Origin of the sequence: Streptomyces sp. KR55, assembly GCF_052245645.1 — a bacterium.
Taxonomy (GTDB): domain Bacteria; phylum Actinomycetota; class Actinomycetes; order Streptomycetales; family Streptomycetaceae; genus Streptomyces; species Streptomyces flavusporus.
The window spans coordinates 1-46,390 of record NZ_JBQQCE010000013.1 but is presented as its reverse complement, the minus strand read 5'-3'; the positions used below and the strand labels follow the sequence as shown (position 1 = coordinate 46,390).

The following is a 46,390-nucleotide window of genomic DNA, read 5'->3' as shown; positions in this document are numbered from 1 at the left end:
CGGGTCGATGCCGACGCCGCTGACGAACATGTACGCCACGGCTGTCGCGCAGGCGAAACGGGCGTTCGCCGACGGAAGGGGCTTGAGCAGGGCGAGGGTGTGCAGCAGTGCGGCGGCCCGCCAGGCGGGGTCGGAGTCCACGCCGAGGCGGGGCGGATCGACGCGGTGCCGGGCGACGGCGGCGACCAGCGCGGAGAAGTCGTTGATCGTCGGCTGGTCCGGCAGGACCTCCTCGTGGCGCTGGAGCAGCCAGGGCACGTCGATGTGCAGGACGGGTGCCATCGGTCAGGCGGCCCGTCCCTCGCCGCCGGCGGGCGGTTCGTCGTCGGGGAAGGCGGCCGCGAACTCGTCGGCGTGGGCCGCGAAGAACCGGCGGAAGGCCTCGGCGCCCTCCTGCAGCGCCCGGTGCCGGGCGATGTCGGCCGCGGCCGCCTCACGCACGAGGGCCTTCATCGACGTACCGCGCTCCTTGGCGATCTGCCGCAGGTCCTCCAGCTCACGATCACTGAACTCCACGTTGAGGGCTGGCATGGCATCACGGTACCGCGCGGGTACTTACTCGTAAATATCCCCAGCTCAGCAGGGATCGGGGTAGGTACCGGACGGGCAGAGAGCGCTCAAAATCCTTGAGAGGTACGTCACATTCGGTAGCGCCGATGTCACATTCGGACCGCTCCGCACCTCCCAGTGGTGTACCGCGCCGCCCCGGGAGGCCCAGCCATGTCCGACCGCCCCGTGCCCGAGACGCACGACGCGACCGACGTCTTCGTCGGCCATCGCGAGCTGCTCTTCGGCGTCGTCTACACGATGCTGGGCAGCGTCGCCGACACCGACGACGTACTCCAGGAGACCTGGCTGTCGTGGTCGGCCCGCACAGGGGCCGAGTCCGCCGACCGCATCGCCAGTCCGCGCGCGTACCTGGTGCGCATCGCGGTCAACCACGCCCTGGCGCGACGCGCCGCGATCAGCCGCCGCCGGGAGACGTACCTCGGCCCGTGGCTGCCCGAGCCCCTGGTCGAGGATGCGGGCGCGGCCGACGCCGACCCGGTCCTGCGCGAGGAGTCGGTGTCGCTGGCGATGCTGGTGGTCCTGGAGAGCCTGACCCCGCTGGAGCGCGCGGTGTTCGTGCTCAACGAGGTGTTCGGGTACGCCCACACCGAGATCGCGGAGATCATCGACCGCACCCCGGCGGCGGTCCGGCAGCTGGCCCGCCGGGCGCGCACCCATGTGCGGGCCCGTCGCCCGCGCTACCGGGCCCATCCGCGGGTGCGACGGGAGGCGACCGAGCGTTTCGTGCGGGCCGCGCTCGGCGGGGACATCGCCGCGCTGATGGAGGTCCTCGCGCCGGACGTGACGGTGTGGACGGACAGCGGCGGGAACCGCAGGGCCGGGCTGCGTCCCGTGCACGGCCGGGACAAGGCGGTCCGCCTGCTCACCGGCTACGCGGCCCGGCGCGGCACACAGGGGCTGGACCTGAGCTACCGCCGCGTCAACGGCGACGACGCGGCGGTGCTGTTCCAGGGAGACTCGCCCTACGCCGTGATGGTCATGGACCTCACTCCGGAGGGCGACCGGGTGTCGGACGTCTACATCGTGTCCAACCCCGACAAGCTCACGCACGTGCACCGGGACGACGAGGACAGGTGAACCTCAGCGGTCATCCCTGATCGGCCACGAAGGAGGCCATCCGGGTCAGGGCGGAGTTCCAGTTGATCGTGTGCTCGTTCGTCGACCAGGACTGGATGTCGTCGATGTAGCAGAACTGGCCGACGCAGCCCTGGAGTTTGCTCTGTGCGTAGGGGTCCTGGATGCTCGAGTTCGGCCCGCCGGCGAGCGTGCCGGCCGGTGGGTTCGGCTGGTTCGGGTCGAGCTGGTGGGCGTACCAACGGGCGTGCTGGTTGCGGGAGTTGACCTCGCCGTAGCCGGTCACGTACGAGATGTTCAGGGCGTTGCGGCCGAAGAGGTAGTCCACGCTCTGCAGCGCGCCGTCACGGTACTTCGAGGCACCCGTGATGTCGTACGCGGTGGCGATGACGACGGCGTTGTGCAGGATCTGGTGGTTGGAGCCCCAGTCGTAGAGGTTGCCCTCGGGGGCGTACGGCATCCCGTACGGGTGTGACTTCAGCGTGGCCAGGTACCGGTCCGCTCCCTTGACGACCGACTGGCGGACCTTGTCCCGGCCAGCCAGCCTGCTCGGCACGGTCGCCAGGTCCAGCCGGGCCGCTGCCGCAGTCCTGGCCCAGTCATAGCCGAAGGGACCGAAGATGTCGGCCGTGTGGACCGGGGAGTTGAGGACGTAATCCGCGAACTCCTTCTCTCCTGTGCTGAGATACAGCTCGGCCGCCGCCCAGTAGAACTCGTCGGTGACGTTGCTGTCGGCGTACGTACCGCCGCCGATGCCGTCGCTCTCCGAGGCGTACCGGTCGGGGTGAGCGAGCGCCGCCGACCACGCCTTGCGCGCGGCCGCCAGGGACTTCGCCGCGAACTCCCTGTCGTACGGCTTGTACAGGCGCGCCGCCTGCGCGGCCGTCGCCGCCAGGTTCAGGGTCGCCGCGGTGGACGGCGGATGCAGTTCCCGCTTCTGCGGGTCGTCGCTCGGCAGCAGCGGCAGGCCCGTCCACTGCTCGTCGTGGATCTTGTGGTGCGCCATGCCGGCCAGCGGCTGCCCCGCCGGCACCTGCATCTTCAGCAGGAACTCCAGCTCCCAGCGGACCTCGTCCAGGATGTCCGGCACCTTGTTGCCGCTCTCCGGGATGGCGAGCGTACCGTCGCCCAGCTTCTCCGGCTCCCCGGTGCGGGCCAGCCGTTCGCGTTCGTACGTACTCAGCAGCTCCCACACGGAGATGCCGCCGTTGACGACGTACTTGCCGTGGTCGCCCGCGTCGTACCAGCCGCCGGTGACGTCGAGCGTGTAGTCGCACACGCCCGGCTGGCAGGGCACCGCGCCGTCTCCCTGGTTGGGTGCGACGTCGACGTGCCCGGCGGGGCGAGCGTAGCCCGGGCGCAGGTCGTCCCGTATCGCAATGCCGCTGCGCTGCGTGTAGTAGTACTTCACGGCGTCCAGCCGCAGCCGCTCGTAGGCGGCCGTACCGATGTCGAAGGGGCGGCTCGCCTCGCCGTCGGCGACCAGCGTGAAGTCCTTGCCCTGCTTGCGGTAGGCACCGAAGTCGATGGAGTGGACGTTCTGGGCGGAGGAGACGTCGGTGCCGCGCGGCACGGTCCAGCCCTGGGCGACCACGGCCCCGGACGCGTTCTTCAGCTGCCAGGGCAGCTTCTCGGTGGCGTCGGTGACCAGCGTGGCGTTCTTGGGCCCGGCGGGCAGATAGGCGACCTGGTTCACCCGCACCCGCGGCCCGGTGTCGGGCTCGTACACCTCGGGCGGTACACCGCCCAGCAGGGAGGCGTCGTCCATGCAGAAGCGCCACGCGTCCGCGCTGCCACCGAGCTGGAAGGCGACCTGGCCCTGCGGGGTGTCGACAGGCGAGGTGAAGGTGTACGAGTACGAGTTCCTGGAGACACTCAGCTCCGGCGTCACCTCGAAGTAGGTGTCGTACGGCGCCGCCGACAGTCCGACGATCGCCCGCACCACGTGCCCCTCGGGGGAACCGTTCGCGGTGAAGGAGAAGCGGTACGACTCCCCCTTCACCAGGGCGATGTCGTTCTGGCCGACGGCGGCGTCCCAGCGGTTGGCGGTGCCGCCGGGCACGTCGGCACAGAGCTGCCCGTCGGACAGGCCCGCGGTGACGTTGCTCGTCGTCCACCACGGCTCGGTGCTGGTGTCGAAGGTGCCGTTCTTCAGCTGCTCGACCTCTTCGGCGCCGGCCGGTGCGGCCGGGAGTGCGGTGAGTCCCGCCGCCAGCAGGGCCGTCAGGGACAACAGGGTGGTTCTGCGTCGTTTCACGTCTGGGCTCCTCGGGGGAGGTACGGGTGACGCTCGTGATGGGAGCGCTCCCAGAGGCGGACGCAGCCATGCTTGTTGGCAACATGACACCCCGTCAACGGTCCGGACGGGAATGGTTCCCGCCCGGACCCGCTCATCGGCTCAGCTCGCGGGGACCTCCAGCTTGCTGATCCGCACCGCCCCTCGGGCCTCCCCCGGGTGAGCGCTGGTCAGGGTGAGCCGCAGCCGGGAGCCGCGTACGGCGTCGAAGGTGATGACCGTCGGCGCGTCCGAGGCGGTGGCCCAGTCGACGGCAGTCCCCTCGACCGGCACGTACCGGCGCCCGTCCCAGACCTCGGCCTCAATGGCCGCGGGCAGGCTGTGCGTCGCGTCCGTGGTGAACCAGACCTCCGCCCGGTCGATGGTCCTGGCCCGTCCCCAGTCCACCGACACCCAGTCCTCGGCCCGGGCCCCGTCGAAGGCGGGCAACAAGGCGGTGGCGGCCTTGTGGAAGCCGTTGGACCAGCCGGTGGCGGGGTCGCCGTCGAGCATGGCGGCAGGCAGGGTGTCGGGGCGGCCGGAGTAACTGGCGTCCGCGTGAGGATAGTTCGGGGGCGTCGGATGGTCCGGCTCGAACTCCGGTGCCGGGGTGGTCGCGGCCGACCGGGCGGGCGTCGTGCGCACGGTCGTCGTCCCCGACCGCAGGCCCTTCACCCGTGCGGTCACCTTCAGGGTGCCCGGCTCGCTGCCCGAGCGGACGATGGCCAGCGCCTTGCCGTGGAAGGCGGTGCGCGTACGGGCCTGGTAGCGCTCGGCGCTCTCCTGGCTCCCGTTGTCGAGTCCGGCCACGGAGCCGCCGCTCACGTCGAATTCGATGAGGTGCTCGGCATCGGGCACGACGACACCGCGGGCGTCGACGATCTCCGCGGTCACGAAGACCAGTGAACGCCCGTCCGCCGCCACGGACTTACGGTCCCCGGTGAGGCGTACGGCATGTGCGGCACCGGCCGTGCGCAGCACGTCGGTGGCGACCACCTTGCCGTCGGTGCGCGCCACTGCCTTCAACTCGCCCGGCTCGAAGGGCACCTTCCAGGTCAGATGGAGCTTGCCCGCGCTGCCGTTGGGGCTGGTGTAGCTGCCTGGATAGGGGCCGTCGGTGAAGGTCTTGTCGTCGCCGGTCGCCTCGGTCGTCTCGAGGTAGGTCCGCCCGTCGGTGGTTTTCTTGGTGTCGAAGCGCCGTACACCGAGGGACCTGCCGTTCAGGAACAGCTCCACGGTGTCGACGTTGGCGTAGGCCCAGACCTCGACCGTCTCCCCCTTCGTGTGGTTCCAGCTCATCGGCAGCAGATGGACCATCGGCTCGCTCGTCCACTGGCTCTGGAACAGGTAGTACATGTCCTTCGGGAAGCCCGCCGTGTCGACCGCGCCGAAGAACGACGCCTTCACCGGGAACACGTCGTACGGCGTGGGTTCACCGATGTAGTCGATGCCCGACCACAGGAACTGCCCCGCGAACCACTTCCGGTCCCGGTCCTTCTTGTGCCCGTACTCCCCGCTCATGGTCCAGGAGGCGAGGTTGTTGTCGTACGACGAGGTCGCGCGCTTGCCCGGCGTGTGGTTCTCGCCGGTGTTCAGACGCTCCGGCTCCTGGTACGTGCCGCGGGTCGAGGTCTCCGACGACGACTCCGACTCGAAGAGGAAGAGGTGGGGATAGGCCGCGTGCAGGGCGTCGACGGATTTGGCAGTGTTGTAGTTGAGGCCGAGGCCGTCGAGCTTGGCCAGCATCAGATCGGCCGCCGAACCTTTGGTCGGCAGGCGGCGGTACTTGTCGGAGCCGATGACGATCGGGCGTGTGTCGTCGGCGGCCCTGATCGCGGCGATGATCCGGTCGGCCATCGTGAGTCCGGCCGTGGACGTGGAGTCGGGGACCTCGTTGCCGATGGACCACATGATCACGGCGGGCGAGTTGCGGGCCGCGAGGACCATCTCGGTGGCGTCCTTCTCGCACCACTCGTCAAAGAACCGCCCGTAGTCGTAGCGGTTCTTGCCGGTCCGCCAGCAGTCGAAGGCCTCCACCTGGAGCACGATGCCCAGTTCCTCGCACACCCGGATCACCTCCGGCGAGGGCGGATTGTGCGAGGTGCGCAGGGCGTTGACGCCCATCGACTTCATGATCGTCATCTGTCGGCGCACGGCGTCGATGCTGGTCGCGGCGCCGAGCGCGCCCAGGTCGTGGTGGAGATCGACGCCCTTGAGCTTGGTGTGGGTGCCGTTGAGGTGGAAGCCCTCGTCCGGGTCGCAGTGGAAGCTGCGGATGCCGAAGGCGGTGCAATGGGTGTCGGTGGTCTTGCCGTCGACACGCAGGTCGGTGAACAGGGTGTACCGGTGCTGCGGGGTCGTGAAGTCCCACAACCTGGGGTCGGCGACCGTGAGTTCGTGGGTTTCGGCGGCCTGGCCGTCGACGTCGACCGTGGAGGTCGTACGGGCGACAGTGCGGCCGTCGGGGTCGGTGATGCGGGAGATGATCTCGACCTGCTTCGGGCTGCCGGCGGCGTTCACCACATCGGTGCGCACCCGCACCAGAGCGCGCTCCTCGGTGACCTCGGGTGTGGTGACGTACGTGCCCCAGCGCGCCACATGCACGGGTTCGGTGACGACGAGGCGGGCCTCGCGGTAGATGCCGCTGCCGGAGTACCAGCGGCTGCTGGGCAGCCGGTTCTGCACCCTGACCGCGAGCACGTTCTCGGTGCTGCCGTCGGTGTGCACAAGGTCGGTGAGGTCGAAGGCGAAGCCGGTGTAGCCGTAGGGGTGCCGGCCGACTTCCTTGCCGTTGCAGTAGACGTACGAGTCCATGTAGACGCCGTCGAACTCGACCGCGATCTGCCGGCCGGCGAAGGCGGGCTGCAGGGTGAAGGCGAGGCGGTACCAGCCGAGGCCGCCGGGGAGGAAGCCGGTGCCGCTGGTGGTGCCATGGTCGGTGGTGGGGGTCTGCTCGATGCTCCAGTCGTGCGGTACGGCGACCCGGCGCCAGCCCGAGTCGTCGTAGCCGGGCTCGGCGGCGTCGGCGTACGCGCCGGTCGGGTCGGTGATGCCGCCCGGGTTCACCAGGGCGAAGCGCCAGCCGTCGCGCAGGGCGAGGATGTGGCGGCCCGTGCCCCGGGCGGCGGCCTCGGCTGCCTGTGCGCCCGGCGCGCCCAGCAGCGCTCCGGCGGCCGGTGCGGCTGTACCGGTGATCAAAACCGATCTGCGAGTGACCGACATGGCGGCTCTCCCTCATCAGGGCCCAGAAGTACTCACAACTAATCGTGAACAAACAGATTCTGACGGGCTGCCACACACGCCCGTCAAGGGTCGGGTGATGTACTTCTGCCCCACGGGTCACATCGGCCGGATCTGCCTCTTGACCCGGAGTACCCGGGTGGCCCGTGCCCGGTTCACGCAGGACCACAACGCACTACGCTGGAACTGAAGTGGCCCAACCGTTCACTGTGCGTATGCGCGATGGAGCGACGACGATGAGCCCGGTCTACCCCTTCGACGAGGCCGCCACGGCCCGGGCTGTCATCGACCGCGACGGCACCGTGACCGAGTGGGGCGAAGGCGCGCGGCGGCTGCTGGGCTGGACGGCCGACGAGGTCGTGGGACGCCCCGCCGCACAGCTGGTCGAGGGCACGGCACCGGCTCTTCGCACACCCCGCTGCGACGGAACGCTCACTTTGCGCCACCGGGACGGCCGTACGGTGTCCGTATGGCTGCTCGCTCACCGTCGGCAACCACCGGACAGCGGCACCGACGACTGGCTCGTCGTAACACCTCTGGAGGGCGACCGGGACCGACCGGCCGACGATCCGCTGGAGAAGGCCAGCCTCCTCCAGACTCCCTGCGCCGTCGCGATCCACGACGAGCGGCTCCGGGTGTACCGGATCAACGCCGACATGGCCGCGATGATCGGGCTGCCCGAGGAGCGCGTCCGGGGGCTACGTGTGACGGAGTTCCTCGCCAGGCCTCAGGGCGAGGAGATCGAGCAGCAGTTGCACCACGTGCTCACGACCGGCCAGGGGCACGATGTCCACACCCACGTGCCGATGGGCGACGGCGGCCGGGTCGACGCCCGGCTGGCCCGGATGGCGCCGATCACCGACGCCGCCGGGCGGGTGTGCGGTGTGTGCGTCGCCGCGCACGACTTCACCGAGCAGTACCTGGCACGCGAGCGGCTCCGCCTGGTCAACGAGGCGAGCGTCCGCATCGGCACGACGCTCGACGTCATCCGGACGGCGCAGGAGCTGGCGGATGTCTGCGTTCCCACCCTGGCCGACTTCGTCAGCGTCGACCTGCTGGACCCGCCGGAGCCCGGGGGTGAGCCCTCCGCGGAGCCGCCGACCGCGCCGGTCTCCCTGCGCCGGGCGGCCCATCAGTCGGTCGATCCGGGCAGCTTCGAGGCCGTGGTCCAACCGGGCCAGCTGGACGTGTACCCCGCCTCCTCACCACAGGCCGACTCCGTGCTGGCCGGCCGGACGATCGTCGCGCAAGCCCCTTCAGACGACCTCACCCAGTGGCTGACCTGGGACAAGGCCCAGCTGGAGCGGGTCAGGGGGTACGGCATCCACGCCACGATGTCCGTGCCGATCCGAGCCCGTGGGACGACGCTGGGCGTCGCCGTCCTCACCCGCTTCCGGCGCCCGGACCCCTTCACGCCGGACGACCAGCTCCTGGCCGAGGAGATCACGGCACGCGCCGCCGTCTGCATCGACAACGCCCGCCGCTACACCCGCGAGCGCGAGACCACCCTCGCCCTCCAGCGCAGCCTGCTCCCGCAGACGCTGCCGCGCAGGGCCGCCCTGGAGGCGTCCTCGCGTTACCTTCCGGCGGCCCGGGCCGAGGTGGGCGGCGACTGGTTCGACGTGATCCCGCTGTCCGGGATGCGGGTCGCCATGGTGGTCGGTGATGTCGTCGGCCATGGCATCCGGGCCTCGGCCACGATGGGCCGGCTGCGCACGGCCGTGCGCACGCTCGCCGACATCGACCTCGCCCCCGACGAGCTGCTCACCCACCTCGACGACCTGGTCGTCCGGTTGTCGGAGGAGACCAGCGCCGACGTCAGCGACCCCGGCGAGGTCGGCGCGACCTGCCTGTACGCGGTGTACGACCCGGTGTCCCGGTGCTGCACGTTCGCCCGGGCAGGGCATCCGTCGCCGGTCATGGTCCTGCCGGGCGGTGCGGCTCAGGAGGTCGAGCTGCCCGCCGGTCCGCCGCTGGGCCTGGGCGGGCTGCCGTTCGAGGCGGCCGAGCTGTACCTGCCCGAGGGCACCGTGCTGTCCTTCTTCACCAACGGACTGATCGAGTCCCACGATCGGGACGTCGAGGCAGGTCTCGGGCTGCTGCGCGAGGCCCTGTCGGCGTCCACGGGGTCACTGGACGAGACCTGCGACCGGATCCTGCACACCCTCCTCCCGACCGGCAGCGCCTGCGACGACGTGGCGCTGCTGCTGGCGCGTACCCACGGGCTGCCGGAGTCGCAGGTCTCGACCTGGGACATCCCGGTCGATCCTGCACTGGTCGCCCCGCTCCGCAAGCAGGTCACCGACCAGCTCGGCATCTGGGGGCTGGTCGAGGCCTCGTTCGCCACCGAGCTGGTGGTGAGCGAGCTGGTCACCAACGCCATCCGATACGGTTCGCACCCCATCCGGCTGCGGCTGATCCACGACGAGTCGACGCTGATCTGCGAGGTGTCCGACGCCAGCCACACCGCGCCGCATCTGCGCCGCGCGAGGACCTGGGACGAGGGTGGCCGCGGGCTGTTCCTGGTCGCCCAGGTCACCCAGCGCTGGGGCAGCCGGCACACGCCCGAGGGCAAGACGATCTGGGCGGAGTTGGACCTGCTCGCGGAGGAGTGAGGTTCTTCCGGTCCCGGTTCGCATCGGGCGCCCGGGACGGGGCACAAGGATCCCGTACCTACGCATCGGCGAACGTCCGGGAGTGTTGAGGAACATGACGCCCACGTCCCCGTCCGCACACCCCATCCCCTCCCTGCGCCGGGCGGCGCTCCTCGCGGGCGCGGTCACGGTGCTGGGCCTGCTGGCCGGCTGCGGCGGCGAGGCCGACGGCACGACGAGCAGCCCACGGCAGCCGACGACGGCCACATCCGCCCCGGACTCCTCATCAGCGAGCCCCCCGAGCGACGCGAGCGCATCCACCGAGCCCGACTCCGCCCCCGGCACCCGCTGCCACACCTCCGAGCTCCGCGCCTCGGTCGGCCGCAACAACCCGGGCGCCGGGCAGCGCAACTTCCCGATCGTCCTCACGAACACCTCGTCGCGCACCTGCACCCTGTACGGCTATCCGGGCGCCGCCTTCGTCGACACGTCCGGCCGGCAGCTGGGGCCCGACCCGCAACGCGAACCGGGCTCGCCCGCCACGGTCACCCTCGCACCGGGCGACAGCGCCTGGGCCGGACTGTCGTACGCCAGCCCCGAGATCAGCGGCGCCCGCACGGCCGAGCCGGCGTCACTGCTCGTCACCCCGCCGGACGAGCGGGACCCGCTGACGGTGAAGTGGACCGCCGAGGAGGTACCTGTGGCGGGCAACGAGTCGGAGATCTCCCTCACGGTGTTCCAGGCGGGTACGGGCGCCTGATCGCTCTCGTGTCCTCACCGGCCGTGCACAGGGACAACCCCCGCCTGCGCGGGGGTTGTCCCCGCCCCTGGCGTACGGCGTCGGGCAGCCACCGGTCGTCCCCGCCTGCGCGGGGGTTGTCCCACCCCATGCAGGGTCAGCGTGCTGACCGGGGAGTCGTCCCCGCCTGCTCGGAGATTATCCCAGGTAGGCCTCGCCGAGGGCCAGGGAAGCGGGTGGAGCCGTAGCGGCAGGGGATCACGGCGACAGCACAGGGCATCAGCCGGACTCCTTCAAGTAGCGGAGTTGCTGTTCCATGCCGTCGGCTAAGGAGACCTCCGGCTTCCAGCCGAGCAGGTCGCCGGCCCGGGTAATGTCCGCGAGCGTGGCCGGAACGTCTCCGGCTCGGGCTCCCGCCCGCGCGACGGGGACCGGGCGGCCGGTGAGCCGGTGGGCGATGTCGAGTACGTCGGAGATGGGGGTGCTGCATCCGGCGCCGATATTGATGACGGTGTTGGCGGTGGGCGTGTGGGACGCCGCGATAGTGGCGCGTACGACGTCGTCGACGTGGGTGAAGTCCCGTTGCTGGAGGCCGTTGCCGAAGACGTGCAGCGGGGTTTGGCGGAGTGCGGCCGTGAGGACGCGGTGGATCAGCATGTCGGGGCGTTGGCGCGGGCCGTAGACGGTGAAGTAGCGGAGCGCGATGACGCTTGTCGTCGTGTCGGGGCGGGCCGCGTGGGCGAGGCACAGTTGCTCGGCGGCGAGCTTCGTGACGGCGTAGGGCGAGAGCGGGCCGGGGCGGTCGGTCTCTCTGCTCGGGCAGCCGTCTGTCGCGCCGTACACGCTGGACGAGGAGGCGAGGACCACCCGTTGGATGTGGAGGCGGGACGCGACGGTCATGAGTCTCTGCACGCTCTGGATGTTCGCAGCGACGTAGGCGTCGAACTTGGGCCCCAGGAGGGGCGCACGCCGGGCAGGGCCGCGAGGTGGAAGACGGCGTCTGCGTCGAGCAGCACCGGGTCCAGGGGGCAGGTCATCACGTCCGCGGTGAGCGGGACAAAGTTCGGGAACGCGGTGAGCTCGGTGAGGTTGGTGGCGGCCAGGGGGTCGCGCCGCGGGTCCCGCCGGTCGACGCCGATGACCGTGGTGCCCGCCTCCAGGAGCGCGCGGCTGAGGTGTGAGCCGATGAAGCCGGCCGCGCCCGTGACGACGACCCGGCGGAGGCGCTGTGGGGTGGACAGGTCGGGGGGATGAGTCAGGTGCACGTTTTTCTCCGGGGCGTCGATGTCGGGCGTACGCGCGTCCAAGACCAGCGGTAGCCCCCGCGGCCGAGGTAGGGCGCGGCAAGAATGCCGTGGAGTTCGGCGTATTCCATGAGCTGTGTGAGGGTGGTCTGGCCCAGCTGGGGGTGGTGTGCGGCGGCGGCCGAGTTGTACGCGGTGAGGGCCTGGTCGATCAGGTCGGCCGGGAGCGGGCCGTGCGTCATGGACAGGGTGACGACGAGCTTCGCCAGGTCGTAGCCGAAGGGGGCCAGGGTGAGGTCATCGGTGTCGATGGTGACCGGTGGGCCGGAGAGGGTGATCAGGATGTTGCGTGGGTTGCAGTCCTTGTAGAAGGCGGCGGGGCGGTCTGCCGTCCGGTGCAGGAGGGTGAGGGTGGCGTCCAGGGCTCGGGCCGAGGTGATGTAGCCATCGCGGAACCGTTGGCAGAGGGCAGTGGCGCGCGGGCCGACGAAGCCCGCGAGGACATGGCCGTCCGACACGTACGCGGTCGTGAGCCGGGCCTGGTGCAGGCTGCGGCGCCATGCCGCTTCGTGGCATGAGCCCAGGTGTCGAGCGACTCGTTTGAGGTCACGGGGCTTCACATGCCGCCCGTCAACCCACGCGAACGTCAGCTCCCTCAGCCGGGACCCGGTGATCGGGGGCAGCACCATAGGTTCGGCATGGCGGCTGAGCCACTCGTGGTTGCGCTGAGCCGTCACGCGCTTCACCTCGGTGGCGTACGCCTTGGTGAAGGTCCGCCCGGTCATGAGCGGTTGCCCGGTCGTGCGGCGGTGCAGCCCGGAAGTTCGGTTACCCGGCGGCCGTCTCGCTCAGCCAGCGCCGTGCATGGCGCCTGCTGGTCAGGATGACGACCTGCGCGTGGCTCCGTGCGTACTCGTCGATCTTCGCTAGTACACGCGGGCGCATTTTGCGGCGGTATGTGAGGACGTAGCGGATCACGCCCATGTGGATGCGGTTGTAGATCCCGTTGCCCTTGTTCTGGCCGTGACCGTGGCGGAGCTGTCGGGAGAGGACACCCCAGAGGCACGTCGGCGTGGGCATGTCCATGAATACCACGGTGTCGCAGGCTTCGAGCCGGATCTGGAGGGTCGAGTTGTAGTTGCCGTCGATCACCCAGCTGGGGGCGGCGACCAGGTCTCGCTGCAGTTCCGCGAACTTGTCCTTCGGCAGCTCGTTCCAGTCGTCGTCGTAGTAGACCGCATCCAGGTGCGTCACCGGAGCGCTGAGCCATCGGCCGAGCTCCCGGGCGACGTACGACTTGCCGCTGCCTCCGCAGCCGACGATCGCGACCCTCTTCATGGTGCTCCAGGGTAGGGGGACGGAGCGGGTTCATCGGACGGCTCCGGCAGGGGCGGGGGCATCCAGGAGGCCGTTGAGCACCGTTATCTGCCGGCTGAGCCGGAACGGTTCAAGACAGGACACGCAGTCCGCAAGCAGCCGGGCGTGGGCCCCGGTGCCGGCTTCGGTGCGGAGCCAGCGCAGTACGCGTACGACGTCCGAGCCGTTACGTACGAGGAGCGGATCCGGGACGAAGCGCTCGGCGTAACGGATCTCCGCGGGGCAGAGCGGAAGGCAGCCGGACAGGACGGCTTCGAAGATCCGTTGGGTCATCTGTCCGGCTCGGGCGTAGCGCTTGGGCAGCAGCAGGACCGTGGCCAGTGCCGTCCCGTACAACGCCATCGCATCGTGGAAGCCGAGGCGGCCGAGGAAGGTGACGTGGGGCCAGCGGGCGGTGTCCTGCCACTTACCCGCCACCGCGTGCGAGACGTGCTCCGCGGCGGGGGCGAAGTAGCGATCGAAGGCGTCATCCCGGTCGTACTGGTTGCCGACATAGGCGAGTGAGAGCGGTCGCTGCCTGCGTGTCAGTGCTTCGAGGGTGGCGCTGTCGAGCCACTGGTCGGCCACGGGGAAGAGCAGGGACGCGGCGCCCGGGGACGGACTGAGGGCTGCTTCGCAGACGGCGACTCCGGGGTGGTGTCGCCACGGGGAGGCGCCCGGGAGGCGGCGGTCCTTGTCCCAGATGACGGTGGGGATGCGACGGTCGGCCGTGTAGTGGTGCAGGAGTTCGCTCTGGCGGTGTAGATCGCAGGTGTGGCCGGGGCTTCCGCATTCCGTCGTGTTCCGGCCCGGGATCGGCCAGCGCCACTCCAGGAACAGCACGTCGATCTCGGGGAACCCGGAGTCGAAGTCGTAGCCGAGGACGTCGTCGGCTTCGCGGCGGTCGCGGTCGGCCTGGAGGAAGACGATCCGGTGGCCGCTGGCGATCAGCGCGTCGACGAGGGGGCGGCGGTGGCTGCGCCCGCCGTCAGGGGTGTCGGTGATGCCGGGGCCGAGGAAGCCCCAGAAGCTGTAGCCGATCCTCATCGCTTCGTCACCCACCAGTCCTCGAGGAGCAGCGCGTCGAGCCCGGAGCTGCTCAGGCAGTCCAGGGCCATCTCCGGTGTGCCGCAGATCGGCTTGCCCTTGATGTTGAGGGAGGTGTTGATCAGCACGGGTGCGCCGGTACGTCGTGCGAAGGCGTCCAGTACGGCGTGGAGGAATGGGTTCTGGTCAGGCCCGACCGTCTGTACGCGCGCGGTTCCGTTGGCGTGCACGATCGCCGGTATCTGTTCGCGGGCCTTGATCGTGACCTGTGACGCCATCGACATGAAGGGCGCCGCCTGGCCGAGTGTGAAGTACTCCCCCGCGCGCTCCTCCAGAACGACCGGCGCGAAGGGGCAGAATGGCTCGCGGAATTTCACCGTGGCGTTCAGCCGGTCCACGACTCCTTCGCTCAGCGGCGACGCCAGGATGGAACGGTTACCGAGCGCCCGCGGGCCGGCCTCCACCCGCCCCTGGAAGAGGCCGACGATCCGGCCTTGAGCCAGCTGGTCGGCGAGCAACTCCAAGCGGGCGCGGTCCGACGTGAGGGGTTGCGTCCGTAGCCCTGGCCAGCGCTCCCAGTCGACGGCCGGAGACGTCCAGGAAGGGCCGAGGTAGCAGGCCCCTTCGATGCCCGTCAGCGGTTGCGGGGCCGTTGCCAGGTGGACGGCGGCGGCCGCGCCGATCGCCGTGCCGGAGTCCCCCGGTGCGGGCGGCACGAAGACCTCCTCGAAGACGCCCTCCTCGACGATCCTGCCGATGCCGACGCAGTTGGCCGCAACGCCACCGCCGACGCAGAGGCGCGAGGAGCCAGTGCGTCGCCGCGCGATGCGGGCGAGGTGGATGAGCACCATCTCCGTGCGCTCCTGCAGGGCGGCGGCGAGATCCCGGTGGACCTGCTCGACGGGCTCGTCCGGGCGGCGGGGAGGACAGGTCTCCGCGATGAATCGGGGAGTGACGCGGGCCGCGCCTCGACGCAGCGTCCTCGGCGGGAAGAGTTCGGAGGCAACCAGGAAACCGGCGTGGGTCGTCCGTACAGCGTGTGCGAACAACGGCCGGAAGCGGGCTGGGTCACCGAGCGCGGCCAGCGCCATCACGGTCCCCTCCTCGTCGCCGCGCCGCCAGCCGAGATGCATGGTGACGGCGCCGTACACGTAACCCAGGGAAGCCGGGTCGTCGATCGCGTGGAGCGTGCGTACGACGGGGCGCCCAGGGCTCGGCTGCCTCCCGAGGGCGATCGTCGTGGTCTGGGTCTCCCCGAGGCTGTCCACCACGAGCACCGCTGCCTCCTCGGATCCGGAAGCGGCGAAGGCGTACGTCTGATGGGCCCTGTGGTGTACGAGCGAGCGGACTCGGGCGCGCGGAAACTTTCCTGCCAGCGCCTGGCAACGCACCATCGTTCGCATCGCAACCGTTGTGAATCCCAGGCTCCGATGCAGTGCTCTGCCGCGGGTCTCGCGGAGAGCAGCAGCGCCGGGGTACGTGGCACCGCCCGCAGATAGTGCGCGGCGGAGAAGTTGTACCCGACCGCGTCGATGTCCTCCGGCCGGAGCCCGGCTTCCTGCAGCAGCCAGGTGACGGCGAGCTCCGGGTACGCCTTGGTGTGCTTCACCTGGCAGAGCCGTTCTTCCTCGACGAACCCGACGAGGCGGCCATCAACGATCAGCGCGGCCGACGAGTCGTGGGTGTACGAGCACAGGCCGAGCACTGCCTTCATCGGGCTGCTCCGGCAGTCATGGCGCGCGATGCCCTGCGGGCTCGCAGGTGGGCGTACCAGTCGACGAGTGCGGTGCCGAGTGGCCCCCTCATGTCCCCAGCGATTCCCTCGGCGCGCTCCAACTCGCCGCTCTTCCACAGCCGGTAGCTGTGCATCGCCGCCCCCATCTGGGTCCACCCAGGATGCGTCGGCATCTCCCCGCCTCGCCGGACCTTGCCGAGCAGCTCGTCGAAGTCCTCCCAGGGAGTGGCGAGTTCGGGCATCTGCTCCGTCGGTCCGGTCTCGGTGAGGGGCAGGGCGACGGCGGCAGGCATGTCTCTTTCATAGAGGTGCAGGGAGTCGACGTGGTGGTGGTACGTGCCGAGGTCGGCGCCCACCCACCCCGCCATCAGCTCGTGCAACACGGTCGCGAAGAACAGGTCGTACGGGAAACCGACCCACACGTCCTGGCTGCGCATCGTGGTCGACATGTGCAGCCGCCCCTGACGCAGCTTGAACCGGAAACCGAGCGTGCAGGGCACGTCGCGGTGGCCCGCCGCGTCACGGGCCGGGTCGTAGAGCTGGATCACTGCACGCCGTGAGTCAGGGTCCTCCCGGAGGGTCCTGATCACCTCGGCGAGTTGGTCGACGTGGCCACCCCAGCGGCGCATTCGGGGCCCGTACGCGCCGCGCAGCAGGCCGTCATCGGCGTACTGGCGCAGTCGGTTGTTGTAGTCGAAGATCCAGGGGGCGTCCGAGCCGATCAGGTGCCAGACCGTCTCGGCGGCGGCGAAGGCGGGGTTGAGGATTCGGGCCGGCGGCAGGTGAAGGAGGCGGGCGCGGGGCCTGGTCAGCGTCAGGTGTACGCCGAGGAGTTCTCGGGTCGCCATGCCGCGCGGGCTGACGGGGCGTCCGTGGTCGGCGGTCTTACGTACGGCTTCCGCGAAGAGCAGGGCGGCGATGTCGCCCTCGAGGGAGATGGTCATCGATGGTCCATTTCGTAGGGTGGCCGCATCACGAGGTGGTGTTCTCGGTCATGGCCTTGGTGACGATGTCGGCAACGGCCGCGGCGCTGCGGCCCTCCCAGCGGCAGATAGAGTTCTTGGCCGCCGCGGGGACCCGGACGGCGTCCGGGGTCCGGTCGATGCGTGCGAGGGCGACAGTGATCTCAGCGTCGGACTCGCAGGATTGGGCGGCGCCATGATCGGCGAGTCGGAGCGTGCGGGTCGCGGGCAGGACCAGTTCCAGCACGGGTACGTCGAGGAGCAGTGCCTCGATGCCACAGGTGGACGACGCGCTGATCAGGGCGTCCGCCCCGGCCAGGCAGCTGCGGGCACCCACCTCCGGCGCGGCCACAGCCACGACAACGTCCTTGGCCGAGTCGAGAAGCGCGGTGAAGGCGGACGGTCTCTGTGCGGGGTGCGGAGCAATCACCAGACCCCAACGGTGGGCCGTGTTCCGCAGCCCCTCCGCAATCACGTCGAACTGGCCGATCAACCGCTGCTCGCTGAAGGGCTGGCAGGCCCAGACGGCGATCCTCGGCGGCTCGACACGAGTCTCACGGGTCAACAGGCCGCTTAGATAGGCGCGTTGCTGGGAGCGGTCAGCGCCCGCAAGTGCGTCGAAACGGGGCTGGCCGACGATGTGCGTGCGGGCGTCGGCGCGCCGGGTCCAGGTGTGCGCGGTGAGCACGTCACGAGATCCCATGACGGCGATGTGGCGGCAGTGCTGCGCCCGCCAGCTGACCTGTCCGTCGACCCAGGCGCCGTGCTGGACATAGACGGTGTTCGCTCCGGCGCGTTCTGCCGCGGCGACGGCCAGGACGCCGAGGGGGCTGGTGTCGTTGCTGCACAACAGCACGTCAGGGCGAAGAGCTGCGAGGGCGCCGTGAAGCCAACGCTCGGCCATGAGCGCGGACGTCCAGGACGGCTGGGTGCAGTCGGTACTGCGTACGAGTACATGCGAGACGAGGTGGGCCAGGCGGCCGAGCGAGATCTCATGCTGGCCGACGGTCGCGGTCGTACCCTCCGGAAGCGCACCCGCGTACGGGAGCGGCGGTGCTCCGGCATGGGCGAAGATCGAGCTCGGAAGCCGTACGCCCGTAATCGCCGGCGTGCGCTGCTCGGGAAACCGCTGCACCGACTCGGTGGACGCGTCCACGACCGTGCTGGCGATTCCTCGATCGGCCAACTCGACGAGCACTGGCAGCAGGGTCGCGGCGTGGCGAGACGACCACGAGATGGCGCACACCGGCGTGCTGGGCATGCCTGAAGGCGGCAGTGCGCCCGCGGGGTGGGCGTTGTGGGGCTCGTCCTGTCGCTCCCCGCTCCGCAGCCCCAGCACGTACGCGACACCGGCGTGGGTCACGTCGTACGAGACGTAGCCGATCGCGGCACTGTCGTGGGCGACGACGAGGGGCTGCTGCCCGCCTACGGCTGACGCGGGCTCGCGCACCGCCAGCAGGCGCCTCACCAAGCGCATGACCAACCGGCGAACCGGGACGTGGTGCACCCGGAGCCAGCCCACCCCGCCCGGCGTGACTGCCGCGTCTCCGTACGCGGCCTCCAGAGCCGCCATCAGCGCGTCGACCTCGCGCTCCAGGGCGTTCGTACTCATGCCGAGCCCTTCGCGAGGTTCTCGCGGACCAGGTCGACCAGTTGAGCGGGCTCTTGGAGGATGAGCGGCAGCGGTTCTGTGGGCGCGCCGTATCCCCAGGCGGCGTGCGCGTACCGCAGCCCGGCCCGCTGTGCCGCCTCCTGGTCGACGGCCATGCCGCCGACGCACAGGGCATCGGCGGGGTCGGTCCTGGACTCGACAAGTGCCAGCAGCAACGTGTCGGGGGACGGCTTGCCGCGCCCCTGGTCCATCAGCTCGGGGGCGGGCTCGCCCACCGCGGGCGGGGGCTTGCTGGTCACGAGTGACCTCCTGTGCGCGACTTGGGGGGACAGTTGCCCCGTGCCGGCTGGGGGAGCAGGCGACTGTGAGCCGGCACGGGGTGCACCGGGCCGCTTCGCTGAGGCGAGGAGCGAGTCGCTGGCGGAAACGGCCCACGAAGACGATCGCCGTGTGAGCGACGCGGCGATACGCCGTCCATCCGCCGTTTCTCCGCCGTTGCACGCCCGGCTGACGGCGGAGAAACGGCGTGTCCCCTGTCGTACCGACGCGCCTCGTGTGTCCAGACGCTGGTGAAGCCCGTCGGCAACTACCGGGAATGAGGCACAGGGTGTTCCGCTCACACACGGGCCAAGTCACGACGCACGACTTCGCAGACGATCGAGTCCATCACCGCTGGGTGAACCTGCGGAACGTCGAGGAACCGCTGATGCTTATCCGCGAGCAGGTACGCAATGCCCTGGACCGTCGCGCCATCGGCTCACGTCTCGACGACACGGCGGTTGTCGCCGTCGAACTGGTCACCAATGCGCTGCGGCATACGAGAAGCGGGCCCATCGGCATGGCGATGGACGTCTACGAGGACACCGCGGTGCTCTGGGTCCACGACGGCGGCAAGGACGTCGGCGCCGTCCGACCGCGCGTGCCATCGGATGCTCCGCCTCTCGATCTTGAGGAGGACGGCCGAGGCCTCCATCTCGTCACCGCCCTCGCCACCAGATGGCTGGTATGGCCCACGCCGGAAGGCAAGGCCGTAGTAGCCGAGATGACCCTGATGGACGGGGCTACTGCTGCCCCACGAAATCGGGTGCCGTGAGCGGAAAGCTCTCCAGAACGTCCCACCGGTACGTGACCCCGTCGCGGCGCAGCTCCACGAGCTGTACGTCAGCGACTTCTACATCGACGGATGGCAGGGTGCGCAGGGAAGCGACGACGTCCACCACCGGGCGAGCGTCGCGTCCTCGATTGTTGTAGGCGATGCTGAGATGAGGCCGGAAGTGCGCCGTCGGCTTCGGGGGCGTGATTCCCACGGTCCGCCCGGCCTGCAGCAGCGCGGCGTGGAGTCGTACGAGTGGCCTCCACGGGCCGACGGAGAAACGTACGGCACCCCGGGAACCGGCCAGCGGCACGGCCTGCAGGGTGAAGGCGCCGGGCAGGAGCCGCGCCGCAGTTCGGCCGAGCACGTCCAGCTGACCGTGGGAGACGGCGTCATGTCCTCGGACGCGAGCGAGCGTGATGTGCAACCCGTCCTCGGCGGGGACCGGGTCGAGGCCGAGCGGCGCCAGCGCCTCCTGGCAACCCAGGGCGAGGTCGGTGAGCGCCGATGCGTCGGGGAACGTCAGCATCCAGTAGTACGCCCTGGCCCCATCGAACCAGCCGGGCCGCGACCAGTGGTCAGTCATCTCCGGCAGCGCACTGAAGGCAGCCCAGTCGTGCGCCGCGATACACGCGAGGTCGTCCAGATCCACCGGAGGTTCGGCGGGAAACGCGGCGGGATCGGCGCTGAGCATGGGCACGCGGCGCGCTCCTTCGGCATCACACTGCCCTGGAGTGCGACATGGCCAGGGCTGCTGGCTGGGAGCTCCAGGCCCGGAGCTCCTCGCCATATTCGCCTACGCTCGGCTGCTCCCGCCACGGCAGCGCCTGCTCGTACAGGTCACGAGCGCGCTGCCAAACCGACCTGATCGGCACGTCACCGCACAGCACGAGGGCCTCCCTGCCGAGGGACATCGCGTGATCGAGATCCGGCGACGGCTGCTGCAGCAGCGCCGCGGACACGTCGAGCCGTACCAGCGAACGGCTCCACGCCGAGTCGGAGTGCTCGACAAGGTCGTCGATCTGCTGGGCGTCGCTCAGCACTTGATCGACATTGCCGAGTGATACGTGAGCGGTGACGGCGTTGGCCAGGGTCCTGGCGTGCCCGTATGGCTCGAAGGAGATGCAGGGTGTGATGCCGGCCGAGACGTCGTGGAGTTCCGACAGCTCCAGCGCTTGGCCGACGGCACTGACCGCCGCCTGCCGCCGGCCCATCTTCGCGAGCGCCCGGGCGCGGCCGTTCGCCAGGAGCCGGATGGACTGGGCGCTGCGGGGTGCGCGGTCCACGGCTGCGGCGGCGCGGGCGTCGGCATCGGCGTAACGCCCCGCGTAGTAGAGGCTGAAGGAGAGCGTGCCGTCGGCCCACAGTTCGGTTTCCACGTCGCCGATCGCACGGCTGAGCTCGCGGGTCTCCGTGCAGTACGCCTCGGCGAGTGCGAAGTCGCCCGTGTTGACCGCCATGTAGCCGAGCAGACCCGAGGCGCGGGCAGCGAGACGGAACAACTCCCGGCGTGCACCGGGTGGTTGGCGGCCTTCGAGGAGGGCGTGGGCGAGCTGCCGCAGGTTGCGGGTCTGGGGGCGGAGGACGTACGGCCCGTCGAGCTCGTACCGTGCGGTGATGCCTTCCAGGGAGGAGCCGAGGAAGGCGAGTGTCGTCTCGTCGGCGTTGCTGGTGGTGAGCTGCTGGGTGCGGGCAACGATGTCCAGGGGGTTCTCGTCGTCTGCGTGGAGAGGGATGCCGCGCGGCTGGGACTGGAACCCGGGTGCATCCGGTGCCCCGCCCCGGTTCCGGGTGTCGCGGTCGTGTTCCTGGTCGTGGTCCTCCGCCACGGTGAACAGCTCGGACACGGGTCGGCCCAGCATGTGCTCCAGCACCCTGCAGGCGTCCGGGCGGGGCAGAGTCTGTAACTCCCCGCCGTACCAACGGTCGAACTGGCGCGGGGAGACCCGGACCGAGGCCAGACGGGGATCCCCGTCGAGGTCGGCCAGTCTGGCAGCGGCCCGCTCGAACCGCGTCGAGAACGCTTCGTACGTCGTCAGATGCCGCCGTTGAAGCAGCTCGCGGAACAACGTCGTCCGAGGCATGGCACACCCTCCTGGTGTGGCGAGCAGGGCCGACGGGAGCGTACGCCGAGGTGGGGAGGGCGTGACGCCCGTCAGTCGGCTGCGGCGCACGCCGTGGGGCGCGAGCCGTGATGCCAGACAGCATGCCGACGTCACCATGAACTAGGCAATATGTCTAGTGAAGTTGACTCAGATGGGTTGTAGGCGTGGTCGTCGTACGGGGAGACTTCCGACATGGCCTTGAAGAGGAGCCTGGTGCCCCAGTCCGTGTATCGCCGACAACTCGCCGCTCGTCTCAAAGAGTTGCGTGAAGCGACCGGACTCACGCTCACCGAGGTCGCCGAGCAGCTCGAGGTCAACCAAGGGTCGCTGAGCCGCATCGAGAACGGGGAGCGCGGCACGACACCGGTCCTCGTACGGGCACTCCTGGACCTGTACGGCGTCGAGGACGAGACCCTGCGGTCCGACGTGCTGGACCTCGTGCGGGCGGACAAGGAGCAGCAGAAGCCCTGGTGGCGGAAGTACTCGACGGTGCTGACCGCAACCCGCTACGACGGGTACCTCGCACTGGAGGCCGGCGCGACGTACCTCGCCAACTACCAGCCGATGCTCGTACCGGGCCTGCTTCAGACGGAGGACTACGCACGCTCCGTGATCTCGCAGATGCGGATGGACCTGTCTCCTCCGCAGGTCGAGTCCCTGGTCAAGGTCCGCATGGAGCGGCAGAACAGCCGCCTGGACGGCGAGCAGCCGGCGAAACTCTGGGCGATCCTCGACGAGGCCGTGCTGCGCAGGACGGTCGGCTCGGCCGAGGTGATGCGCGAGCAGATGCGCAAGCTGGTGGAGGCGAGCGAACAGCCGAACATCACCGTGCAGCTGTTGCCGTTCTCACTCGGAGCGCATCCCGGGCTGTACGGTCCGTTCGTCATCCTGGCCTTCCCCGACCCCACACCGAACCTGGTGTGGCTGGAGAACCCCAAAAACTCCGTGTACCTCGAGTCCGCCGAAGACGTGGACAACTACACAGAAATCTTCGACCAGTTGAGGGCCTGCGCCCTGGGCCCGTCGGAGACCCGCACCCGAATCGCAGAGATCAGCAAGGAGCTCGAAGAGTGAGCACGCCCCGCACGACCGTCCCGTCGTACGACGCCCACCTCGCACACGCGCGGTGGCGCAAAAGCTCGTACAGCGGGGGTGCGAACGACTGCGTGGAGATCGCGGAACTGGGGAAACGTGTCGCGGTACGCGACTCCAAAGATGTCGGGCTTCGGCCGCTGTTGTTTTCGCGGGCAGCCGTGCGCGCGCTGGTAGGCGGGATCGTGGATGACACGCTGTGAGGGCGAGGCCCATCCGCTCGTGTCAGCGCCGAGTCCGCTACGGCTGCTTGTTCCGGGTCAGCTGGCACTTCGGCTTGGCTCGCACGCGCTGGAGCGGGAGAGTGCGATGCCCTGACTCCGCTCTCGTCGACCGCCATGGCCCAACGCACCAGGCTTTCCGTGCTGTAGGCGCCCTGCGCGTCGCTGGCCGAAGCTTCGGGCAGCGTCCTCGTGCTCGTCTCGTCGCCCTCGGACGAGAGGACCGACGACGGGACGTCCCCTTGGACCGGGCGTGCGGCGGTTCACCGGTGCTGCGCGCGGTAGGCGCCGGGCGGGGTGCCGTAGCGCTCGTGGAACACCCGGTTGAAGTGGAACGGGCTGGCGAAGCCCGAGGCCGCGGCCACGCGTTCCACGGACAGGTCGGTGCCCTCCAGCAGCCGGGCCGCGTGCCGCAGGCGTGCCTCGCGCAGGGCCCGCATCGGCGACTGGCCGAGCTGCTGGGTGAACAGGTGCGCGAACCGGGAGGGTGACAGGGCGACGCTGTCGGCCAGTGAGCGGACGGTGTGCGGGGCGCCCGGGTCGGCGGCGATCAGCGCCTCGGCCCGGCGCACCCGGGCGTCGACACCGGGCGGCGGCGAGGGGGTGCGCGCGGCGGCGGCCGTGAGCAGGACGACCTCCTCCAGGGCGCACAGCGCCAGCTCCCGGGCGGCGGTGCCGTGAGCCATCGTGATCCGGTCGTCCGCCGGCGTGGTGGCGGGCGGGGTCTCCGCGCCCGTCCAGCGGGCGTCGGTGAGCATCCGGCGGAAGGCGGACTCGACGCGGCCGTGCAGCCCGGCCGGGACGGGGGTGATGACGTACACGCCGTCGCCCACGTCGTACGGGCGCAGCCAGGACGACCAGGTCGGCCGGGCCGGGCAGTGCGCCCACCAGAAGCGCCAGTGCGGCGCGCCGGGCGCCACGCCGTAGCCCTGCCGCACCCCGGGGGCGAGCACCACCAGGTCCCCGGCGCCCGCCCGCGTCTCGGCACTGCCCTGGCGCAGCCGCCCCTGCCCGCCCGTCGTCCAGGTGAACAGCCAGCTGTCCGACCCGCGTGGCCGGTCGATGGCGTAGCCCTGAGACTGGTCGAAGTGGCCGACCACCACCAGTCCGGGCGGCGGGGACGGGACGCCGTCCCCGGCAGTCCCGGGCAAGTCGTCAGCGCTCATGGGCATCCTCCCGGACCGCGCGTCGGCCTAGCGTGATGGACCAGTGACACCTCACCGAGGAGTGGACGCATGACAGTCACGGATATCGGCGCCGCCGGTTCTCCCATCCTGACCCAGGAGGGCCGCGCACGGTTCGAGGAGGACGGCTTCACGGTCGTCCGGAAGCTGTTCGGGTACGACGAGATCGACCGGTTGTGCGCCGAGTTCGCGGCGCTGCACGCGGCCGGGCCCGTGCCGGGGCACTTCGAGCCCCGTGCGGTCCCGCCCGGCGCGCCCGAAGATCCACTGGCCGCCTACCCGAGGGTGATGCAGCCGCACGAGATCAACCCGGTGGCGTTGCGTTTCCTGCTGGACCCGCGGCTGCGCGGCGTGCTGGAGACGCTGTTCGGTGAGGAGGTGCTGGCCGCGCAGAGCATGTTCTACTTCAAGCCGCCGGGTGCGCGCGGCCAGGCGTTGCACCAGGACAACTTCTATCTGCGGGTCGAGCCGGGAACCTGCGTGGCGGCCTGGGTGGCCTGCGATGTGATCGGCCGGGACAACGGTGGGCTGGAGGTCGTGCCCGGCACGCACCGGATGGACATCTTCTGCCCCGAGGAGGCGGACACCGAGGTGTCCTTCGCACGGGAGTACGTACCGCCGCCGCCCGGCCTTGCGACGGTGCCGGTCGACATGGAGCCGGGCGACGTCCTGTTCTTCAACGGCAGCCTGGTGCACGGCTCCGAGCCGAACCGCACCGAGGACCGGTTCCGCCGCTCGTTCATCGGCCACTACGTCGGCCGCTCCGCCGAGCGCATCGGCGGCTACTACCGCACGCTGACGATGGACGCCGAGCGCGTGCCGCTGCCGGAGAGCGAGGGCGGCGGCCCGTGCGGCACCGAGTTCGCACCGCCCGGGCCGCACTGACCGCCGCCGCCCGTCAGTGCCCGCTGACGGGGTGCGGCGTGTAGGGCTGCTCCAGCTCCTCGATCTCCTTGTCGGTCAGCTCCAGCTCGACAGCGGCCACGGCGTCATCGATGTGGTGCGGCTTGGGGGCACCGACGATCGGCGCCGTCACCGTGTCCTGGTGCAGCAGCCAGGCCAGGGCCACCTGGGCGCGGGGCACGCCGCGGTCGCCGGCGATCCGGGTGACGGCCTCGACGATCGTGCGGTCGCCCTCTTGGTAGAGGCGGCTGCCGAAGCCGTCGGCCGCGCTGCGCTCGGTGGTGGTGCCCCAGTCGCGGGTGAGGCGGCCGCGGGCCAGCGGGCTCCAGGGCAGTACGCCGACGCCCTGGTCCGCGCAGAGCGGCAGCATCTCGCGCTCCTCCTCGCGGTAGAGGAGGTTGTAGTGGTTCTGCATCGACACGAACCGGGTCCAGCCGTGCAGCTGGGCGGTGTACTGGGCTTTGGAGAACTGCCAGGCGTACATCGAACTCGCCCCGATGTAGCGCACCTTGCCCGCCTTGACCAGGTCGTGCAGTGCCTCCATCGTCTCCTCGATCGGCGTGTACGGGTCCCAGCGGTGGATCTGGTACAGGTCGACGTAGTCGGTGCCGAGGCGCTGCAGGCTGTGGTCGATCTCGGTCATGATCGCCTTGCGGGACAGTCCGCCGCCGTTGGGGCCGGGCCGCATCCGGCCGTGCACCTTCGTGGCGAGCACGATCTCGTCCCGGCGGGCGAAGTCGTGCAGTGCCTTGCCGACGATCTCCTCGCTGGTGCCGTCCGAGTACACGTTGGCCGTGTCGAAGAAGGTGATCCCGGCCTCCAGTGCCTGCCGGATCAACGGGCGTGAGGCCTCCTCGTCGAGGGTCCACTCGTGCACGCCGCGGTCGGGAAGGCCGTAGGTCATGCAGCCCAGACAGATCCGCGAGACGTCCAGGCCCGTGGAACCGAGCTTCACGTACTGCATCGTTGCTGCTCCTGCCGTCGGAGTGGGGTCCGAGCCGAGCGTACGGCTTCGCGCGCGCTCCAACCGGCCGGCCGGTGCGACGGCCCGCGAGGTAATGCCTGTGGCGCAACATCGGCCGGCGTGGATGAAACCCTCGCCTGTCACTGTTTAGCCTCGGTGCCAGTGAGCCGTGTCGGACGGCTCCGGAACGCGACGATGGGACGGTTGCCATGCCTCTTGAGGGTGAGTACGAACCCAGCCCGACGCAGTGGGTGCGCGAGCAGGTGGAGCTGTACGAGAGTTCCGGCGGCACCAAGGGAACGACCCTGCAGGACACCTCGATGCCCGTCATCGTGCTCACCACTCGGGGCGCGAAGAGCGGCAAGATCCGCAAGACTCCGCTGATGCGCGTCGAGCACGAGGGACGGTATGCAGCCGTCGCTTCGCTGGGCGGGGCGCCCAAGCATCCGGTCTGGTACCACAACGTCAAGGCCGACCGGCACGTGGAGCTCCAGGACGGCGCGGTGAAGCGGGACATGACAGCCCGCGAGGTCACGGGCGCGGAGAAGGCCGAGTGGTGGGAGCGTGCCGTGGCCGCCTATCCCCCGTACGCCGAGTACCAGACGAAGACGGACCGTGAGATCCCGGTCTTCGTCCTCGAACCGGTCGACGGGGACTGATCCCGCCGTTTCTCCGAGAAAATTCGCAGATTGTCGTGCCCGGGGTGCATGAAGCGCCGTACGGCGGGCACTCGCAGTTCAGGCCCCGCCGCGTTCCCCCGTCGCGGCGGGGCTTTCGTGTGTCTCCTGCGCGGGCCGGTCGGTCACGTCGAGGAAGATCTGGTCCGCCTCGGGAACCGTGCGGGCGATCGACCGTTTGATGCGTACGGCCACCTCCTCGACCCGTTCGCTGTCCAGGCCGGGCACCAGGTCGATGCGGGCGGCCACCAGCGTGGAGTCGATGCCGGTCTTCATCGTGAGCAGCGCCTCCACGCTGTCGATCTCGGGCTGCGCCTGCAGCAGCGCCCGGATCCTGCCGCTCGTCTCCGGGTCGGCGGCCTCGCCGATCAGGTGGTCGCGCGCGTCCCGGCCGAGTCGGTAGGCGACGTACACCAGCAGCGCGCCGATGGCCAGCGAGGCGGACGCCTCCCACACGACCTGGCCGGTGGCCATGTGCACCGCCATACCGGCGAGGGCGAGGGTCACCCCGAGCACCGCGGTGCCGTCCTCGGCGATCACCGTGCGCAGGGCCGGATCGCGCAGGCCGTCGGCGGTGCCCTGCCCGTGCAGCTGGTGCAGGGCCCGCAGCAGGGAGACGCCCTCGGTGAGCAGGGCGACGCCGAGCACGATCATGCCGGCCACATAGCCGCCGAAGCTGTCCTCGGTGCCCCTGCTGAGCGCCTCGAAGCCCTGGAAGAAGGAGAAGCAGCCGCCCATGACGAAGATCCCGACGGCCGCCAGCAGCGACCAGAAGAACCGTTCCTTGCCGTAGCCGAAGGGGTGGCGCCGGTCGGCGGGGCGACGGCTGCGGCGCAGGGCGGCGAGGAGGAAGACCTCGTTCATGCTGTCGGCCACGGAGTGCGCTGCCTCGGACAGCAGGGCGGGGGACCCGGCGGTGAGTCCGCCGACCGTCTTGGCGACCGCGATCACCAGGTTGGCCGCCAGCGCCACCAGCACGGTCAGGCGCGTCCTGCGGTCGGCCTTGGGCGCCTGCCCGCGGTCCGGGGTGCGGTCGTGCTGTGCGTGCGTGGTTGTCCCGCTCATCATCGCCGACTGCCCCGGTCGGCGCGGGTCACACCGTGCCGTGAGCGGAAAGGGGGGAACTCGGGGAATCAGGTGGTCAGTACATGCCCCCCTTGGGAAGGAGACAGGTCATGAGCGCCGGGGGCGACGGCAACACCGCGTACGGCAGGAAGCCGTTCCGGCGGTCCAAGAGCCACTTCACGGACCGGATCACCGCGGACGGCCGGGACGGCTGGCCGGTGGCCGCGGCCCGCTACCGGCTGGTCGTCAGCCGTGCCTGTCCATGGGCGAGCCGGGCCGTGATCTCCCGGCGACTGCTGGGGCTGGAGGCCGCCCTGTCGCTGGCCGTCGCCGATCCGATCCAGGACGACCGCAGCTGGCGCTTCACCCTGGACCCGGACGGGCGGGACCCGGTGCTCGGCATCCGCTATCTCAGCGAGGCCTACGACAAGCGGGAGACCGGCTACCCGGGCGGCGTCAGCGTGCCCGCGATCGTGGACGTACCCACCGGGCAGCTGGTCACCAATGACTACCAGCAGATCACCCTGGACTTCGCGACCCAGTGGACGTCCCTGCACCGGGAGGGAGCACCCGACCTGTACCCGGAGCGGCTGCGCGACGAGATCGACGAGGTGATGGCGGACGTCTACGAGGACGTGAACAACGGTGTGTACCGGGCGGGCTTCGCCACCGGGCAGGCGGAGTACGAGGCCGCCTGCTCGGACGTCTTCCGGCGGCTGGAGCTGCTGACGCCACGGCTGGCCCGGCAGCGCTATCTGGTCGGCGACACGATCACCGAGGCGGACATCCGTCTGTTCACCACGCTGGTCCGCTTCGACGCGGTCTACCACGGCCACTTCAAGTGCAACCGCTGGAAGCTGACGGAGAACCAGGTGCTGTGGGCGTACGCACGCGATCTCTTCCAGGCGCCCGGTTTCGGGGACACCGTCGACTTCGACCACATCAAGCGGCACTACCACCAGGTGCACACCGGCATCAATCCGACCAGGATCGTGCCGCTGGGACCGGATCTGTCCGGCTGGCTGACCCCGCATCACCGCGAGGAACTCGGCGGCCGTCCGTTCGGGGACGGCACATCGCCTGGGCCGGTCCGTCCGGGTGAGGAGGTCCCGGCCGCCGGCCGTCCCTGAACCCCGCAGCCGGCGCAGCCCAGCCCGTACACCGACAACCGAGGAGACCACGGTGGCCAAGAAGAGCAAGAAGAAGAAATTCCCCCTCGCCTACCAGCCGGTCGGATGGGTGCTGGGTTATGCGGGCGGTGCGCTGGCGGGCCTCGCCTTCCGCAAGACGTGGATGGCGCTTCGGCACGAGGAGGACGCGCCCGACGCGCTGGACCCGGACCGCGGCTGGGGGGAGATTCTGCTGGCCGCCGCCATCCAGGGAGCGATCTTCGCGGCGGTGCGCAGCGCGGTGGACCGCACGGGCGCCAAGGCCATCGCGCGCTCGACCGGCGTGTGGCCGACCAAGGAGAAGGGCGGCCGGGACTGACTCGGCCGACACGGCGGCGGCCGGCACGGCGGGCCTCGGCATGGGGCCGTAACCGCACCTTCGGTCCCGGTACGCGTCGGTGTTACCGGTGTGGGGCGAGGGAGTATACGCAGCTCAAGAGGCTTGAGCAGTAACGGACATCACGGTCCGGTTACGCGTAGATCATTTACGCTCTGGGCAGTCTCATACCGCTTTCCGGTTCAACTTTCGTACCACGAAACCCAGTTCGAGTGCGCGGGCGGTCACGGTGACCGCCCGCGCGCAGGGGCGGGGGGACTTTGCGCTGCCGTCTCCCGAAAGGAAACGCATGCCGCAGGACGTCCGGTTCGATCTCCCCTTCGACAAGGGCGGGCCGTTCATGGGAGGCCGCCGGCGGTGTCGCGGATGAATCTGCCGTGGACGAGCGGCTCGCCGCGTTCGAGAACCGGGCGGGCGCAGGGCAGATCGTCCTCGAAGCAGCAGGTGGGCGACCCGCTCCCCTTTCTCGGACACGACCGGCCAACAACCACGGCCGATCGATTCCGTTGCCAGGAGCACAGCTTGAAGGGAGACCGGTGTGAATTCTCGAGTCGTAGGCGGTGGTCCGGAGACGTCCACCGACAGCTTGCTCCCGGCGCAGCCAAGCGCCCAGCTCCAGCCGGCGGAGGCGGGGAACAACCTGGCCCGCCTCTTTGCGAAACACATCAATGGGTGCACGGAGCAGTACCGAGATTGCCAGAACGCCGCTCAGCAGCGGCTGGACGCACTCGGATCCCCCCACTCCAGCACCACGCTGCATGTGGAGGGAGCCCTCCATCTGGCGCCGCGCGCGTTCCTCCCGCCCGACGAGGAGGGCTACGCCAGGTTGAGGCGACTCGACACCAGCCTGCGCGTGATCGAAGCGGCCTTCCCCCAAGTCAGCACCGATATTGAGGTCTGCCGACTGACCTGCGTGATGCTGGAAGGGGCCTGGAGGAGCCGGGCACTCACCCCGCCGCGCGAGGAGGAGCAAACAACCGTCTGCACGTGCCCTCTGTGCCGTCGGCTGCCCACGCCCCCCGCACGCACGCTGGCTGACTACGGTTGGCGGCAGAGCGCCGGTCGTCCCCTCACCGTCAAGACCTGGCCGTACCACCGGGAACTCGACAGCGTCCTGACCGGTGGATGGGTCTTGGCCCGGCAGATGAACGACCTTGAACGAGACCTTGGCTACCGCCACCGCTTCGAGGACGACATCCTGCTCTTCCACGAATACAAACGCGTGATCGACACCATAGACACCACGCACCTCACCCAACTCATCGAAGGCCGCTTGGCCGAGAATTTCAGCACCAACACCGCACGGGCCCTCGTCTGCGGACTCTACGCAGCCCATAAGCGATCCGTGGACGAGTACTGGCTCCAACAGCATCACGCGGGCAGCGTCGTACTCCCCCAGACCAACCCACTCAGCCAGAGCACCTACTCACTCCTGCAGATGATGGACTGCCTGTTCTGGCACGTCTCGCCCGACACCGAACTCTGGCAAGAAGAACACCTCGCCTCCCTGCTGCTGTGCCGCGTCGTCGACGACATGGTCGACGTACGAGCCGACGCCCTCACCGGCGAGATCAGCAACTTCTGGCTCGCCGACATGCCCTCCCACACCAAGGCCCTCTACGCTGCCAGCGCCATCGCCCTCATCAAGTACGGCTGCATGCCCGAGGCGCATCCCCCGATGTGGAACACCTGGCTGATGACCAGCACCATCGTCTGGTTGGGGCTCACGGGCCGCCACGCCCTGTGGTTCGACGGCATCACCCAGAGCCTCCCCCCGGCCCAGGACTGCCCGCTGTGCGACCTTCAGCCCAACGCATGCACCGGCATCCTCACCCACGGCACCACCCTCACCATCGCCCCGCGGCCCACCGCACCAGCTCTGAGCACCCGGACCGCCGAGCTGTCCGCTCGCTGCCGAGCCCAATACCCCGAGACATGGCCCCTCTTCGACGCCGAGCTCCATGCCTTCGAAGCACTGCACGGCCCCTGGCACGGCAACACCGACAGCACATGGGAGATCCTGCGCCGCACGTACATCGCCGCCGTGGAGGCATCCAGCGCCGCACCGTCCACGGCCCGCGCTCGTGATGTCCAACAAGACTCCGGCGCAGTCGGATCTGAGTTTTTCTACGCCCTGCACGACCCTCAGACCGGGAGGGAGGACACCGCACTGCTCGCCTACATGTTCGGCTGTGCCCACCCGCATTTCCTCTGGAACGCCACGGGATACCGTCCCACGGACCTCGCAGGCGACTGGCTCGACGGCTGACGCCTCAATCCTGTTCCAGAAACCCAGTAGATGGTGGTGGGGCCGTCCTCACCATCGACCTCGGACCGGTGCCGCGGCCCTGCTCCGTGTGAGATGACGCCGCTGCCAGGCCGGGCAGCGGCGTCTCAGGGCCTATACCTCGAACTCGACCGGCAGGCTGTCCAGCAGGGACATCCATGTGGACGCGGTCGAGGTGAGCTCCTCCGGCGGCACGGCCAGGTGCAGGCCCGGCAGACGGTGCAGCAGGACGTCCACCGCGATCTCGATGATGGACATCCCGATGTTCTGCCCGGGGCACTCGTGCGGGCCCGCGCCGAACGCCAGGTGCGCCTGGTTGCCCTGCACCGAGACACCCGGGTCGGGCCGGATCTCGGGGTCAAGGTTGCCCGGGGCCAGACCGAGAACGAGCAGGTCGCCCTCCTCGATGCGGTGCCCGCCCAGTTCGACATCGCTGGCAGCGAAGCGCCCCGGTAGGACGGCCAGCGGCGGAGAGTTCCACATGGCCTCCTCCACCACCGCCGAGATGTTCAGCTGACCGCTGATCAGCCCGGAGAGCCGGGAGGCGTCGGTCAGGACCAGCTCCAGCACCCGGGCCAGCAGGTTGGTCGTGACGTGCGCGGCGATCAGCACCGCGCGCAGGTGGGCCACGACCTCGTCGTGGTCGAGCGCCGCGTGATGCTCCAGCAGGCCGGTGGCGAGGTCGGAGCCGGGTTCGGACCGCCTGCGCTCGGCGAGTTCACCGAAGATCTCCCTGATCACGCCGTCGTGCGTGACGGCGTCCTCGCCGCCCTTCATCACCTGGGCGCAGGACTCGACCAGGCGACGCCCCTCCGCCTCGGCAAGCCCCAGAATGCGGGCGATCACGAGCATCGGCAGATAGTCGGCGTAGTCCGCCACCAGATCGGCGCGGCCGGAGTCCGCGAACGCGTCGATCTGCTTGTTGGCGAAGTGCGTGGCGTGGCGCCGGACACCGCGGTCGGCGGCGGACTGCAGCCCGTCGCTGACGGCACCGCGCAGTCGGCGGTGAGCCTCGCCGTCCTGGGACACACAGTCGGGGCGCCAGGCGAGCATCGGAACCAGCGGAGAGTTGTCCGCGATCCGGCCCTCCCGCCAGTCCCGCCAGATCCGCGCGTCCCGGGGGAACTGGAGGGGATTGTCGAGCACTCGCCGGCTGTCCCGGTAGCCCAGTACCAGCCAGGCGGGGATGTCGCCCTCCAGCAGCACCGGAGCCACGGAGCCGTGCTCCTTGCGCAGCCGCTCGTAGATGCCGCGCGGGTCGGTCGCCGCCTCCGGCCCGTACAGCCGGGTGAGCTCGGTGTCATGGCCGAAGGGGCAACCGCGGGGCGTATCGGGATCGTTTAAGGGCTGGGCGTTCATCGGGACTCCAGTGCGACGGCAGAGCGTTCCTTCAAGTGACGTATCAGGGTGACCAGGACGTCACGGCTGGAGGCCCGGTCGCGGGCGTCGCAGGCCACGATCGGGGTGTGCGGGGAGATGTCGAGGGCGTCCCGGATCTCCTCGACCGGATAGTCCTTGGAGTCGGGGAAGACGTTCAGCGCGACGACGAACGGGACGTTCTGCCGCTCCATCTCTTCGATCGCCCGGAAGCTGGAGGCGAGGCGGCGGGTGTCCACCAGGACGATCGCGCCGAGCGCGCCCTTGAACAGGCCGTTCCACAGGAACCAGAAGCGCTCCTGGCCCGGCGTGCCGAACAGGTACAGCATCAGGCTGTCGTTGAGGCTGATCTTCCCGAAGTCCAGGCTGACGGTGGTCTCCGTCTTGTCGGCGACGCCGATGAGGTGGTCGACGTCCGCGCTGGCCTGGGTGAGGGTCTCCTCGGTGGTGAGCGGCTTGATGTCGCTGACCGAGCGGACCATGGTGGTCTTCCCCGTGCCGAAGCCACCGGCGATCATCACCTTGACCGAGCGGGTGCCCCCGCCACCCGGCCCACCGGGACGGTCAAAGCCTTTCAAGTCCACTGAGTACCTCCTCAAGGAGCGCGAGGTCCGGCCCGCGGCCGGCGTGGTGCGCCGGGATGGGGTCACGGGCTTCGACGTGGCCTGCCTCCAGCAGATCCGTCAGCAGCACCGCGAGAATGTTGAAGGGCAATCCGAGGTGGGCGCCGAGTTCGGCCACCGACAGCGGATCGCGGCAGCGCCGGAGGATCTCCTCGTGCTCGTGCTGCATCCCCGGTGCGGGGCTGGTGCGGGAGACGATGAGGGTCGCCACGTCGAGACTCGACGCCGAACCGCCCGGTCCGCTGCGTCCCTTGGTGAGGACGTAGTAGCGCTCGAGACCGGACGGGTTCGTGGGCCGGCGGGGAGCACTCATCCAGAGTGCTCCTCCAGGCGCGGAGTGGTGCCGAGCAACTCACCCATCCTGCGCGCCAGGTCCCTCATCTGGTGGCCGAGCAGGCCCTGGTCGAGGCCTTCCCGGGCGAGGACGCCGAGATAGGTCTCCACCCCGGCTCGTACGACGAAGAGGTGGCCGCCGTCGACCTCGATCATCGCCAGCCTGAGCTGCCCCGCGTACTTGGGGAACTGCTCGGCGACCGGCTGTGCCAGCGCCTGCAGTCCGGCCACCACGGCCGCGAAACGGTCGACGTCGTCGGGGTCCTCGGCGCCGTAGGAGGTGATGGCCTTGCCGTCGCTGGAGGCCACGAGGGCGAAGCGGATCTCCGGAATCGACTCCACCAGATCGCGGAGCGCCCAGCTCACATCGGTTCCCTGCTGCGTCATGTGGACTTGTCGCTCTCTTCAGTGCGGTGCTGCTCGGTGGACTCACGGCGGTCGGCCGTCGCGCCTTCCTCGCCGGGCTCGCGGCCCGCGGTGGCGAAGGCGGCCAGGCCGGCGAAGGACGCGTCGGGCGGAACGGCGGCAACGCTCGTCGTCTCCTCCGTCCGCTCCGGGCGCTCGGCCGGCTCATGGCGTGCCGCCTCGTGCCGCTTGCTGCGGCGCCGGGGCAGGCCGCCGGGCGTGGTGTCCACGGCGTCGTCGGTGTCGGCCGGGTCCGCTGCCGCGTCGCGCTGCTCGCGGGCCGGGGCGGACGGGGCGGCCTGCGCCGTCGGGGCGGTCGCCGCCGGGGCGGCGGAGGCGGCCGCGGGCAGCGGGCTGAAGTACTTGTGCGGAACCACGACCACCACCGAAGTGCCCAGCCACGGCGAGTCCGCGAAGGTGACGCGGATGCCGTACCGGCGGGCGAGGATGCCGACGACGCGCAGACCGGTGTTCGCGTCCTCCGAGATGCCGCCGAGCCCCGCGCCGGGCGCGGTACCGGCGAGGGCGTGCTCGGCCTCGCGCTTCTTCTCCTCGCTCAGGCCCTTGCCGGAGTCCTGGATCTCGATGCCGACGCCGTTCGGGACCTCCTTGCCGGAGACGAGCACCGGCTCGGTGGGCGGCGAGTAGCGGGCAGCGTTGTCGAGCAAGTGCGCAAAGATCAGCGTGAGGTGGTCCACCAGGCCGCCGTCGACGCCGAGTTCGGGCAGGTGGCGTACGTCGATCCGGTGGAAGTCCTTGATCCGGCCGATGCCGCCGCGGACCACGCTGAGCAGGCGCTGCGGCTCCTGCCACTGCCGGCCGGGCCGGTCCGAGCCGCCGAGGACACTGATGCTGGCGGCGAGACAGTCGGCGGGGCCGATCGCCTGGTCGAGCTCCATCAGGCCGCGCGCGACGGCCGGCAGCCGGCCGTGCTCGCCCTGCATCTCGTGCAGCCGGCCGCGGAGCTTGCTGGTCAGGACGTGGATGCGGTTGCCGATGCTGATCACGGCCTGCTCGGCGGAGGTGGAGCGGTTGAACTCCTCCTCGACGCCGATCAGGGCGGTCCGCAGCACCTTGCGCAGATCGGCCTGGAGTTCGGGAGCGACCTTGGCGCACTGGCTGACGGAGGGCAGCAGGTCGTCGATGGCGTCACCGGCGCGCAGCCGCTTCAGCGCGTCGGGCAGCTGCTCGTCGGCGAGGCGGGCCACCGCTGCCTGCTGGTGGGCGAGCTGCTCCTGCCAGATGGCGGTCTGCTCGGCGAGCTGCGCCTCGTGGCTGCGGGCCTGCTCGGCGAGCTGCGCCTGGTAGCCGTCGGCCTGCTCGGTGAGGCGTCCCTCGTAGCTCTCGGCCTGCCCGGCCAGCCGCGTCTAGTACGCCCGTGACTGGTCGGCGAGTTGGGCCTCGTGGGCGGCGCGCTCGGCGGAGTGCTTGCGCTCCAGGCCCGCCACATGCTGCTGCCACTGCTGCGAGTGCTCGGCCTGCGAGGTGCGGAAGCTGCCCTCCGCGCGGCGCAGTTGCGCCTGGGTGCGGATCAGCAGCCGTACGCACACGGAGCTCGCCGCGGTCGCCGCGGCTCCGGCGACGGCGACGGTTATTCGCTCCGAGCTCATGAACGTGGCGGCAACCGTTCCGCCTCCTAAGGCCAGTGGCATCAGCCACCAGCTGTACCAGGCGACAGGGGCCCGCGCCGCCGGGGGCGGAGTGGCGAGTTCCATCTGCATCCTTCGAAGCAACACGATCGAACGGGGGGGTGTGCACAGGGGATGTGCAAGGGGGGTGTGCAAGGGGACCGCACTCATGAGTACGCACCGAGAGCCGACCCGTCGCGATCGCGTCAACTCGCAGCGCCGGACGGGAGCTTATCTGGTTCCAACCCGAAAGGATCAACCTCAGCGGGTGTGCGGACGTGAGGGTTCCGTCACTCTCCGCCAGGAGGGTGTTAATCGACATATGGCCTTTGCGCGCCCGGTTGAGGCCGGGCGACGGGCGAGGAGACGGGCGTCAGCCGCGGGAGGCCGGTCCGAGCAGCCGCCTCAGGGGCATGGAGTGCGTGCCGAATCCCTGCCGTTCGTAGAAGCGGACCGCGTCCGTGTTCGCCGAGTAGGCGGTCACCTCCGCCTGCCCGGCGGCCCAGGCGAGAAAGTCCGAAACCAGACGTGCGCCGGGGAGCCGAGGCGATGGGGCTCTCGCGCGAGCGCAGCGGAGCGTCAGCGTGTCGTCTGGAACGTCCGCCGGTACGTCTGGGGTGACACGCCGATCGCCGTGTGCAGGTGCTGGCGCAGGGACGCGGCCGTGGCGAAGCCGACCTGGCCGGCGATCGTGTCCACGGGGAGATCGCTGGACTCCAGCAGGTGCCGGGCCCGGGCGACGCGTTGTTGGATCAGCCAGCGGCCGGGGCTGAGGCCCACCTCGTCGTTGAAGCGGCGGGCGAAGGTGCGCCGGCTCATCCGGGCGTGGGCCGCGAGGTCGTCGAGGGTCAGCGGTTCGTCGAGGCGTTCGAGGGCCCAGGCGCGGGTGGCGGCCGTGCTCGCGGCGCCGGACTCGGGGACGGGCCGCTCGATGTACTGCGCCTGCCCGCCGTCCCGGAACGGGGGCACCACGCAGCGGCGGGCGACCGTGTTGGCGAGTCGGCTGCCGTGGTCCTTGCGCACCACATGCAGGCAGACGTCGATGCCGGAGGCTGCTCCGGCCGAGGTCAGGACGGGGTCGTCGTCGACGAAGAGCACGTCCGGGTCGAGGTCGATGTGCGGGTACCTGCGCCGGAACTCGTCGGCGAGCTGCCAGTGGGTGGTGGCCCTGCGGCCGTCCAGCAGCCCGGCCGCGGCCAGTACGAAGGCGGCGGTGCAGATGGAGACGATGCGGGTGCCGGGGCGGATCCGGGCGAGCGCGGCGGCGACCTCGTCCGGGAGGTCGGTGGAGACGGACTCCGGTGCGATGGGCGCGACGACCACGGTGTCCGCCGTGCCCAGGGCCTCGGGGCCGTGTTCGACGGTGACGGTGAAGTCGGCGTTGGTGCGCACCGGGCGGCCATCGACGGTGCAGGTCAGCACCTCGTACCGGCCGTCGGCGGCGCCGAAGATGCGCGCCGGGATGCCGAGCTCGAAGGGGTAGACACCGTCGAGCGCGAGGACCGCGACCCGGTGCGTCTGCCGATTGCCACTGTCACTGCCACTCATGGCACGATCCTATCGAAGCTTGGCAATCTTGCCATTCTCCCAGCGGGCCGACCGCGGCAGGCTGGAGCACCATGAGCGATGTGAACACCATGCGAGCCATCAGTCAGGATGTCCTCGGCGGGCCCGAGGTACTGAAGGAAGTGCGGATCGAGCGGCCGGCCCCACGGCCGAACGAGGTCCTGGTCCGGGTGCGGGCCGCCGGCGTCAACCCGACCGACTGGAAGCACCGCGCCTCCGGCGGCTTCCTGGGGCAGCCGCCCTTCGTCCTCGGCTGGGACGTGTCCGGCGTGGTCGAGGCGACCGGGATCGGCGTCGCCCTGTTCAAGCCCGGCGACGAGGTTTTCGGCATGCTGCCGTACCCGTTCGGTCACGGCTCGCACGCCGAGTACGTCACCGGCCCGGCCCGCGCCTTCGCACTGAAGCCCGCCGGGATCGACCACGCGCAGGCGGGCGCGCTGCCGCTGGTCTCGCTGACCGCGTGGCAGGCGCTGGTGGAGCGGGCGGACGTGCAGCCGGGACAGCGGGTGCTGATCCATGCCGCGGCCGGCGGGGTCGGGCATGTGGCGGTGCAGATCGCCAAGGCCCGGGGCGCGTATGTGATCGGCACGGCGAGCGCGGGCAAGCACGACTTCCTGCGCGAGATCGGCGTGGACGAGGCGATCGACTACCGGACGACCGACTTCGCGGAGGCGGTGCGGGACGTCGACGTCGTGCTGGACACCATCGGCGGCGAGACCGCCGTGCGCTCGCTGCGCGTGCTGCGCCCCGGCGGGCTCGTGGTCTCGATCCTGCCGGTCGGTTCGGACGACTTCTACGAGGAGGCCGAGCGGCTCGGCGTCCGGGCGGTCCGGATGCTCGTCGACGCCGACCACACCGGCATGAACGCCATCGCCGGACTCGTCGAGGACGGCCGACTGCACGCGACGATCGCGGGCACCTTCCCGCTGGCCGAGGCCGCCAAGGCCCACGCGCTCGGCGACACCGGCCGCACCACCGGGAAGCTGGTCCTGCTGGTCGACTGACCGCCGCCTCCTGCCACTCCGTCCTGCCCCGCCCTGCCGGAGCCCTCGAAACACGAATGAACTCAGGCTCAATTTCGATGACATATGTCAATCGAACATGCTGAAATTCACTCTATCGGAGGTAACTTGCAGGGCGGGGCCCGCAGTTGTGGGCTCGTCAGGCCGCTTGGAGGCGAGGTCGTCGTGGGGCAGGAGGCTGCGCCGCTCACCCGGCATCTGCGCGTCCACCAGGAGCGGGGGCACACGGTCCTGGAGTTCCGCGGGGAGATCGACATGCTCTCCGCGGCGGAGATCCTCCCACACCTGGACGAGGTGACGGCGCGGCCCGCCCCCCGCATCGTGATCGACCTCAACAGGGTCGAGTTCTTCGACGCCTCCGGGCTGCGTCTGCTATACCGGGCCCGCAGCCGGGTCCTCGCCCACGACGGGCAACTCCACCTCGTCTGCACCCACCCGCTGACCCTGCGCGTCCTGCGGGTCACCGGCCTGTCGCGGCTGCTGCCGCCGCAGCCGACACTGGACGCGGCCCTCCCGCGGCCCGGGACACCCGCCGTCTGACTGGACGGCGCTCCCCCTCATCCGTCGTACATCGGTCAACCATGCGGTCGGCCAAGGGATTTGAGGGGCATGTGGACAGGAGGAAGGAGGACCGTCGCCATGACGACTTCCATCAAGCGCCTCCCCCGGCGCCTGCCCGGCTGGGCGAAGGCCGTGAGCGCCGTCGTGCTGGTGCTCGTCGTGCTGTTCGCCGGGATCCGGCTGAGCGTGCTGCCGGGACTGCGGGACCTGTTCGGCACCGAGACGCATGACCGCTCGGGTCCGGCCCTGCTCAAGTCGATCCAGGACATCAGCCGTTACGACGCCGCCTCCGGCAACTTCCAGGTCGTCGTCGATCTGGAGAAGGACGCCAAGTACCTGCCCGACGCGATTCGCGGCACCCGGACCCTGTACGTCGGCGCGGGCACCGTCGACGCCTATGTCGACCTCGGCAGGGTCGGCGAGGACGACGTGACGGTCGACGAGGACCGTACGTCCGCCACGCTCCGGCTGCCGCACGCGGCACTCGGCGATCCCGCCCTCGACACCGACCGCTCCTACGCCGTGTCCAAGCAGCGCGGTCTGCTCGACCGGCTGGGCGATCTGTTTTCGGACAACCCGAACAGCGAACAGGCCGTGCAGCAGCTCGCGGTGCGGCACATCCGTGCCGCGGCGAAGGAGAGCGAGCTCACCGAGCGGGCCGAGTCCAACACCACCGGCATGCTGGAAGGCCTGCTGGGCTCCCTCGGCTTCAAGGAGGTGCGGGTCACCTACGGAACCTGATCAGGTGGCCGGGACGCCGGGCAGGGTGAGCACGCCGAGCAGCGTGGCGCCCACCAGCAGCCAGGCCACCAGGATCTAGCGAGGGGTTACCGGGCTTCAGTCCGGTGGGGAATCGCTTCTCAATCCTGCTCTGACCCGCGCCGTGGGCACGACTCCGCACTGTTGGCCCTGGCCGGCTGCGGCGGGCGGTTCTGGTTCTCGATGTACCGGCGCACTGTCGCCAGGGGTGCCCCGCCGACGGACCCGGCGAAGTAGGAGCCGGACCACAGCTTGTTGGCTCGGTAGTAGTGCTGGACGAGGTCGGGGAACTCCTGGCGCATCCGGTCGTCTCGTACTCCCCCGCCTCCGGCGGCGGGGGCCCGAGGCCGAGGAACACACGCGCGGCGACCCGCAGTACCGCGCCCGCCGTGACCGCCGAGGCGAGCACACGCCGGCGGAGCCCGCGCCCACGGCGAGCTCCAGGGTGTCGACCGCGCTGACGAGGACCAGCCACAACCCGGTGAGCGCCACCCACCAGGCCAGTACCTCGGCCGGCGCGAGCAGAGTCGTACGCCGGGTCATGGGCGGCCACCTCCGCGGTTCGTCGTGTCACGCTGTGTCATCAAAGCACCAGCCTGGGTGGAGGCCAGGGCGGCGCGCGCGGGTCTCCGGCGGAGTGCCCTGGTCGCAGGGGGCGAAACCGCGGCGGTGGGTCGCGGCATCGTTGTCCTGTCCGGGGGTAACCGCCTTACAGAGATGGGAAGTTGAAGACTGGAGGACCGAATGGCCCGTGCAGCCTTGCTGTCCCGCATCCTGTCCCGCCCGCGCCCCGCCAAGCCCCCCGCCCGGAAGGCGCGCGCACCGCGGCGGCTGCTTCCCCTGATCGGCCGTGCACTGGCGATGGCGTGCGCCTTCGCCGTCATGGTGGCCTTCGCGGTCGTGCTGGCCCGAGTGACCCTGCAGCCCTCCCCCGCCTCCGAGGCGCTGACGCACAGCAATCTGCGGCCGGGCCGCTCCCTCCAGGCCTATCTGGACCAGCCGGCGCTGCGTGACGCGATCCGGCAGATCGGCGGCAATCTGCTGCTCGGGGTGCCCTTCGGGGTACTGGTGCCGGTTCTCGCGCCGCGGGCGCGGGGGATCCTGCGCGTGCTGCTACTCACCGCGGCCGTCATGCTCCTGGTGGAGCTGGCCCAGGGGGCGATGGTCACGGGCCGCGCCTTCGACATCGACGACGTCATCCTCAACACCGTGGGAGCACTGGCGGGCTATCTGCTGCTGGGCCGCCGACTGGGCCGGGCGGTGCATGTACGCCGTTGAGGCCGAGCCTCAACTATTGGTCTGTACCTGGGTATTGACGGCCCCTTACCTCACCTCTTAAATCAAGGTGACCCCTTCACCCCCCCACCTCAGTCGGCGCAGCCGCACCCCGAGGCGCCGTACGGAAGGGAGAGCCCTTGCCCTCGCCACGCCTGCTCCGCAGCTGTCTGCTCGCCGCGCTGTCCGCCGTACTCGTCGCGTCCGCCGCGATCGCCCCCGCCCGGGCAGAGCCTGCGGGCGTCCGGGCGGTGACCTTCTCCGACACGTTCGACGGCCCCGCCGGGGCAGCGGTCGACTCCTCCAAGTGGCAGATCGAGACCGGCGACAACGTCAACAACCACGAGCGGCAGTACTACACACCCGGCACCGACAACGCCGCGCTCGACGGACAGGGCCACCTGGTCATCACGGCCCGCCGCGAGAACCCGGTCAACTACCAGTGCTGGTACGGCCGTTGCGAGTACACCTCGGCCCGGCTGAACACCGCGGGGAAGTTCACCGCGCAGTACGGGCACGTCGAGGCCCGGATGAAGATCCCGCGCGGGCAGGGCATGTGGCCGGCGTTCTGGATGCTCGGCAACGACCTGGGCGACGTCGGCTGGCCGGACTCGGGCGAGATCGACATCATGGAGAACGTCGGCTACGAGCCCTCGACGGTCCACGGCACGATCCACGGCCCCGGCTACTTCGGCTCGGGCGGCATCGGCGCCGCCTACTCCCTGCCGAACGGCCAGGCCTTCGCGGACGGCTTCCACACCTTCGCCGTCGACTGGGCACCCGACTCGATCACCTGGTCCGTGGACGGGAACGTCTACCAGCGCCGGACCCCCGCCGACCTGGGCGGAAGGACCTGGGTGTTCAACAAGCCATTCTTCCTGATCATGAACCTGGCGGTGGGCGGCTACTGGCCCGGCGACCCGGACGGCTCCACGGTCTTCCCGCAGCAGCTCGTGGTGGACCATGTGTCGGTGACGACCAGCGACACCGCGACCGGCGTGGCGATCAGAGGGCTGGCCGGCAAGTGCGTCGACGTCGCCGGGGCGAGCTCCGCCAACGGCACCCCCGTACAGCTGTACGACTGCAACGGCTCCGCCGCGCAGCAGTGGACCGTCGGCTCGGACGGGACGATCCGGGCGCTCGGCAAGTGCCTGGACGTCACCGGCCACGGCACCGCGGACGGCTCGACCGTGCAGCTGTGGGACTGCACGGGAGGCGCAAACCAGCGATGGGTCGTCACCGCGGCGCGCGACATCGTCAATCCGCAGGCCGACAAGTGTCTCGACGTCACCGGCAACAGCTCGGCCAACGGCACCCGGTTGCAGATCTGGAGCTGCACGGGCGGTGCCAACCAGAAGTGGACGGTCGGCTGAGCTCCACCGGTTCTAGTGCGGGATCCAGGTGAACTTGTCGCCGCCCACCCATCGCACCACCTCCGGATCGTCGAGGTCGTGGACCGTGATGCCGAAGGCGGCGGCGGTCTCCAGGACGTCGGTGACGGCCCGCGCCGCCCCGACCACTTCACCGTCTATCTCCACGATGCGGAAGGGCGGCCGCCCGGGCTGAACGCCGAGCACCATGATCCGCGGGTGGGAGATATGGGGGCTCGCGATTTCGGTCATGACATCGAGCGTAAGTCGGATCCGGCCGTCGCGACCCTCGTGCGTCTGCTCGACGAGCGGCTTGCAGCCCGGCGGTGGCCGGGTGCCGGCCGTCGTGCGGCCACCGCACTGCTGGGGAACCCTGGAGGAGTCCCCGGAGGAGGTGGCGATGGATCCCTTCGAGGCCCTGGACCGGATCGCCTTCCTGCTGGAGCGGTCCCTGGCTCCGACGTACCGCGTCCGTGCCTTCCGCAGCGCGGCGCGGGTGCTGAAGGCGCTGCCGGAGGACGAGGTGCGCGAGCGGGCCGCCGCCGGGTCGCTGGAGTCCCTCAAGGGAATCGGCCCGAAGACCGCGCAGGTGGTGCGGGAGGCGCTGGCCGGGCAGGTGCCCGGCTATCTGGAGCAGCTGGAGGGCGAGACGGGTCTGGTCGACCCGCGGGTCCGGGGCGGTGAGGGGCTGCGGGCGCGGCTGCGCGGGGACTGCCATGTGCACTCCGACTGGTCGGACGGCGGCAGCCCGATCGACGAGATGGGCCGGGCCGCGGCGGCGCTCGGACACGAGTGGACGGCGCTCACCGACCACTCGCCACGGCTGACCGTGGCCCGCGGGCTGTCCGCCGACCGGCTGCGCGCACAGCTGGACGTGGTGGCGGACCTCAACCGGACCTGGGCTCCGTTCCGGCTGCTGACCGGCATCGAGTGCGACATCCTCGAGGACGGCTCGCTCGACCAGGAGCCGGAGCTGCTCGAGCGGCTCGACGTCGTGGTGGTGTCCGTGCACTCCAAGCTGCGTATGGATGCCCGCTCGATGACCCGCCGCATGGTGACCGCCGTACGCAGTCCGCATGCGGACGTCCTCGGCCACTGCACCGGGCGGCTGGTGACCGGGCGGGGGCGGCCGGAGTCGGAGTTCGACGTCGACGAGGTGTTCGCGGCGTGCGCCGAGTCGGGCACGGCGGTGGAGATCAACAGCCGCCCGGAGCGGCTCGACCCGCCCCGCCGGCTGCTGCGCCGGGCCGTGTCGGCCGGCGTTCTCTTCGCGATCGACACCGACGCACACGCCCCGGGGCAGCTGGACTGGCAGATCCACGGCTGCGCGCGGGCGGAGGAGTGCGGGGTGCCCGCGGAACGGGTGGTGACGACGTGGTCGGCCGATGAGCTGCTGGCCTGGACGCGGGAGGGGCGGGTTCCGGCCGGGGCGGCGTGATCCATGACCGGGACGGCTTGGCGGGACCGTCGCGTGGTACTCGTGCGGCTGATGAGGCAGAGCGGAAGGGACTGGCCATGGATCGCGCGGCCGTGTTCGACGTCGACGGGACGCTCGTCGACACCAACCACCTGCATGTCGCGACCTGGTGGGAAGCCTTCCGGCAGGCAGGGCACCGGATCCCGATGCACGCCATCCACCGCGCGGTGGGCCTGAGCGCCTCCGACCTGATCGCGCACCTGCTGGGCGACGACCGGGACACGGAGCGCGACGACGAGCTCAGCACCGCGCACAAGGCCCTCTACGGTCAGTACTTCGACCGGCTGCCCGCACTGCCCGACGCCGGTCGGCTGCTGCGCCGGCTGCACCGGGACGGGTGGACCGTGGTGCTCGCGACCTCGGCGGGCGGTCCGGAACTGACCGCGCTGCGCCGCGCGATCGACGCGGACGAGGCGATCACCGCCACGGCCAGTGCCGACGACGTGGCGGCGGGCAAGCCGGCGCCCGAGCCCGTCGCCCACGCCCTCGAACTCGCCGGCGTGCCCGCCGAGCGGGCCGTGTTCGTCGGCGACACCGTGTGGGACATGCAGGCGGGCAGCAGGGCCGGGGTGCGCTGCGTGGGCGTGCTCTGCGGCGGGATCCCGCGGGCCGACCTGGAGGAGTCCGGGGCGGACGCGATCTACGACGGCCCCGCCCATCTGCTCGCCTCCCTGCCGGACGGCGCGCTGAGCTGAACCGTCGCCGGAGGTGACACACATCACCGCCCTGTGCGGCGCCGGGCGGAACACCCGGGGGTGCCCGCCCGTTGAACACGCCGTGGGTGCGGATGGGACAGTGTCCCCGGGCCTCACCTTTTGCCCACAGGGACGATCGTTCGGCTGAAGCCCTGTGGAGCCTTTCGCCGAGAGGCGACCGCCATCCGTGCCCACCACATGGCCGCCCCGGCCGGAATCCCCCGTCCGGTCGGGGCTTTCCCCTGCGCGCGCATTGCTGCGTATGCGCTCACGCGTCCGGGTACTCGGACCTTCACGGCGGAGTACGCCCGAGAGGAGCCGAACGTGAGCAACGCAGCGGGCAACAGGATCGTCGTCACCGGCGCCACCGGCAACGTCGGCACCAGTGTCATACGCCTTCTCTCGGAGGACCCGCAGGTCGGGTCCGTGCTGGGGCTGGCGCGTCGGCTTCCCGAGTGGCAGCCGCCGAAGACCGACTGGTCGGCGGTCGACATCACGTCCGAACAGGCCGACCTCGTCAGGGAGTTCCTGGGCGCCGACGCCGTGATCCATCTGGCCTGGGCCTTCCAGCCGACGCACGATCCGGCCACGACCTGGCGCACGAACGTGCTCGGCGGCATCCGGGTCTTCGACGCGGTCGCCGCGGCGGGCGTGCCGACGCTGGTCCACGCCTCCTCGGTGGGCGCCTACTCGCCGGGGCCCAAGGACGACGCCGTGGACGAGTCGTGGCCGACACACGGCTGGCCGGACGCCGCGTACTGCCGGGAGAAGGCCTATCTGGAACGCACCCTCGACACGTTCGAGCGCGAGCACCCCGGGATCCGGGTGGTGCGGATGCGGCCCGCCTTCCTGTTCAAACGCGAGTCGGCGAGCGAGCAGCGCCGGATCTTCGGCGGGAAGTTCCTTCCGGGGCCGCTGGCCCGTCCCGAGCTGCTGCCGTTCCTGCCCGACGTTCCTGGGCTGCGCGTACAGGCCCTGCACACCGACGACGCGGCCAGGGCGTATCTGCTCGCGGTGGGCTCGGACGCCCGGGGCGCCTTCAATCTCGCGGCCGAGCCGCCGGTCGACGCGGCACTGCTGGGCAAACTGCTCGGGAGCCGTCCGGTACGGCTGCCCCGGACCGCGGCCCGCTCGGCGATCGCCGCCGCCTGGGGACTGCATCTGCTGCCGGCCTCCCCGCACCTTTTCGACGCCGTCGTCCGGCTGCCGCTCATGGACTGCAACCGCGCGCACACCGAACTCGGCTGGCAGCCGGAGTACACGGCGACCGAGGTGATCGAGGAGTTCCTGCAGGGGCTCCAGCAGGGGGCGGGGGCACGGACGGAACCGATGCGGGGCCGCAAGGTCGGCTGACGCACGCGCGGCGCGGTCAGGCCGGTGACTCGTCCGGTGCCGGGTGCTCGGGATGCACGGTGGCCGAGTGCGGGGCACCCTGTCTGCCCGTCCCCGCCTCGTCCGTGTCGGGGACATCGGTGGCCGGCTCCTCGGTCTCGGCCACGTCCGTCTCGTCGCCGCCGCGGTCCGTTGTGGGGGTGGGCACCTCCCAGGGGTCCTCCTCGCCTTCGCGGGCCTGCTGGTCGGGCAGGTCCCTGGACACCGGGTCGGGGCTGCGGCCGGGTTCCTCGTGTCGGTGGTGGCTCACGACGGGCTCCCTTCGTGTCGTCCCCAGGCATACGCGAGTACCGCCGGCCATGGCGACGAAACCGCACGTCATGATGGGCCGGCGCTCAGTGCGACGCCCGCCCGCCTGAGGT

At 70.4% G+C, this 46,390-nt stretch carries 44 protein-coding genes and 3 pseudogenes; 19 read left to right on the top strand and 28 right to left on the bottom strand.

Annotated elements, in window-relative coordinates:
- Positions 1–282, bottom strand: a 282-nt coding sequence (locus ACTWQJ_RS03600) for a toxin Doc (protein ID WP_443305145.1), incomplete at its 3' end; no start/stop codon positions are given.
- Between the two features lie 3 nt (positions 283–285).
- On the bottom strand, positions 286–531 hold the full coding sequence (locus ACTWQJ_RS03595; RefSeq protein ID WP_129803775.1) for a hypothetical protein: 246 nt from the start codon (positions 529–531) through the stop codon (positions 286–288).
- A gap of 189 nt (positions 532–720) precedes the next feature.
- Between ACTWQJ_RS03595 and sigJ the strand changes: the two genes are divergently transcribed.
- A complete protein-coding gene (sigJ, locus tag ACTWQJ_RS03590; RefSeq protein ID WP_443305144.1) occupies positions 721–1,647 on the top strand; it encodes an RNA polymerase sigma factor SigJ in 927 nt (308 codons plus the stop codon).
- A gap of 10 nt (positions 1,648–1,657) precedes the next feature.
- Here the strand turns inward: sigJ and ACTWQJ_RS03585 are convergent, their stop codons facing one another.
- Both ACTWQJ_RS03585 and ACTWQJ_RS03580 read right to left on the bottom strand, forming a co-directional pair.
- A complete protein-coding gene (locus tag ACTWQJ_RS03585) occupies positions 1,658–3,901 on the bottom strand; it encodes a glycoside hydrolase family 9 protein (protein ID WP_443305143.1) in 2,244 nt (747 codons plus the stop codon).
- Between the two features lie 141 nt (positions 3,902–4,042).
- Complete coding sequence (locus ACTWQJ_RS03580; protein WP_443305142.1) at positions 4,043–7,141, bottom strand: glycoside hydrolase family 2 TIM barrel-domain containing protein; 3,099 nt, start codon at positions 7,139–7,141, stop codon at positions 4,043–4,045.
- A 254-nt stretch (positions 7,142–7,395) separates the two neighbouring features.
- Between ACTWQJ_RS03580 and ACTWQJ_RS03575 the strand changes: the two genes are divergently transcribed.
- Positions 7,396–9,774, top strand: a complete 2,379-nt coding sequence (locus ACTWQJ_RS03575; RefSeq protein WP_443305141.1) for a SpoIIE family protein phosphatase — start codon at positions 7,396–7,398, stop codon at positions 9,772–9,774.
- A gap of 94 nt (positions 9,775–9,868) precedes the next feature.
- Positions 9,869–10,513, top strand: coding sequence for a DUF4232 domain-containing protein (locus ACTWQJ_RS03570; RefSeq protein WP_443305139.1), 645 nt, complete (start codon positions 9,869–9,871; stop codon positions 10,511–10,513).
- Positions 10,514–10,771: 258 nt separating this feature from the next.
- On the opposite strand, the gene ACTWQJ_RS03565 is transcribed toward ACTWQJ_RS03570, so the two are convergent.
- The 10 genes and pseudogenes from ACTWQJ_RS03565 to ACTWQJ_RS03520 all read right to left on the bottom strand — a co-directional run bounded on the left by ACTWQJ_RS03565 (position 10,772) and on the right by ACTWQJ_RS03520 (position 18,747).
- Positions 10,772–11,392: an NAD-dependent epimerase/dehydratase family protein gene (locus tag ACTWQJ_RS03565; protein WP_443305137.1), complete on the bottom strand. Its 621-nt coding sequence runs from the start codon at positions 11,390–11,392 to the stop codon at positions 10,772–10,774.
- Positions 11,389–11,757, bottom strand: a complete 369-nt coding sequence (locus tag ACTWQJ_RS03560) for an NAD-dependent epimerase/dehydratase family protein (protein WP_443305136.1) — start codon at positions 11,755–11,757, stop codon at positions 11,389–11,391. The genes ACTWQJ_RS03565 and ACTWQJ_RS03560 overlap by 4 nt, the downstream gene beginning before the upstream one ends.
- Positions 11,748–12,521 (bottom strand): phosphotransferase, encoded by a 774-nt coding sequence (locus ACTWQJ_RS03555; RefSeq protein WP_443305135.1) that lies wholly within the window; start codon positions 12,519–12,521, stop codon positions 11,748–11,750. Before ACTWQJ_RS03555 ends, ACTWQJ_RS03560 begins: the two co-directional genes overlap by 10 nt.
- Before the next feature lie 43 nt (positions 12,522–12,564).
- Positions 12,565–13,074, bottom strand: a complete 510-nt coding sequence (locus ACTWQJ_RS03550; RefSeq protein ID WP_443305134.1) for a topology modulation protein — start codon at positions 13,072–13,074, stop codon at positions 12,565–12,567.
- A 30-nt stretch (positions 13,075–13,104) separates the two neighbouring features.
- Positions 13,105–14,154 (bottom strand): hypothetical protein, encoded by a 1,050-nt coding sequence (locus tag ACTWQJ_RS03545; RefSeq protein ID WP_443305133.1) that lies wholly within the window; start codon positions 14,152–14,154, stop codon positions 13,105–13,107.
- Positions 14,136–15,533, bottom strand: coding sequence for a carbamoyltransferase family protein (locus ACTWQJ_RS03540; RefSeq protein WP_443305132.1), 1,398 nt, complete (start codon positions 15,531–15,533; stop codon positions 14,136–14,138). Before ACTWQJ_RS03540 ends, ACTWQJ_RS03545 begins: the two co-directional genes overlap by 19 nt.
- Before the next feature lie 191 nt (positions 15,534–15,724).
- A pseudogene (locus ACTWQJ_RS03535) lies at positions 15,725–15,853 on the bottom strand (carbamoyltransferase N-terminal domain-containing protein); the annotation flags it as partial.
- Positions 15,850–16,818 (bottom strand): thymidylate synthase, encoded by a 969-nt coding sequence (locus ACTWQJ_RS03530; RefSeq protein ID WP_443305131.1) that lies wholly within the window; start codon positions 16,816–16,818, stop codon positions 15,850–15,852. The pseudogene ACTWQJ_RS03535 and the gene ACTWQJ_RS03530, both read right to left, overlap by 4 nt.
- Positions 16,819–16,846: 28 nt before the next feature.
- Positions 16,847–18,448, bottom strand: a complete 1,602-nt coding sequence (locus ACTWQJ_RS03525; protein ID WP_443305130.1) for a hypothetical protein — start codon at positions 18,446–18,448, stop codon at positions 16,847–16,849.
- Entirely contained in the window at positions 18,445–18,747 is a 303-nt protein-coding gene (locus ACTWQJ_RS03520) for an HAD family hydrolase (protein ID WP_443305129.1), read from the bottom strand. Before ACTWQJ_RS03520 ends, ACTWQJ_RS03525 begins: the two co-directional genes overlap by 4 nt.
- Positions 18,748–19,124: 377 nt before the next feature.
- Between ACTWQJ_RS03520 and ACTWQJ_RS03515 the strand changes: the two genes are divergently transcribed.
- Positions 19,125–19,541 (top strand): ATP-binding protein, encoded by a 417-nt coding sequence (locus tag ACTWQJ_RS03515; RefSeq protein WP_443305128.1) that lies wholly within the window; start codon positions 19,125–19,127, stop codon positions 19,539–19,541.
- On the opposite strand, the gene ACTWQJ_RS03510 is transcribed toward ACTWQJ_RS03515, so the two are convergent.
- Positions 19,510–20,235, bottom strand: a complete 726-nt coding sequence (locus ACTWQJ_RS03510; RefSeq protein ID WP_443305147.1) for a 2'-5' RNA ligase family protein — start codon at positions 20,233–20,235, stop codon at positions 19,510–19,512. The genes ACTWQJ_RS03515 and ACTWQJ_RS03510 overlap by 32 nt on opposite strands.
- A gap of 25 nt (positions 20,236–20,260) precedes the next feature.
- Positions 20,261–21,625 (bottom strand): hypothetical protein, encoded by a 1,365-nt coding sequence (locus ACTWQJ_RS03505; protein WP_443305127.1) that lies wholly within the window; start codon positions 21,623–21,625, stop codon positions 20,261–20,263.
- 213 nt (positions 21,626–21,838) lie between these two features.
- Between ACTWQJ_RS03505 and ACTWQJ_RS03500 the strand changes: the two genes are divergently transcribed.
- Positions 21,839–22,720 (top strand): helix-turn-helix domain-containing protein, encoded by an 882-nt coding sequence (locus ACTWQJ_RS03500; RefSeq protein ID WP_443305126.1) that lies wholly within the window; start codon positions 21,839–21,841, stop codon positions 22,718–22,720.
- The gene (locus tag ACTWQJ_RS03495; protein WP_443305125.1) at positions 22,717–22,941 is read left to right on the top strand and encodes a DUF397 domain-containing protein; all 225 of its coding nucleotides are present in this window, start codon (positions 22,717–22,719) and stop codon (positions 22,939–22,941) included. Before ACTWQJ_RS03500 ends, ACTWQJ_RS03495 begins: the two co-directional genes overlap by 4 nt.
- Before the next feature lie 281 nt (positions 22,942–23,222).
- Here the strand turns inward: ACTWQJ_RS03495 and ACTWQJ_RS03490 are convergent, their stop codons facing one another.
- Entirely contained in the window at positions 23,223–24,125 is a 903-nt protein-coding gene (locus tag ACTWQJ_RS03490; protein ID WP_443305124.1) for a helix-turn-helix domain-containing protein, read from the bottom strand.
- A 69-nt stretch (positions 24,126–24,194) separates the two neighbouring features.
- Here ACTWQJ_RS03490 and ACTWQJ_RS03485 point away from each other — a divergent pair, with 69 nt between their 5' ends.
- Complete coding sequence (locus tag ACTWQJ_RS03485; RefSeq protein ID WP_443305123.1) at positions 24,195–25,028, top strand: phytanoyl-CoA dioxygenase family protein; 834 nt, start codon at positions 24,195–24,197, stop codon at positions 25,026–25,028.
- 13 nt (positions 25,029–25,041) lie between these two features.
- On the opposite strand, the gene ACTWQJ_RS03480 is transcribed toward ACTWQJ_RS03485, so the two are convergent.
- Positions 25,042–26,010 carry an aldo/keto reductase gene (locus tag ACTWQJ_RS03480; RefSeq protein ID WP_443305122.1) on the bottom strand — a complete coding sequence of 323 codons (969 nt, stop codon included), beginning with the start codon at positions 26,008–26,010 and terminating at the stop codon, positions 25,042–25,044.
- 209 nt (positions 26,011–26,219) lie between these two features.
- On the opposite strand from ACTWQJ_RS03480, the gene ACTWQJ_RS03475 reads away from it, so the two are divergent.
- Positions 26,220–26,669 carry a nitroreductase family deazaflavin-dependent oxidoreductase gene (locus ACTWQJ_RS03475; protein WP_443305121.1) on the top strand — a complete coding sequence of 150 codons (450 nt, stop codon included), beginning with the start codon at positions 26,220–26,222 and terminating at the stop codon, positions 26,667–26,669.
- A 78-nt stretch (positions 26,670–26,747) separates the two neighbouring features.
- On the opposite strand, the gene ACTWQJ_RS03470 is transcribed toward ACTWQJ_RS03475, so the two are convergent.
- Positions 26,748–27,665 carry a cation diffusion facilitator family transporter gene (locus ACTWQJ_RS03470; protein ID WP_443305146.1) on the bottom strand — a complete coding sequence of 306 codons (918 nt, stop codon included), beginning with the start codon at positions 27,663–27,665 and terminating at the stop codon, positions 26,748–26,750.
- Between the two features lie 197 nt (positions 27,666–27,862).
- On the opposite strand from ACTWQJ_RS03470, the gene ACTWQJ_RS03465 reads away from it, so the two are divergent.
- From ACTWQJ_RS03465 to ACTWQJ_RS03455, 3 genes are all read left to right on the top strand, one after another.
- Positions 27,863–28,882: a glutathione S-transferase family protein gene (locus ACTWQJ_RS03465; protein WP_443305120.1), complete on the top strand. Its 1,020-nt coding sequence runs from the start codon at positions 27,863–27,865 to the stop codon at positions 28,880–28,882.
- Between the two features lie 52 nt (positions 28,883–28,934).
- On the top strand, positions 28,935–29,240 hold the full coding sequence (locus ACTWQJ_RS03460; RefSeq protein ID WP_129803329.1) for a DUF4235 domain-containing protein: 306 nt from the start codon (positions 28,935–28,937) through the stop codon (positions 29,238–29,240).
- A gap of 778 nt (positions 29,241–30,018) precedes the next feature.
- Positions 30,019–31,527 carry a hypothetical protein gene (locus ACTWQJ_RS03455; RefSeq protein WP_443305119.1) on the top strand — a complete coding sequence of 503 codons (1,509 nt, stop codon included), beginning with the start codon at positions 30,019–30,021 and terminating at the stop codon, positions 31,525–31,527.
- Between the two features lie 132 nt (positions 31,528–31,659).
- On the opposite strand, the gene ACTWQJ_RS03450 is transcribed toward ACTWQJ_RS03455, so the two are convergent.
- The 6 genes and pseudogenes from ACTWQJ_RS03450 to ACTWQJ_RS03425 form a co-directional block, all read right to left on the bottom strand.
- On the bottom strand, positions 31,660–32,904 hold the full coding sequence (locus tag ACTWQJ_RS03450; protein ID WP_224737532.1) for a cytochrome P450: 1,245 nt from the start codon (positions 32,902–32,904) through the stop codon (positions 31,660–31,662).
- Entirely contained in the window at positions 32,901–33,506 is a 606-nt protein-coding gene (locus ACTWQJ_RS03445) for a GTP-binding protein (protein ID WP_224737533.1), read from the bottom strand. Before ACTWQJ_RS03445 ends, ACTWQJ_RS03450 begins: the two co-directional genes overlap by 4 nt.
- A complete protein-coding gene (locus tag ACTWQJ_RS03440) occupies positions 33,487–33,858 on the bottom strand; it encodes a DUF742 domain-containing protein (protein WP_224737534.1) in 372 nt (123 codons plus the stop codon). The genes ACTWQJ_RS03445 and ACTWQJ_RS03440 overlap by 20 nt, the downstream gene beginning before the upstream one ends.
- A complete protein-coding gene (locus tag ACTWQJ_RS03435; RefSeq protein ID WP_015655861.1) occupies positions 33,855–34,265 on the bottom strand; it encodes a roadblock/LC7 domain-containing protein in 411 nt (136 codons plus the stop codon). The genes ACTWQJ_RS03440 and ACTWQJ_RS03435 overlap by 4 nt, the downstream gene beginning before the upstream one ends.
- Positions 34,262–35,998: pseudogene (locus tag ACTWQJ_RS03430) on the bottom strand (ATP-binding protein). Before ACTWQJ_RS03430 ends, ACTWQJ_RS03435 begins: the two are co-directional and overlap by 4 nt.
- Positions 35,999–36,490: 492 nt before the next feature.
- Positions 36,491–37,459: a GlxA family transcriptional regulator gene (locus ACTWQJ_RS03425; RefSeq protein WP_443305118.1), complete on the bottom strand. Its 969-nt coding sequence runs from the start codon at positions 37,457–37,459 to the stop codon at positions 36,491–36,493.
- Positions 37,460–37,530: 71 nt separating this feature from the next.
- On the opposite strand from ACTWQJ_RS03425, the gene ACTWQJ_RS03420 reads away from it, so the two are divergent.
- From ACTWQJ_RS03420 to ACTWQJ_RS03410, 3 genes are all read left to right on the top strand, one after another.
- Positions 37,531–38,481, top strand: a complete 951-nt coding sequence (locus ACTWQJ_RS03420; protein WP_443305117.1) for an NADP-dependent oxidoreductase — start codon at positions 37,531–37,533, stop codon at positions 38,479–38,481.
- Between the two features lie 183 nt (positions 38,482–38,664).
- Positions 38,665–39,039 carry an anti-sigma factor antagonist gene (locus ACTWQJ_RS03415; protein WP_385267617.1) on the top strand — a complete coding sequence of 125 codons (375 nt, stop codon included), beginning with the start codon at positions 38,665–38,667 and terminating at the stop codon, positions 39,037–39,039.
- Positions 39,040–39,138: 99 nt separating this feature from the next.
- Positions 39,139–39,801, top strand: a complete 663-nt coding sequence (locus ACTWQJ_RS03410; RefSeq protein WP_443305116.1) for a DUF4230 domain-containing protein — start codon at positions 39,139–39,141, stop codon at positions 39,799–39,801.
- 182 nt (positions 39,802–39,983) lie between these two features.
- Here ACTWQJ_RS03410 and ACTWQJ_RS03405 read toward each other — a convergent pair.
- Positions 39,984–40,139 (bottom strand): annotated as a pseudogene (locus tag ACTWQJ_RS03405) (IS200/IS605 family transposase); the annotation flags it as partial.
- Between the two features lie 424 nt (positions 40,140–40,563).
- On the opposite strand from ACTWQJ_RS03405, the gene ACTWQJ_RS03400 reads away from it, so the two are divergent.
- Both ACTWQJ_RS03400 and ACTWQJ_RS03395 read left to right on the top strand, forming a co-directional pair.
- Positions 40,564–41,097 carry a VanZ family protein gene (locus ACTWQJ_RS03400; protein ID WP_443305115.1) on the top strand — a complete coding sequence of 178 codons (534 nt, stop codon included), beginning with the start codon at positions 40,564–40,566 and terminating at the stop codon, positions 41,095–41,097.
- Positions 41,098–41,234: 137 nt separating this feature from the next.
- Positions 41,235–42,467, top strand: a complete 1,233-nt coding sequence (locus tag ACTWQJ_RS03395; RefSeq protein ID WP_443305114.1) for a ricin-type beta-trefoil lectin domain protein — start codon at positions 41,235–41,237, stop codon at positions 42,465–42,467.
- A 12-nt stretch (positions 42,468–42,479) separates the two neighbouring features.
- On the opposite strand, the gene ACTWQJ_RS03390 is transcribed toward ACTWQJ_RS03395, so the two are convergent.
- On the bottom strand, positions 42,480–42,716 hold the full coding sequence (locus tag ACTWQJ_RS03390) for a hypothetical protein (protein WP_129803217.1): 237 nt from the start codon (positions 42,714–42,716) through the stop codon (positions 42,480–42,482).
- Positions 42,717–42,864: 148 nt separating this feature from the next.
- On the opposite strand from ACTWQJ_RS03390, the gene ACTWQJ_RS03385 reads away from it, so the two are divergent.
- From ACTWQJ_RS03385 to ACTWQJ_RS03375, 3 genes are all read left to right on the top strand, one after another.
- Positions 42,865–43,902: a PHP domain-containing protein gene (locus tag ACTWQJ_RS03385; RefSeq protein ID WP_443305113.1), complete on the top strand. Its 1,038-nt coding sequence runs from the start codon at positions 42,865–42,867 to the stop codon at positions 43,900–43,902.
- Positions 43,903–43,979: 77 nt separating this feature from the next.
- Positions 43,980–44,636, top strand: a complete 657-nt coding sequence (locus tag ACTWQJ_RS03380; RefSeq protein ID WP_443305112.1) for an HAD family hydrolase — start codon at positions 43,980–43,982, stop codon at positions 44,634–44,636.
- A gap of 324 nt (positions 44,637–44,960) precedes the next feature.
- Positions 44,961–45,989: an SDR family oxidoreductase gene (locus tag ACTWQJ_RS03375; RefSeq protein ID WP_443305111.1), complete on the top strand. Its 1,029-nt coding sequence runs from the start codon at positions 44,961–44,963 to the stop codon at positions 45,987–45,989.
- 16 nt (positions 45,990–46,005) lie between these two features.
- On the opposite strand, the gene ACTWQJ_RS03370 is transcribed toward ACTWQJ_RS03375, so the two are convergent.
- Entirely contained in the window at positions 46,006–46,278 is a 273-nt protein-coding gene (locus ACTWQJ_RS03370) for a hypothetical protein (protein WP_443305110.1), read from the bottom strand.
- Positions 46,279–46,390: the final 112 nt, after the last annotated feature.

Excerpts from the sequence above, each read along its gene's own strand:
- ACTWQJ_RS03595 (WP_129803775.1), bottom strand. The coding sequence starts at position 531 with ATGCCAGCCCTCAACGTGGAGTTCAGTGATCGTGAGCTGGAGGACCTG.
- sigJ (WP_443305144.1), top strand. The coding sequence starts at position 721 with ATGTCCGACCGCCCCGTGCCCGAGACGCACGACGCGACCGACGTCTTC.
- ACTWQJ_RS03580 (WP_443305142.1), bottom strand. The coding sequence starts at position 7,141 with ATGTCGGTCACTCGCAGATCGGTTTTGATCACCGGTACAGCCGCACCG.
- ACTWQJ_RS03575 (WP_443305141.1), top strand. The coding sequence starts at position 7,396 with ATGAGCCCGGTCTACCCCTTCGACGAGGCCGCCACGGCCCGGGCTGTC.
- ACTWQJ_RS03570 (WP_443305139.1), top strand. The coding sequence starts at position 9,869 with ATGACGCCCACGTCCCCGTCCGCACACCCCATCCCCTCCCTGCGCCGG.
- ACTWQJ_RS03565 (WP_443305137.1), bottom strand. The coding sequence starts at position 11,392 with ATGACCGTCGCGTCCCGCCTCCACATCCAACGGGTGGTCCTCGCCTCC.
- ACTWQJ_RS03555 (WP_443305135.1), bottom strand. The coding sequence starts at position 12,521 with ATGACCGGGCGGACCTTCACCAAGGCGTACGCCACCGAGGTGAAGCGC.
- ACTWQJ_RS03550 (WP_443305134.1), bottom strand. The coding sequence starts at position 13,074 with ATGAAGAGGGTCGCGATCGTCGGCTGCGGAGGCAGCGGCAAGTCGTAC.
- ACTWQJ_RS03540 (WP_443305132.1), bottom strand. The coding sequence starts at position 15,533 with ATGGTGCGTTGCCAGGCGCTGGCAGGAAAGTTTCCGCGCGCCCGAGTC.
- ACTWQJ_RS03530 (WP_443305131.1), bottom strand. The coding sequence starts at position 16,818 with ATGACCATCTCCCTCGAGGGCGACATCGCCGCCCTGCTCTTCGCGGAA.
- ACTWQJ_RS03525 (WP_443305130.1), bottom strand. The coding sequence starts at position 18,448 with ATGAGTACGAACGCCCTGGAGCGCGAGGTCGACGCGCTGATGGCGGCT.
- ACTWQJ_RS03510 (WP_443305147.1), bottom strand. The coding sequence starts at position 20,235 with ATGCTCAGCGCCGATCCCGCCGCGTTTCCCGCCGAACCTCCGGTGGAT.
- ACTWQJ_RS03505 (WP_443305127.1), bottom strand. The coding sequence starts at position 21,625 with ATGCCTCGGACGACGTTGTTCCGCGAGCTGCTTCAACGGCGGCATCTG.
- ACTWQJ_RS03500 (WP_443305126.1), top strand. The coding sequence starts at position 21,839 with ATGGCCTTGAAGAGGAGCCTGGTGCCCCAGTCCGTGTATCGCCGACAA.
- ACTWQJ_RS03490 (WP_443305124.1), bottom strand. The coding sequence starts at position 24,125 with ATGAGCGCTGACGACTTGCCCGGGACTGCCGGGGACGGCGTCCCGTCC.
- ACTWQJ_RS03485 (WP_443305123.1), top strand. The coding sequence starts at position 24,195 with ATGACAGTCACGGATATCGGCGCCGCCGGTTCTCCCATCCTGACCCAG.
- ACTWQJ_RS03480 (WP_443305122.1), bottom strand. The coding sequence starts at position 26,010 with ATGCAGTACGTGAAGCTCGGTTCCACGGGCCTGGACGTCTCGCGGATC.
- ACTWQJ_RS03475 (WP_443305121.1), top strand. The coding sequence starts at position 26,220 with ATGCCTCTTGAGGGTGAGTACGAACCCAGCCCGACGCAGTGGGTGCGC.
- ACTWQJ_RS03465 (WP_443305120.1), top strand. The coding sequence starts at position 27,863 with ATGAGCGCCGGGGGCGACGGCAACACCGCGTACGGCAGGAAGCCGTTC.
- ACTWQJ_RS03450 (WP_224737532.1), bottom strand. The coding sequence starts at position 32,904 with ATGAACGCCCAGCCCTTAAACGATCCCGATACGCCCCGCGGTTGCCCC.
- ACTWQJ_RS03440 (WP_224737534.1), bottom strand. The coding sequence starts at position 33,858 with ATGAGTGCTCCCCGCCGGCCCACGAACCCGTCCGGTCTCGAGCGCTAC.
- ACTWQJ_RS03435 (WP_015655861.1), bottom strand. The coding sequence starts at position 34,265 with ATGACGCAGCAGGGAACCGATGTGAGCTGGGCGCTCCGCGATCTGGTG.
- ACTWQJ_RS03425 (WP_443305118.1), bottom strand. The coding sequence starts at position 37,459 with ATGAGTGGCAGTGACAGTGGCAATCGGCAGACGCACCGGGTCGCGGTC.
- ACTWQJ_RS03420 (WP_443305117.1), top strand. The coding sequence starts at position 37,531 with ATGAGCGATGTGAACACCATGCGAGCCATCAGTCAGGATGTCCTCGGC.
- ACTWQJ_RS03410 (WP_443305116.1), top strand. The coding sequence starts at position 39,139 with ATGACGACTTCCATCAAGCGCCTCCCCCGGCGCCTGCCCGGCTGGGCG.
- ACTWQJ_RS03400 (WP_443305115.1), top strand. The coding sequence starts at position 40,564 with ATGGCCCGTGCAGCCTTGCTGTCCCGCATCCTGTCCCGCCCGCGCCCC.
- ACTWQJ_RS03390 (WP_129803217.1), bottom strand. The coding sequence starts at position 42,716 with ATGACCGAAATCGCGAGCCCCCATATCTCCCACCCGCGGATCATGGTG.
- ACTWQJ_RS03385 (WP_443305113.1), top strand. The coding sequence starts at position 42,865 with ATGGATCCCTTCGAGGCCCTGGACCGGATCGCCTTCCTGCTGGAGCGG.
- ACTWQJ_RS03380 (WP_443305112.1), top strand. The coding sequence starts at position 43,980 with ATGGATCGCGCGGCCGTGTTCGACGTCGACGGGACGCTCGTCGACACC.